We start from the raw sequence: 56,268 nt of genomic DNA on the forward strand, positions 1-56,268 counted from the left end.
GCATTGCACCTCTACTACCTTTTTGCCATCCCTCTCTTGCCACCACACTCCCTGCCCAAACAGGCGGTGCAATTCACTTTGTTCATTGCACCCTACGGTGCGCCCATGGCTGTGGTTTTCTCGCCCGTGGTGGTGAGCTGTCTGGCACCGGTGGTGCAACTCATTTCTCCAGCTTGCTCTGCTCACGCCTCCCCAGCGTCCTCCCTTACTTCCCGCCAGCGGGGCCATTTCTGTGCGTTGGCTCACATCCCGCCACCATTTTTCACCTCACAAATTTACAGAAAGAGCGCTCCCATCTGCTGAGTGAAAACTCACCATACGGCCAAGGCTCTGAATCATGCACAAACACAACAAATTGATTTTAATCATCAATAAAAATATGAGCGATTCAATCCGCCCCCATTTCAGCCGCTATTCAGCTTTGCGATCAGGGTCACACTCGTGGTTGTAGCACACAAAAATCCAGTTATTCGCACATTTATCCGATAGGGTGGCCTCTCTCCCGGCGCGATAATAGTCAGGTCAAATTTGCCTGTATGCCGTACCAACCGGGGCGGCATGCCAACAGGTTCCATCACTGGAGCGGGGAGAGCACCATGATCACCACACTGATCAATGAACATCTGATCAATCTCGATTTAAAAGCGACGCGCAAAGAAGAGGTCTTCACCGAGATGGCCCGCCTGCTGGCGTCGCAAGGCAAGGTCAGCGACGAGCAGGCCTTTATCAAGGATCTGTGGGCCCGCGAAGAGCTGGGCAACACCGGTTTTGAGGAGGGCGTGGCCCTGCCCCACGCCAAGAGCGCGGCGGTTCGCAACCCGGCGGTCGCCATCGGCATCAGCCGCAACGGCATCGACTACGGCGCCGAAGATGGCAAGCCGTCCCATCTCTTTTTCATGATTGCCTCCCCCGATGGTGGCGCCAACCACCATATCGAGGTGCTGGCCGAGCTCTCCGCCAAGCTGATCGAAGAGGGCTTTATCGACGCGCTGCTGGCAGCTAAAACCCCGGCCGCCGCGCTGGCGCTGCTGCTTGAGCGCAAAGAGGAGCAAAGCGTTGCCCCGACCACCAGCAAGGGCTTCATTATCGGTGTCACCGGCTGCCCGGCTGGTATCGCTCACACCTATCTGGCGGCCGAGTCGCTGGAGCGCGCCGCCCGTGAGCTGGGTTACGAGGTGAAGGTGGAGACCAACGGCTCCATCGGCGTCAAGAACAGCCCGACTGCGGACGAGATTGCCCGCGCCAGCGCCATCGTGGTTGCCTGTGACAAGCAGGTGGACATGGCCCGCTTCGCTGGCAAGCCGATTATCAAGACTGGCGTGAAGGCCCCCATCAAGGATGGCAAGGGTCTGATCGAGCAGGCACTGAAAGCCCCGGCCTATGTGGCTGGCAAAGAAGACAAGAAGGGTGAAGAGAAGAGCGCGGGCGGCAGTTCCGATCTCTACCGCTACCTGATGAACGGCGTCTCTCACATGATCCCGTTCGTGGTGACCGGCGGTCTGTTGATTGCGCTGGCACTGGCCATCGGCGGCAACCCGACCCCGAGCGGCATGCAGATCCCGGAAGGGAGCATGTGGAACCAGATCCTCAACGTGGGTGTGGCCGCCTTTACCCTGATGATCCCCATTCTGGCGGGCTATATCGCCTACGCCATCGGTGACCGTCCGGCACTGGCCCCGGGCTTTATCGGCGGCTGGATCGCCAACAACGGCAGCTTCTACGGCGCTGATGCCGGTACCGGCTTTATCGGTGCCATCATTGCGGGCCTGTTGGTCGGCTATCTGGTGCGCTGGATTGCCACCCGTCAGTACCACAAGATGGTGCAACCGCTGGTGCCGATCCTGATCGCCCCCATCGTCGGCTCCCTGTTTATCGCTGCGGTATTCATCTTCATCATCGGCGCTCCCATTGCCGACATGATGACTGGCCTCAACGCCATGCTGCTCTCCATGAGCGGTGGCAGTCTGGTGCTGCTGGGTATCGTGCTCGGTGGTATGGCCGGCTTTGATATGGGTGGCCCGGTCAACAAGGTGGCGTTCCTCTTCTCCGTCGGCATGATCGCCTCCGGTCAGACCCAGTTTATGGGTGCCATGGCTTGCGCCATCCCGGCCGCGCCCCTTGGCATGTCGCTGGCTACCGTGCTCGGTCGCAAGCTCGGCATCTTCGACGAGTCTGAAATCGAAGCGGGCAAAGCCGCCGGTGCCATGGGTCTGGTGGGTATCTCCGAAGGTGCGATTCCGTTCGCCGCCCGTGACCCGCTGGCCGTGATTCCGGCTAACGTGCTGGGCAGCATGACCGCCGCCGTGATGGCCTTCCTGTTCGGCATCACCAACAGCGTTGCCCACGGTGGCCCCATCGTGGCCCTGCTGGGTGCCGTCAACAAGCCGCTGCTGGCCCTGCTCTGCATGGTCTGCGGTGCCATCGTCACCGGCGTGGTCGCGGTTGCCCTGAAAAAGCTGCGGGTAAAAAAGAGTGACGAGGTGAGCCTGGCCAAGGCAGCCTGAGTTCCTCCTTCCCGAACCACTCACGCTCGCAAACCGTAACAATGAGGCCACCCCAGGGTGGCCTCTGCTTTTTCCTTGTCTTTTTCTTTGTCGGCCTCAGCGCCTTCTCTTGGCGCGCAAGCAGCGCCTCGTTTCCCGCGCCATTTCCTCTCCTCCCACCCGGATACAGGTGGAAATATCGCCAATCTTGGGTCAGCTCTGTGATTGCACTCACGCTTTGCCCGCGAAATCGCAAAAACTAGGAAATTTTCCTAATTGCCCTAGGGATGGCTCTCAAGCCATTTTTTCCGCCCCTGATTAGAGTCACCCCACCTGATGTCGTGACCCGCACCACGACGGGCGAAATGCCCCGTCCTTCGGCAGCGGGCCCGGGTTTACACGGGCAGAAGCAGGCCAGCTGGCCCCCCTTTTGCCCCCTTTCCGTGGCGTGACCTCCCATAACTGCACAACAACGCAAGGGGCGCGGCGGAATAGCGTCTATCTCGCAGAGGATGAACGAAAATGTTGAAATTTCTTGAACAGGTCCGGGTCCCCACCCTCGACCTGCCGGTAGAAGCCCGGCGCAAACTCTGGTTCAAGCCGTTTATGCAATCCTATCTGGTTGTATTTATTGGCTATCTGACCATGTATCTGATCCGCAAGAACTTCAACATTGCGCAGAATGACATGATCCAGTCCTACGGTCTCTCCATGACCGAGCTCGGCATGATCGGCCTTGGCTTCTCCATCACCTACGGGGTGGGCAAGACCATCGTCTCCTACTACGCCGACGGCAAGAACACCAAGCAGTTCCTGCCGCTGATGCTGATCCTCTCCGCTCTGTGCATGCTGGGCTTCAGTGCCAGCATGGGCGGCACCGGCTTCAGCCTCTACTTCATGATCTTCTTCTACGCCCTGAGCGGCTTCTTCCAGAGCTGTGGCGGCTCCTGCAGCTACTCCACCATCACCAAGTGGACTCCCCGCAACAAGCGCGGCACCTATCTGGGCATGTGGAACCTCTCCCACAACGTGGGCGGTGCCGGTGCGGCCGGTGTGGCGCTGTTCGGTGCCAACTACCTGTTTGATGGCCACGTGCTCGGCATGTTCATCTTTCCCTCCATCATTGCGCTGATCGTCGGCTTTATCGGCCTGCGCTTTGGTAGCGATTCGCCGGAAGCCTACGGCCTTGGCAAGGTGGAAGAGCTGTTTGACGAAGTGGCGAGTGAAGAGGATATCGCCACCGAGGAGCAGAAGCTGACCAAGGGTCAGATCTTCGTCAAGTACGTGCTGCTGAACAAGGTGATCTGGCTGCTCTGCTTTGCCAACATCTTCCTCTACGTGGTGCGTATCGGTATCGACCAATGGTCCACCGTCTATGCCCACCAGGAGCTGGGCTTCTCCAAAGACGTTGCCATTCAGGGCTTTACCTTCTTTGAAGTGGGCGCTCTGGTCGGCACCCTGATGTGGGGCTACCTCTCCGATCTGGCCAACGGCCGTCGTGGTCTGGTGGCTTGCGTGGCACTGGCGCTCATCATCGCCACCCTGGGTCTCTACCAACACGCCACCACCCAGTTCATGTTCCTGGGCTCCCTGTTCACCCTGGGCTTCCTGGTGTTTGGTCCGCAGCTGCTGATCGGCGTGGCCGCCGTGGGCTTCGTACCCAAGCAGGGCATCAGCGTGGCCGATGGCGTCAAGGGCACCTTCGCCTACCTCATCGGTGACAGCTTCGCCAAGCTGGGTCTGGGCATGATTGCCGATGGCACCCCCATCTTCGGCCTGACCGGCTGGAGCGGCACCTTCGCGGCGCTGGACATGGCAGCAGCCGCCTGTCTGGTACTGATGGCCTGCGTGGCGATTGCCGAAGAGCGCAAGATCCGCCGCATCAAGCGCGAGCTGAAAGCCGCCGAACTGGCAACCCAGACCGCCTGATAGCCATAACAACAGACGCAGATTGTTCAGGGCTACCCACACGGGTAGCCCTTTTTGTTTAGCCAAACTAAATACTCAAGTGGCCCTTTTCCGCCATTTTTGTGGCCCAAAGCCCTATCGAGATCCCACTTTTGGCCGGGGCTTTTGGCAAAAAATCCCCGCCGGCGTTATCTTGTTGGCCCCCCGTTTCGCACAGTTCAGAGCCAATGAAGATCATTGCCGTCACCGCCTGCCCGACCGGCATCGCCCACACCTATATGGCAGCCGAAGCGCTGCAAAAAGCCGCCGCCGCCCTCGGCCTCAAGATCAAGGTCGAAACCCAGGGCGCCATGGGGATGGAGAACTCCCTCACCGCCCGCGACATCGCCAGCGCCGATCTGGTGCTGATCGCCTCCGACATCGACATCGAGCAGAAGGAGCGTTTCCTCGGCTGCCATATCCATCGGGTGAGCCTCGAAACCGTGTTGCTCGATGCGCAGGCGGTGCTGAGATCACTGCCCCGGCCCAGCTGATGCTAAGCCGCGAGATCACCTTCTACTGCCATCAGGGGATGAGCATTGCCCGCACCAAACAGCTGAGCCGGCTGGCGGGGATGTTCAAATCCTGCATTCGCTGCGCCAACCTCACCCGGCGCCAGACGGTTATCGCCAGCAATCAGCTCTCCCTGCTCACCCTCGCCACCCAGCCCGGCGATCTCTGCCAGCTGCAGATCGAGGGCAACGATGCCGAGCTGGCCCATATGGCCTTCACCTGCTGGTGCGGTGAGCTGGGTCAGCCGCTGGTGCGCCCCGCCAGCGCCGCGCTGGCCGAGCTGCGTCTGGCAAGCGCCCTGCCCGACTACCACTTCGCCCTGCGCCAGCTGGCTCACAGTCCCGTCCCCCTGACCAAGAGCGAGGCGCTCGAACACCTGATCGACCTGCTGCCCGCCGAGCTGATCAGCAACAGAGCCGCGCTGGAGGAGGCGATCAGTCGGCGCGAGCAGGTCGCCGCCACCATCATCTGCCCAGGCCTCGCCATGCCCCATGTGCTCTGCGAGGGGATAAGCCAGCCCGCCCTGAGCCTGCTCAGCAGCCCGGCCCCCATCGAGTGGGGCTCGCAGCTCGGGCCGGTGCAGACCATCATCCTGCTGGCGGTGCCGACCGGCTGCGGGCGCGACACCCTGCTCCCCCTCACCCGGCTGGCCCGCGCCCTGATGGACGACGTGATAAGCGGCGCCCTGCTGCAGGCGAGCTCGGCCTCCGCCAGACAAGCGATCGTGATTGAAAACCTGCTAGGTTGACCCTCGGCCGGAAGCCGCCTATTTTCCCGAGATCTCTTTACCCCCCTCCCATTCATCCTGCCGTCAGCCCCCTGTGGTACACTCGCTGCCATTCCCACTTGCCAATCCGCTATCCGATGAAATCTGCCCGCTCCCGACTCTCGCTGCCAAACCGTCCCGCCCGCGATGGCGCCCCCCGCTCTGCTGCCCGGCCAGCCGAATCCCGCCACGTTGCGGCGCGCAAGCCGGAGCTGGCCCCCGAAGATCGCAAGCTGCTCCTGCTGAACAAGCCCTACATGGTGCTCTGCCAGTTCACCGACGAGGCGGGCCGCGAGACCCTCAAGGATTACATCAAAGAGCCCGGCATCTACGCTGCTGGCCGACTTGACCGTGACAGCGAGGGGCTGTTGCTGCTCACCAACGATGGCAAGCTGCAGGCGCGCCTCACCCAGCCGGGGGAGAAGACCCCCAAGACCTACTGGGTGCAGGTGGAAGGGATCCCGAGCGAAGAGAAGCTGGCTGCCCTGCGCGCCGGTGTCGAGCTCAACGACGGCATGACCCTGCCCGCCGGGGCACGCATCATGGATGAACCTGCGGTGTGGCCGCGCAATCCGCCCATTCGCGAGCGCAAGGAGATCCCCACCTGCTGGTTGGAGATCAAGATCATCGAGGGGCGCAACCGCCAGGTGCGGCGGATGACCGCCCATATCGGCCACCCCACCCTGCGCCTTATCCGCTACGCCATCGGTGACTGGACGTTAGATGGTCTGGCCCCGGGCGAGAGCCGCGCCCTGCCCGCCCCCGAGCTAGCGCCAGCCCCGCGCAGGACACAGACGCCAAACAAACCGCGCGGTCAGGGCTCGGGCAGCAACAATCCGCGCGCTGCCCAATCGACCCGAAGCCCTCATAGTCAGGGACAAGGGCGAGACAGCCGTGACGCGAGCCCGCGCCCGGCCAATCGCAGCGGCGGCCGTGGTACTGCGCGCCGACCGGCCCGCAGCAAATCCTCGGAATAACGCGCTGCCTGCTGGCAATCAAGCAGTAAAGCACGCCGCAGAATCGAGCCCCCTTGCTCCGGCTGGGGGCCAAACCGGTAACGAGACAAGGAGTCTTTATGAGCGATAACCTTCCTGCATCGCAGGAGAAAACGCCGCACGAACGCATGCAGGCCAGATTGACGGTCGCCGCGCTGGTGCAGTGGCAGGGCCGCTTTCTGGTGGTGGAAGAGGAGATCAAGGGCCAGCGCCGCTTCAACCAGCCCGCCGGCCATGTAGAGGCCGGTGAAGATCTGCTCACAGCCGCCTGCCGCGAGCTGAAAGAGGAGACGGGGCTGACCGCCACGCCGACCGCCTGGCTTGGCACCTATCTCTACAAACCTGCCGACAGCGAGGCCACCTATGTGCGCACCGCCATCATCTTCGACCTTGAAAAAGCGCCGGGTCAGCACCATCCAGAGGATCCTGACGGCGATATCCTCGCCTGCCACTGGCTCACGCTGGAGGAGATCGCCGAGTGCAAACCGGCCTTGAGAAGCCCCTTGGTGTGGCAGTGCATTGAGGATTATCTGGCGGGAACACGCCTGCCGCTCTCGGCGCTCAAGGCGTTTATCCAGAGCTAGGGACAGAGCAGGCATCCGCTGGCAATCGCCGCAAGAAAAACGATTTCCTGCCGCAAGGTTCCTGATGGGGACAGTGGCATGGAGATGTGACCGGGGGCGCAAAACTCTGGTAGAATACGCCCCGTTTAAACGAACTGGTAACTTCGACTAATGACAGACAACAGCCAAATCAAGGTGATCGTCGGCATGTCCGGCGGCGTGGATTCTTCCGTCTCGGCCTACCTGCTCCAGCAGCAGGGCTATCAGGTCGAAGGCTTGTTCATGAAGAACTGGGAAGAAGACGACACGGACGAGTACTGCTCTGCCGCCCAGGATTTGGCTGATGCCAAGGCCGTCTGCGACAAGCTGGGGATGAAACTCCACACCATCAACTTCGCGGCCGAGTACTGGGACAATGTGTTCGAGCACTTCCTCGAAGAGTACAAGGCTGGCCGCACGCCGAACCCGGATATCCTGTGCAACAAGGAGATCAAGTTCAAGGCGTTCCTCGAATTTGCCGCCGAAGAGCTGGGTGCCACCTACATTGCCACCGGCCACTATGTGCGCCGTGACGACAGCACCGGTCGCCCGCGCCTGCTGCGTGGTCTCGACAACAACAAGGATCAGAGCTACTTCCTCTACACCTTGAGCGAAGCTCAGGTGGGTCAGAGCCTGTTCCCGGTTGGCGATCTGGAAAAGCCGGAGGTGCGCCGCATCGCCGAGCAGCTGGATCTCATCACCGCCAAGAAGAAAGATTCCACCGGTATCTGCTTTATCGGCGAGCGCAAGTTCAAGGACTTCCTGGCCAAGTTCCTGCCCGCCCAGCCCGGTAACATCGAGACCGTGGATGGCAGGGTGATCGGCGAGCATCAGGGTCTGATGTATCACACCCTGGGCCAGCGCAAGGGGCTCGGCATCGGTGGGCGCAAAGATGCCACCGAAGAGGCCTGGTATGTGGTCGACAAAGAGGTCGAGCGCAACGTGCTGGTGGTGGCTCAGGGCGAGCATCCCCGTCTCTACTCCGACGGTCTCATCGCCAGCCAGCTGCACTGGGTGGATCGCACTCCGATCCACGAGCCGCGTCGCTGCACCGTCAAGACCCGCTACCGCCAGCAGGATATCCCCTGCCTGATCCAGCCCATCGACGACGAGACCATCCGGGTCATCTTCGACGAAAAGCAGGCTGCGGTGACCCCGGGTCAATCCGCCGTCTTCTACGACGGGGAAGTGTGTCTGGGCGGCGGCATCATCGAACAGCGTTTCAGCCATCCGGTCTAAGGGCTGGGCGCTCACAAGCGTCCGCGCTGTACTCCCTTCTCCCCTCGCGGAAGAAGGGTTGGGAATGAGGGGGTAACCACCCTCACCCTGACCCTCTCCCTGAGGGAGAGGGGACAAAGAAAAAAAGCACAAGGCAGCGATACATGATTGGCAACGTCCAGGCCGGATCATGGCATCGGCCGGTGAATGAACAGAACAGGGCTGTGAAGATATGAGCGACAAATTCCAAGACAGAACCATGGCCTTTGCCGGCATCTGCCAGGCGGCTGCGCTGGTCCAGAAGGTGGCCCGCGACGGCAGCTGTGACGAGGCCGCCCTGCGCGAGAGCCTCTCCAGCATTCTGGTAACCAACCCGAGCCAGCCGCTCGAGGTGTTCAACAACACCCATCTGGCCATTCGCGACGGCTACCGCGCGCTGGTCGAGCAGCTGGGTGCCGACGGCAGCCAGAAGAATGCCGAGCTGACCCGCTATGTGGTGAGCCTGATTGCGCTGGAGCGCAAGCTGGCCAAGCGCAAGGACATTCTCAACATGCTGGGTGAGCGGATCAGCCAGATCGGTCGCCAGCAACAGCATTTCGACCTGCTCGACGAGCAGATCCTGGCCAACATGGCGAGCATCTACAGCGATCTTATCAGCCCCATCGGGCCGCGCATTCAGGTGGCCGGCACCCCGCTGTTCCTGCAGCAGCCGCTGGTGCAGCACAAGGTGCGCGCCCTGCTGCTGGCAGGCATCCGCGCCGTGGTGCTGTGGCGCCAGCTCGGTGGCAGCCGCACCCAGATCATCTTCGCTCGCAAGAAGATGGTGGAACTGGCCAAGCGTTACTAATCATTGGCTTGCGCGCAGGCAGAGGGAGGACAAGGTGAACAGCCGCACATCAGCCTTGATACACCCCGACCGGCGCGCAAGTGAATACGGATCCCCCACACCAATCATCAGGAGTTCACCCCATGGAGCTGTCCGCGCTGACTGCTGTTTCCCCGATTGACGGTCGTTATGGCGACAAGGCCGATGCCCTGCGCCCTATCTTCTCCGAATTCGGCCTGCTGCGTTTTCGCGTTGAAGTCGAGGTTCGCTGGTTGCAGAAACTGGCCAGCCACGCCGGGATCCCGGAAGTCCCTGCCCTGAGCGCGGCCGCGAACGCCCTGCTCGATGGCATCGTCAGCAACTTCAACGAGAGCGACGCCGCCCGCATCAAACAGATCGAGCGCACCACCAACCATGATGTGAAAGCGGTGGAGTACTTCCTCAAAGAGAAAGTCGAAGTGAACCCGGAGCTGGCGGCTGTCAGCGAGTTCATCCACTTCGCCTGCACCTCGGAAGACATCAACAACAACTCCCACGGTCTGATGCTGAAAACCGCCCGCGAAGAGGTCATCAAGCCTTATTGCGAGAAGCTGATCGGCGAGATCAAGCGTCTGGCCCACGAGTACCGTGACATGCCGCTGCTCTCCCGCACCCACGGCCAGCCGGCGACCCCGAGCACCATGGGCAAGGAGATGGCCAACGTCGCCTACCGTCTGGAGCGCCAGTACAAGCAGATCATGGCGGTGGAGATCCTCGGCAAGATCAACGGTGCGGTCGGCAACTACAACGCCCACATCAGCGCCTATCCGGAAGTGGACTGGCACCAGTTCTCCGAGGAGTTCGTTACCTCCCTGGGTCTGACCTGGAACCCCTACACCACCCAGATCGAACCGCACGACTACATTGCCGAGCTGTTCGATGCCATGGCCCGCTTCAACACCATCCTGATCGACTTCGACCGCGATGTGTGGGGTTACATCTCGCTGGGTCACTTCAAGCAGCGCACCATCGCGGGTGAGATCGGCTCCTCCACCATGCCGCACAAGGTCAACCCCATCGACTTCGAAAACTCCGAAGGCAATCTGGGTCTGGCCAATGCGGTATTCGGCCATCTGGCGAGCAAGCTGCCCATCTCCCGCTGGCAGCGTGATCTGACCGACTCGACCGTGCTGCGCAATCTGGGCGTTGCCATCGGCTATTCCCTTATCGCCTATCAGTCCACCCTCAAGGGCATCTCCAAGCTGGAAGCCAACGACGCCGCCATGGCCGCCGATCTGGATGCCAACTGGGAAGTGCTGGCCGAGCCGATCCAGACCGTGATGCGCCGCTACGGTATCGAGAAGCCCTACGAGAAGCTCAAAGAGCTGACCCGTGGCCGCCGTGTCGATGCCGAAGGGATGCGCACCTTTATCGACACCCTGGAGCTGCCGGAAGCGGTCAAGGTTGAGCTGAAGAAGCTGACCCCGGCCAACTACATCGGTGACGCCCAGCGTCTGGTTGATCTGCTGAAATAAGCGGATAAATGACACTACCGGGGCCCTGTGCATGATCTGCAACAGGGCCCCGGTTATTTTATGTGGCACCCTATACACGGTTTGCAAGAGGGCTTGCCCGAGGCCGGCAGCCGCCTCGGGCAAGACCTCTCCTGACCTTTGTCGAACCCTTTGACGAGAAGATCTATGTACGAACTCAATCTGGATATCGCTCACTTCCTCGAGCACTACTGGCAGAAGCGCCCGCTCCTTATCAAAGGCGGCTTCAAGGACTTTCAGGATCCCATCAGCCCGGACGAGCTGGCGGGTCTGGCCATGGAGGAGGTGGTAGAGTCCCGTCTGGTCACCCGTTTCGACGGCAAGTGGGATGCGGCCCACGGCCCCTTCGAATCCTATGACCATCTGGGCGAAGAGAACTGGACCATTCTGGTACAGGCCTGCAACCACTGGGCCCCCGAGGTGAACGAGCTGGCGGTGCCGTTCCAGTTCATTCCGGGCTGGCGCTTTGACGATGTGATGGTGAGCTTCTCCACCCCTCACGCGGGTGTCGGCCCCCACATCGACAACTACGACGTGTTCATCACCCAGGGTCTGGGCAAACGCCACTGGCGGGTTGGCGATGCCAAGCCGCTCAACGAGTTTGCCGCCCACGCCGCACTGCTGCACTGCGAGCCGTTCGAGGCGATCATCGACGTCATCATGGAGCCGGGCGACATCCTCTACATTCCGCCCGGATTCCCCCACGAGGGCTACGCCATCGAGCCCTCCATGAACTTCTCGGTGGGTTTCCGCGCACCGGATGCCAAGACGCTTATCTCCTCCTTTGCCGATCACCTGATCGACAACGAGGTGCGTACCGAGCGTTACGGCGATGCCGATCTCAAGCCCCGTGCCCGTCACGGCGAGATCCAGCCCCACGAGCTGCACCGTCTGCGCGAGCTGATGCAGCAGGCTCTCGATGACGAGACCCTGTTCAAGGAGTGGTTCGGCACCATGATCTCCGAGGCAAAGCACGATCTGGATGTCAATCCGGTCGAGCCGGACTACAGCGCCGAAGAAGTGGCTGATCTGCTGACTCAAGGCGAACCTGCCATCAAGGTGCCGGGTCTGCGCAGCGTCTGGTTCAGCGGCGAGAGCCAGCAGTGCTATATCGATGGTGAAGCCTGGACTCTGCAGAGCGAAGATGCGGCAGCCATTTCGCTCTTGTGTGACAAGGACATCATCACTCAGGCCGATATGGTGGAGCTGGCTGATCAGGCCGGTTTCCTGCAACTGCTGACCCGTCTGGTCAACCGCGGGTACTGGTTCTTCAACTGATCCAGCTGTGATGGAACGAAAAAAGGCGCCTTATGGCGCCTTTTTTATTGCTATGGGCCCAACGGTTCAGCCGGGAATGGCGCCGCTGTTGAAGGTAAAGCTGTAGCTATCGCCGCGGCAGAGGCTCTGACTCACCTCGAGCAGCTCCCCCTGCGCCGTGTAGCTGCGCTGCATCACGGCCAGCACCGGCATGCCGACTGGCAATCCCAGCATGGCGCTCTCGGTCTGGCTCGGCACCTGCTGGCGGATCTGGTACTGCTGGGCGACGGGTTCAATCCCCTCCTCGCGCCAGTGGGCGTAGAGCGAGCCCTCCAGCAGGTCGGGACGGGGCAGAAACTGGCGAGGAATATAGGTGGTCTCGATGGAAGTGGGGTCATCATTGACGCAGCGCACCCGGCGGATCTTGGCGATCTCGGTGCCCTCCGCCACCCCCATCAGGGCGGCCTGCTCGGCGCTGGCGGCCACCAGCTCGCGCGCCAGCCAGCGATCGCTCAGCGCCCCGAGCTGGCTCAACTGGGCGGTAAAGCTGCCACCGGCCAGGTTGTAGGTAAACGGAGCGTGCACTACGGTGCCCTTGCCCTGCTGCTTGATCACCAGCCCCTGCTCCGCCAGCAGAGAGATTCCCTTGACCACAGTGGCCCGGGAGAGAGCGAGGCTGTCGGAGAGCTGACGCTCGGAGGGGAGCACGCAGCCGTGGGGCAGCAGTTTGCGTTCGATAGCCTGCTGCAGCCCCTGCGCCAGAATGAGATAGAGCGGCTCATCCCCTGCACAGGCCAGCCGTTGTTTCAACTCGTCAAACAGGTGTTCAGCACTATCTCTCTGCATGGCGCTCTCGTCTAAAGATGCAAAAATATCAACAAATGAATCCAGTCCACTTTACTTTAAAATGCGTTATGGTTCACACTGGACTGACACTGGATGTGTATAATACCCACTGGACTGCAACTGGACTACACAAAAAGGTGATCGATATCGTCATGACCCCATCAAGCTCTACCTCACTTCAACAGCAGCGTATTCTGGGTTGTCTCTATGGACAAGCGGTGGGCGATGCCTTTGGCATGCCATCGGAGCTCTGGTCCCGCGAGAAGGTGCGTGCCTTCTTCGGCTGGATCCATGACTTCCTCGACGGCCCCGAGGAGAACATCGCCGCCAACGAATTCGTGCGCGGCCAGTTTACCGATGATACCAGCCAGATGGTTGCCCTGATGGATGCCATCATCGAGGAGCAGGGGGAGATCAAACCACTGACCATCGCCCGCCACATCATGAAGTGGGCCGAGGGGATCGACGCCTTTAGCAAAAATATTCTGGGCCCTACCTCCAAGGGAGCCCTTATCGCCCTGCAGCAGGGGATCCCCCTTGAGGAGATCCAGGCCAACGGCGTGACCAACGGCGCCCCGATGCGCATCGCCCCCATCGGCTGCCTGATGCCGACCAGCGACAAGGAGGCCTTTATCGAGGCCGTGCGCCTGGCCTGCGTGCCAACCCACAAGTCGGACATCGCTATCGCTGGCTCCGTAGTGATCGCCTGGGCCATCAGCCGCGCCATCGAAGGGGCCAAGTGGGCAACCATTCGTACCGAACTGCCCCCCCTCGCGCAAGAGGTGCAGAGCCGTTTCGCCTCCACCTTCAGCGCCTCCCTTGGCCGCCGCATCGAACTCGCCTTCACCGCTGTCGACAAGGCGCCGACCATCGAATCGGGTCTGGACGATATCTATGACCTGATCGGTTCCGGCATGGATGTGATTGAATCTATCCCAGCCGCGCTCGGCATAGTGGAGCTCTCCGAAGGGGATCCCATGCTCTGCGCCCAGCTGTGCGCCAACCTCGGTGGCGATACCGACACCATAGGTGCCATGGCCACCGCCATCTGCGGTGCCCTCAGCGGCATCTCGGCCCTGCCGCTGGCAGCGCGCCAACTGATTGATCAAGCAAACCGGATTGACTTCGGCCCCTATGCCGAAGCCCTTGCTCACTATCGGCAACAGGACGTATGACTATGAGCCAGCAAGCAACCGAGATGCAGCCGGAACAGGCTTCCAGCGGCATCGATCTTATCCCTCCCCACGAACGAACCAAGCAACCGGCGGAGCTCTTCTTCGTCTGGTGTGCCGCCAACATTGGCATTCTGGGGGTCGTCTACGGCGCCGTGGTGGTCTCCTTTGGTCTCTCCTTCTGGCAATCGCTGCTGGCGGCGGTTGCCGGGGTCGCCTCCTTCGCGCTGGTGGGGATCACCAGCATGGCGGGCAAACGTGGCCGCACCACCACCCTCACCCTCTCCCGCATCTGCTTTGGCAAGCGGGGCAATATCGCCCCCACCGCCTTCTGCTGGATCAACCTGATGGGCTGGGAAGCGGTCAATCTGGTCACCGGCACCCTGACGCTGGCGGCACTGTTTGCCGCCATGGGGATGACGGAGTCCCACTGGCTCACCGCCCTCTCCCTGCTGCTCTTTGGCGGCCTGACCGTGGTGGTCTCGCTGCTGGGGCAAAATACCGTGCTGATGATGCAGAAGTGGATCACCCGCACCTTCGGGGTGATGACCCTGATCGTGGTGCTCTATCTGATGGCCAACGCCAACTGGCAGGTGATCATGGCGCTCCCCTCCGGTGACTGGCTGACCGGCTTCCTGCCCGCCGTGTCGGTCATCGCCGCCGGCACCGGCATCAGCTGGGCCATAGCAGGTGCCGACTACAGCCGCGACCAGAGCGAAAAATCGCGCCCCGGATCCGTCTTCTCATCCGTGGTGGTGGGTGCCTCCCTGCCCCTCATTCTGCTGATGTTCGCCGGCATTCTGCTCACCGCCCAGATCCCCGACCTCGCCTCTACCGAGAACCCCATCGCGGCCATCGGCAAGCTGCTGCCAGCCTGGATGGCGATCCCCTATCTGGCCGCCGCAGTTGCCGGCATCGTCACCATCGCGGTACTGAGCCTCTACTCCGCCAGCCTCAACCTGCTGAGCATGGGGGTCAAGCTGCGCCAGTCCCACGCCGTCATGCTGGATGCCGTGCTGGTCGTCGGCGTCGCACTCTACGTGCTGTTTGTCTCCGGCGACTTCCTTGGCCCCTTTATCGCCTTCCTGATCTTCTGCGGCCTCTTCCTGGCCTCCTGGGCCGCCATCTTCATCCTCGACTATCTGGCGCTGCGCCGTCATCAGGGGTACGACTATCTGGCTCTCTACGGTGATACCGGGGTGCGCAAGGGGCCGCTGCTCTGCTGGCTCGCCGGCTCCATCAGCGGCCTGATGGTCACCAAGACCGGCTTTATCGACGGCCCGCTGGCCATCGGCGTCTTTGCCGACTCCAGCCTCGGCCTGTTTGTCTCGTTTGCCGTCAGTCTGGTGCTCTATGCCCTGCTGCTGCCCCGCATGAGGAGTATCTGAGATGACTCCGCCCGTCCCGACCATGCCGGTCATGGTGATTGGCGCCGCCTTTGGCGACGTGATTCTGGAGATGAACCGCCTTCCCGTCTCGGGTGGCGATGAAGTCGCCCGTGAGAGTGGCCGCCAGATTGGTGGCTGTGCCTTCAACGTGGCCCGCGCCCTCGCCCGGCTCGGCGCTCCGGTGATCAACGGCATTACCGTCGGTCAGGGCAGCTGGGGAACGGCGGTGGAAGCCGCGATGGCGGCGGAGTCGCTGCCAGTCCAGTTGCGCGATCCGGCTCACGATAATGGCTGGTGTCTGGCACTGGTCGAGCCCGATGGCGAGCGCACTTTCATCACCGTGGAAGGGTGCGAGCAGTACTGGGATACCGCGGCGCTGAGTCGTCTGCTACCCGCGGGGACAGGATGGGTCTATGCCTCCGGCTACGAGCTGACCGGCATCCAGGGGGCGCCGCTGCTGGAGTGGTTGCTCCAGCTACCCGAGCGCATCACGCCGTTCATCGATCCGGGTCCCCGTATCGGCGATCTGAGCACTGCCGAAATTACCGCTCTGCTGGCCCGTGGTGCCCTCTTCTCCCTCAACAGAGAAGAAGCAGCCGTGCTGCTGGGGGCCCCCGCCAGCGCAGAAACCGTGGCCAGCTTCTGCCGGCAACACCGTGCTGCTCTTATCGTGCGGGAAGATAAAGAGGGCGCTCTGGTCGGCTCCCCGGATGGTCAATGCCTGCGGGTACATCCCGTTGTGGTGACCCTCTGCGATACCGTCGGGGCGGGCGATGCCCATGGCGGCGGCACCCTGATGGGGCTCGCCAGCGGCCTGCCGTTGGCAGAGGCGGTTCGCCTCGGCAATCTGGTGGCCGCCATCGTGGTCAGTCGTCCCGGCGCCGATGGCGCACCAACCCTTTCTGAACTGGTCAATTACGACTTGCCTGTGATCACCGCTGCGTGATCGCTTTGGCCCGCTCCGACACCGCCGGAGCGGGCATTTTTTCAATGGCAGCAACCACTTCCCCCACACCGTTCACCTCCCCCCTCTGTAACAGACGATTTGCGAAGCTGAACCGGATCTTGATGGCACTGCATTCGGTGTTTTATTGACCAATGGAGAGCTAGTATTATGAGCAGGTTCCCGATCAGTCAGAGAAGCGATCATGCAAATCAACTCAGCCTCCATGCCCATCATGCGCCCCGATTACGGCAAATACCCCTCTTATCCCGAGGCCACACCGGAGCAGATCAATCAGGCTCAAAACAAGGTGCTGGACAAGAAAGACGAGGTTGAAACTCAGCGTGAGGATCAGGCAACCGCCCGCCGCACCATGGCCGTCTCCTACTCGGCTGCGCAGCAGAACAAAGCCGTGGTCGAACGCTATATGGAAGCCAGCGATACAGAGAGCAACGAAAATAGCGGCCCGAGCACCAGTGACGTCTATCAGGCGGCCAACCGCTACCAGCGCCAGCAGAACCTGAGCGACTACCTGCAATTCCAGCAGAGCCCGCTCGGCCAGCAGATGGGCAGCATGGTCGGTGAAGAGAAGCCCAAGGGCTCCCTGCTCGATATCACCGCCTGACAGACCAACATCCGCTAATGAAAAAGCCCTCTTCATGAGGGCTTTTTGCTATCAGTGAGATCCTTCCGCCACTTCGTCGGGCAGCTCGTCAAAGAGAGGATGGTAGAGCACCTCGCCCGCCACGTTGGCAAGACCACCCGGCTGCAGCTCCATCGCCATGAAACACTCTGCCGGCACCTCGTAGATACAGTGCAGGCCAAATTCGCTGGCGGGACGGAAACCGAAGCGGCTGTAGTAGGCCGGATCACCGAGCACTACCACCCCTTTCCAGTCCATCTCGAGCGCCGTATCCAGCCCTTCACGGATGAGATCGGAGCCAATCCCCTGCCCCTGCCAGTCGGGATGCACCGCAACCGGTGCCAGCCCAAGCCAGGGCCCCTCGACACCGTTAATGGTGATCGGGCTTAGCATCAGGTGGCCCATGAACTCGTACTCTTCCTCTTCGACCATGGTCACCACGGCGGCACCACACTCGCGCAGACGGTTGACCAGCTCGGCCTCATCGGTGCGGCCAAAAGCGGCAGTGACCAGCTCATAGACCGGCAGCATGTCACCGGGGCGCTCGGTTCTCAACATCAGGTATTACTCCTCGTACAGCAGAGCGGCCATTATTCCACAAACTGCCCCCGCTCCTGAGCACCTTTGTCCAGAAATGGGAGGGTGCACTCAGGAAAACGATCGGCAAACTGCTTTCGCACGGCTCGCCAGTTGTCCGGTGCGGGCTGGGCCAGCACCCTCTGATAGGCACTCAGCAAGGAGGGGGATTCCCGCGCCAGCCGCGCAAACGTCTGCTCCGGCCCCAGATGCCAGCGGCCATCCAGCTCATCCATCAGCTCCGGCAACTCCACCAGCAGCCTCATCAGTCGATAGCGCAGGGGGAGCTCGCTCTCAGCCGTCAATCTATCCCCATCGGCAAGTAGCCTAGTGATCCAGCCCAGCCGCTCGCACCGCTCTGTCAGCGTCAGCAGAGTAGGCCCCTGACGCAGCAGTGCCGCGAATTGCAGCAGCCACTCCAGCCCCATATCCCCCTCATCCTTTAGCAGCACGCCACCAGCATGGTGGAACAGCTCGGGCTCTGCTGCCTCCAACCGGGAGAGGGGATAGCAGTGCAGCTGATATCCCTCGGCCGCCAGCTGCGGATCAGAAAAGAGCCGTGCCTCGTCAGCATTCATGTCGGCCAGAAAGAGGGAGATAACTGGCAGCTTCGCTTCGCACACAGCTGGATCGCAGAGGATCACCACAACGATCCGCTCATCCTGCTGCCATCTGGCCAGCGCCTGCTGCAACGCTCCGGTCAGGGCAGGACGGCAATCCAGCCGCCAGTAGCGCACCTCGCACGGCTGATGACCATCAATCAGACGCAGCCCCTGCTCAACCATGCCAAGCTTGGCCATCACCCGGCCAGAGGCCAGATTCTGCGGCATATGGCGAGCCGTGATAGCGGGCAGATGCAGCTGGTCAAAGGCGAATGCCTTGACCAGTCTGGCCGCTCGGGTTGCAATGCCGCGCCCCTGCCAGGGGACACCGACCCACCAGGCCAGCTCGCCATTCCAGTGCAGCGAGATGACGCCGACAAGGGTCGCTTCTGCCTCCCCTTGCGGCAAGGTGATGGCCCAGCTCCAGCCAAGGCCAAGCGCCGCTCTGCGCCAGCAAAGGGCCAGCCAGTCGCGGGCCCCCTCCGGTGGATAGGGGTGGGGAATATTGAGGGTGTAGCGGGCGATCGCCTCATCGCTGCAATAGCGCACGATCTCTTGTTCATCTCCGGCGTGCAGCGCTCGCAGCTGCAACGGAGCATCACCCTCGGGTTCCCGCAAGGAGGGCATCTGCAGGCGACGCGCAAGCAGGCGATTGAGCAGAGCGCCCAGATCCGTGTGCGCATCCAGCGTCAGATCGGCGCCAACCGTCCCCAGCGTGAGCAGCCCCTGCTCCCGGGCCAGCGTCAGCAAGGAAGCTGAACCACTGATCAGGATCTGGCGGGTAGGATCGGCATGATGTTGCGGCAACAAGTCGCCATCGAGCCAGGCGGCCAGCAGAGCGCCGGGACAGATCACGCCATCAGGGGTCAGACCTGCCCAGGGGGCACAGTGGTGATCGAGGGTGGCAGCAACCTCCTTGCCCAAGAGCAGCTGCCAGCGATGGCCCTGCTGCTGCCAGCAGCCCACCACCTTGTTCCAGTGGGGCTGCCACAAGCTCCCCTCGATCAACAGCTCCATCAGCCCGCCTGACAGGCCGCTGGCAGACTCATGTGATGAGGATGCGCCTCGATGCGGGCAATCCAGTCACGAATGGCGGGCCACCCCTGCAGGGAGAAGATCCCCTCCTCCGCCACATGGGTGTAGGCGTAGAGGGCGATATCGGCGATGGTCGGCGCCTCGCCGCACAGATAGGAGCTCTTTTTCAGTTGTTGCTCCATCACCGCCAGCGCCTTCTCGCCACCGGCCTTCAGCCCGTCGAGCCGCGCCTCCTGTGACTCGGGCCGCCCCAGATAACGGACGATAAAACGGGCCACCGCAATATAGGGCTCATGGCTGTACTGCTCGAAAAACATCCATTTGAGCACGTCAGCTTGCAGGCGAGGATCGGTCGGCCACAAAGGCGAGCCTTGCGCCAGATAGAAGAGGATGGCATTGGATTCGGCCAGCAGATCGCCGGGAGCAAGCTCCAGCACCGGGATCTTGCCATTGGGGTTCATCGCCAGAAAATCGGGGGTTTGAGTCTCCCCCGCCGCGATATCGACCGCCACCCACTCGAGGGGCAGTTCAAGCCAGCGGGCCAGCAACCACGCCTTGTAGCAGTTGCCGGAGCGCAGATCACCGTGCAGACGCATGCACACTCCTTGTGAAAAACGGGTTTGAGAAACAGATCAGGGAGCCAGACGCTCGATATGCCAGCCATCCCCTTCACGGGTGTAGTAGAAACGGTCGTGCAGACGGTGTTCACCCCCCTGCCAGAATTCGACCGTCTCGATCACCACCCGAAAGCCACCCCAGAAGCTCGGCAGCGGCACTTCGCCGTTGGCAAACTTCTGCTTGAGCTCGAGAAACTTGGCCTCCAGCACGCCGCGCGCCGAGATGCGGGTCGACTGTTTGGAGACCCAGGCGGCGATCTGGCTATCCTTGGGACGACTGTGGAAGTACTTCATCACCTCGAAGGTGCTCATCTTCTCCACCCGACCGGTCACATGCACCTGACGGTCGAGGGTGTGCCAGGGGAAGAGCAGGCTGATGCGGGGATTCCCTTCCAGCTGATGCGCCTTGCGACTGCCCATGTTGGTGTAGAAGACCATCCCTAGAGCATCGTAGTGCTTGAGCAGAACGGTACGCTGCCACGGCTGGCCATCGGCATCAACGGTGGCCACCACCATGGCGGTGGGATCGGTCAGTTTGGCTTCGCAGGCCTGTGCCAGCCACTTCTCGAACAGCTCGAGGGGGTCGGCGGGCAGATCGGCCCGATGCAGCCCGCCACGGGTATACTCCCGGCGCAGATCAGCAACATCCATCATCTTGATTTTCCTTCAAATAAATAATGGTTCCACGACCATCAAGAGAATGATTGCAGGCATTGTGCGCCCGATAAAGCGGCCTTGTAAACCAGGTATCAGGGACAACGTTCACCCTTCCTTGACCACTGGGCGCCTCTGTCGCCCATATTTCCGGCTCATTTCCCATGACGATACAGTTGGCAAGTCGCACTGCCGTAAATTTCCCTGAAATCAGGTATAGCGGCCGGTCAGCGGCCGCTCATTTATATGGAGCCACCGAGCCAGGTACTGCATGACTCGCCGAATATCCACCTTGCACCGCATCCCCCTTCCACCTATCATTGCGCCGTTTGTCTGTTTCAGAATCATCCCGCTACCGGGGTGATTCATCTTTATCTGGCCAAGGTTAATCTCATGCTCAAATCCCCACTGTTGCCCCGTTTCGGGGATCTGGTCGTTGCCATTGTTGATGACGTGCTGGGCCAGGGTCTCACCCTGGATCGCGCCTATGCCCGTCACTTCTCCGGCATCGAACTCAAACCGCAAGAACAGGCAAGGATTGCCCTGGTCACCGGCGACCTGCTGCGTCGCCTGAGCCTCTACTGTGCCCTGACCGGTATTCAGGTGCGTCAGGCCGAGAAGAACGTCTGGCCGCTGCTGCACAGCTGGCACGCTTTCCACAAGATCCCCCAGCCCAACCACCCGACCCTGGATCGCTTCAACGAAGAGGCGTTCCGCCGCCGCCTGACCGAGGCGAAGAAGAATCCGGTATTGATGGATGGTTGCCCGAGCTGGCTGGAGAAACTGGGTAGCGAGCAGTTGGGTGAGGCTTGGCCGGCGGAGCGTGCCGCCCTGGCCTGGATGCCCAAACGCTACCTGCGGGTCAACACCCTCAAGTGTACCCGCGAGGAGTTGCAGGCCATGCTGGCCAAAGAGCAGGTCACCACCATTCCGGTTGAAGGTGTGGAGACAGCCCTGCAGGTCACCTCCGACGCAGCCCTGTTCCGCACCAAGGCCTTTGCCGATGGCTGCTTCGAGCAACAGGATGCCGGCTCCCAGCATATCGCAGCCGCACTCGACGTCGCGCCAGGCATGCGGGTGATCGACGCCTGCGCCGGTGCCGGTGGCAAGACCCTGCATCTGGCCGCCATGATGAAAGGCAAAGGCCGCCTGCTGGCAATGGATGTGGAAGAGTGGAAACTGGAAAACCTCAAGCAGCGCGCCCGCCGCGCCGGCGCCCATAACGTGGAGACCCGGGTGATCACCAGCAGCAAGACCGTCAAGCGCCTCAAAGAGAGCGCAGATCGCCTGCTGCTGGACGTCCCCTGCTCCGGTCTTGGCGTGCTCAAGCGCAACCCGGATGCCAAGTGGCGCGATACCGCCGAGCGTCTGCCGGTGCTGGTCGCTCTGCAGGAAGAGATCCTGCAGCGCTACAGCCAGATGGTGAAAGTGGGCGGCATGCTGGTTTACGCTACCTGCTCCATCCTGCCCGAGGAGAACCGCCAGCAGGTGGACAAGTTCCTCGCCGCCAACGAAAACTTCCGCCTGCTTGGTGATCACACAGTGAGTCCGGCGGCCACCGGTTTCGACGGTTTCTATCTGGCGCGCATCGAGCGGATCGCCTGATCCAGCGTGACCTGCTCCTTGCGCCCTTATCGCGTACGGCAGGTGCGATGAAAAAAGAGCGGCAGCCCGAGGGCTGCCGCTCTTTTTTATTGATAAGGATCGCCGCGTCAGGACTCCAGCGCAGCAATCGCCTCTATCTCGATCTTCACATCCTTGGGCAGGCGGGCCACCTCCACGCAGGAGCGCGCCGGATACATGGCATCGTGCTCGGTGAAAAAGTCGTTGTAGACCCGGTTGACCGCAGCAAAGTCGTTCAGATCGGAGACAAACACCGTGGTCTTGAAGATATTGCGCACCTCACCGCCTGCCGCCTCGACAATCGCCTTGACGTTTTGCAGGGAGCGCAGGGTTTGCGCTTCGATACCCTCCGCAATGTCACCGCTCACCGGGTCCAGCGGGATCTGACCGGAGGTGTAGAGGATGTTGCCAATCCGGGTGGCCTGCACATAGGGGCCGATGGCGCCCGGCGCCGCTTTGGTAGTGATAACCTGTCGCATCTGTTACTTCCTCGTGCTGACAAACAAAAAGTAGGCCCGGAGCAAGCCTGCTCACCCCGGGCATGAGAGTTACATCATGTTGGTGAAGGTTCTGGAGATGACGTCCTGCTGCTGCTCGCGGGTCAGGGCGTTGAAGCGCACTGCATAGCCGGAGACCCGGATGGTCAGGCTGGGGTACTTGTCCGGATTCTCGATGGCATCCAGCAGCATCTCGCGGTTCATCACGTTGACGTTGAGGTGCTGACCCCCTTCTACATCCCGCTCGTGATGGAAGTAGCCATCCATCAACCCCACCAGATTGTTCTCGCGATTGGCCGGCTCCTTGCCCAGCGCCCCCGGCACGATGGAGAAGGTGTAGGAGATCCCGTCCTTGGCATATTTGAACGGCAGCTTGGCTACCGAGGCGAGCGAAGCGACCGCCCCCTTGCGATCCCGACCGTGCATCGGGTTGGCCCCCGGCGCAAACGGCGCACCGGCACGGCGGCCATCCGGGGTGTTGCCGGTCTTCTGGCCATACACCACATTGGAGGTGATGGTCAGGATCGACTGGGTCGGTACCGCATTGCGGTAGGTCGGCAGCGCCTGGATCTTCTTCATAAAGCGCTCGACCAAATTACAGGCGATGGAGTCGGCCCGCTCGTCATTGTTGCCGTACTGGGGATACTCCCCCTCAATCACGAAATCGACTGCCAACCCGTCAGCATCGCGCACCGGCTTGACCCTGGCGTACTTGATGGCCGCCAGCGAATCGACCGCCACCGACAGACCGGCGATACCGCAGGCCATGGTGCGATAGACATCCCGGTCGTGCAGCGCCATCAGGGAAGCCTCGTAGCTGTACTTGTCGTGCATGTAGTGAATAAGGTTGAGTGCGCTGATGTACTGCACCGCCAGCCAGTCCATAAAGCTGTCGAGGCTGGTCATGACGGTCTCGTAATCCAGCACTTCGTCCATGATGGGCGCAACTTTCGGGCCGACCTGGATCTTCAGCTTCTCGTCCACCCCGCCGTTGATGCAATAGAGCAGGGTCTTGGCCAGATTGGCACGGGCCCCGAAGAACTGCATCTGCTTGCCGATCACCATAGGGCTCACACAGCAGGCGATGGCGTAATCATCGCTCTCGAAGTCTGTGCGCATCAGATCATCGTTCTCATACTGCAGGGATGAGGTATCGATGGAGACGCGGGCCGCATAGGTCTTGAAGGCACGTGGCAACCCTTCCGCCCAGAGGATGGTGAGGTTGGGCTCGGGCGCCGGCCCCATGGTCTTGAGGGTATGGAGGTAACGGAAGGAGTTCTTGGTCACCAGAGTGCGACCATCCAGCCCCATGCCGCCTATTACCTCGGTCGCCCAGATGGGATCGCCGGAGAAGAGGGAGTCAAACTCGGGGGTGCGCAGGAAGCGCACCATGCGGATCTTCATGATGAAGTGATCGACCAGCTCCTGGGCATCCTGCTCGCTGATGAGCCCCGCCTTCAGATCCCGTTCGATATAGATGTCGAGGAAGGTGGCGGTGCGACCGAGGGACATGGCACCACCGTTTTGCGACTTCACCGCCGCCAGATAGGCAAAGTAGAGCCACTGGACCGCCTGCTGCGCCGTGCGGGCTGGACCGGAAATATCGCAGCCGTAGCTCGCCGCCATCTGTTTGATCTGCACCAGAGCCCGTTTGTGCTCGGCCAGCTCCTCGCGCTGGCGGATCACCTGCTCCAGCTGTTCTCCCCGCTCGAGAGCCGGTTGCAGATCGGCAAACTGCAGCTCCCGCTCACGGATTAGATAATCTATGCCATAGAGCGCTACCCGACGATAATCCCCGATAATGCGACCACGGCCGTAACCATCCGGCAAACCGGTCAAAATCCCTGATTTTCGGCAGCGCAACATCTCGGGAGAGTAGACGTCGAACACCCCCTGATTATGGGTTTTGCGCAATTCGCTGAAGGTATATTCAAATTCGGGATCCATCTCCCGGCCATACGCTTCAAACGAGCTGCGGATCATATTTACGCCACCAAACGGGTGCAGCGCTCTTTTAAGGGGCTTGTCGGTCTGCAGGCCAACGATTTTTTCCAGCCCCTGCTCGATATAACCCGGCCCGTGGGCGGTGATGGTCGTGGCAATATTGGTATCAAAATCGACCGGCGCGTGGGTGGCATTCTCGATGCGGATCCCCTCCATCACCTTGTTCCACAAGGTGGTGGTCGCTTCGGTGGCATCTGCCAGAAACTGTTCGTCACCTTCATAGGGGGTGTAGTTCTGCTGGATAAAATCACGAACGTTGATCTCGTGCTTCCAGTTTTCACCGGCAAACCCTTGCCATGCCTGACGGAATTTATCCTGATCCAATTGCATATCAACTTTCATCAAATAAACCTCATTCACTACTCATGACACTACAGTGGAAGATGTCAGACGCACTCGGCCTGACGAACCTGCTGCCCCAGACGAATGGCATCCAGAGCGATCATTTTCTCTTCATTGGTGGGAATAACTGCCGCCAGCACCATGGACTCTGCCGCCGAAATCACCCGGCAGCCCTCGCTATTGGAACGCTGGTTAAACGGCTCGCTGATCGCTACGCCAAATACCTGAAGTCGTTCGCATACCAGTTTTCTGATAAAGGCCGAGTTCTCGCCGATCCCGCCAGTGAAAATAACTGCATCCAGCCGGCGCAATGAGGTGGCATGGCCGCCGATATGGCGGGCAATACGATGGACAAAGGCGTGAATGGCCAATTTCGCCCCGGGATGTCCTTCGTGATAGGCAGCTTCCAATACCCGCATATCCGAGGAGAGCCCCGAAATACCCAGCAGGCCGGACTGCTTGTTCAATATCCGCTCGATATCCTCGATGGATTGGCCCGTCTTGCTGGCGATATAGGCCAGCGCGCCAAAATCGATATCGCCGCTGCGGCTGCCCATGATCAGCCCCTCCAGCGGCGTCATCCCCATCGAGGTATCGACGCTCTTGCCATCCTGTACCGCACAAATAGAGGCGCCATTGCCCAGATGGGCGATGACCAGACCGGCATGCTGCTCATCCAGCCCCATAAATACGCAGGCCTGCTCGGCAACATAGCGATGGGAGGTGCCATGGAAGCCATAGCGGCGCACGCCGTAATCCTGCAGATATTGGTATGGCAGCCCATAGATATAGGCTTCCGGCTTCAGGGTCTGGTGAAAGCCGGTATCAAATACCGCAATCTGGGGCTGGTTGGGGAATAGCTGGCGGGCGGCCATCACGCCGCTCAGATTGGCGTGGTTGTGCAGCGGGGCCAGTGGCGAGACCTGCCTGATTTTGGCCAGCACCCGCTCGTCAATGATGGCAGCTTCACTGAACTCATTGCCGCCATGGGCAATGCGATGGCCCACCAGGGTGATGGCATCGAGCAAACCGCGCAGTTTCAGCTCTTCTGCAATCGCCGCCAGTGCACAGCTATGGTTGTTTTCCGGCAAGGGGGTGGCCGGGTTTTTATCAATTTTCAGCTGGGGATGTTCGGTCTCGATACCATCGGCCATGCCGGAGCTCACCACCTCGCAGGTTTTACTATCCAGTACCGAGAATTTGACCGACGAAGAGCCGCAATTGATAACCAGAACCAACGAATCAAACTTCATTACATCGCCTCGATATTTATGATGTCGAGTCACTGCAGTCAGAACATATTTACCACTGTGTGTGGTGGCCAAATAACGGATAGCCTTGCTCTGGGCCCAAATAATTGGGCCAACCAAGAACCGGTTATTGCGCGCTTCTGACTGCGCCATGCAGACCCCGCCAAGGGGTCAGGGTCTGAATGGCTGATGACTTGCAGAAAAGGTTTTCAGAACAGCTTGGAAACAATATTCAGGATGGTCAGCACACCAATGATGGTGACAAACACGTTACTGGCCTGGCCTTTATATTTGGCCAGCGCAGGTGTTTTGTTGACGGCATACATCGGCAGCAGACAGAGCAGGGAAGCGATGATTGGCGCCCCCATTGCCTCAATCAGGTCGAGGATGTTGGGGTTCACATAAGCGACCAGCCAGGTCGATCCCATGATGAACAACATACTGACCATGTTGAGTTTTTTACTGGAAACCTTGCTCTTGTCGCCCTGGTAGCCAAAGCGGAGGATAAGGCCGTTCAACCCTTCCAGCGTCCCCAGATAGTGGCCGAAGAAGGATTTGAAGATGGCAACCAGCGCAATGATGGAAGCCGCATACTCCAGGGTGGTGGCAAATGCAGACTTGCTGCCAGCCAGCGAGGAGAAGTGGTTGGCCAGATAGGAGAGCACCGGAATATTCTGGGCCTTGGCTTCCGCCATATTTTGCGGCGACAGGGTAAACAGGCAGCTGAAGGCAAAGAACATCACCACGGCCACCATCAGCATGCTGGCACCGGAGATAATCTTCGAGCAGCGCTTCTCGGTAAAATCACGACCGAACTCCTGCTCATACTCTTCCCGTTTGGAGACGATGAAAGAGGAGACAATCGGCGAGAAGTTGAAGGAGAAGACCATGATGGAGATCCCCAGCCAGACGGTAACCAGAATACCGTCGTGACCAAACATGGATATTTCACTCAGGTTGACCTGCTCAAAGACGGCACTGTTCCAGTACGGGACGAGGGAGAGAGAGATAACCACCAGGCTGGCGATGAAAGGAAATACCAGATAGCTCATCACGCGAACCATCAGATCCTTACCGAAATAGATCACGAAGGCCATCAACAGCAGCAGCCCAAGGGCGACAACACCCCGATTGAGCGGCGCCATTTGCAGTTGATGCTCCCAGAATGCCATGAAGGTATTGGTGATCGTCACACCATATATCCAAAGCAGTGGGCAGATGGCAAAGAAATAAAGGAAGGTAATTACCACCCCGCCCATTTTGCCGAAATGCTCTTCAACGGTCTCGGTAATATTTGCCGATGGATTACTGCCGGAAAGACATAATCTGGCCAACGCCCTGTGGCAATAAAATGCAATGGGGTAAGCCAGCACCAGCATGATTAATATTGGTATCAGGCCACCATATCCGGCCCGAATGGGGAAAAATAGAACACCTGCACCGATCGCTGTACCAAATAGACCGAGTCCCCAGGTTGTATCCGACTTACGCCATGCTTTGACACTCTCTTTACTGCTGCTAACGACACTATCCAAGATCATGACTGTATTCCTTACAGGCTAAATTGACGGATATTGTTCTGTTCGATAATTTCGGCGATCCGGGTCAGGTCAATATTGCCACCCGAAATAATGCTGACGGTCTTTTTGCCTTCGACATAATGTTTGAGTTTGCCACTCAGCAGCGCTGCCGAGGCCAGAGCTCCCGCCCCTTCGGTAATCACCTTGTTGCGTTGAATCAGGTCAACCATGCTATGACGAATATCATCTTCAGTGACCAGAACGATGTCATCGACCAGCTCTTTGACAATTTCATAGGTCAGGGTGCCGGGTCTTGCCACGTCACAGCCATCAGCCAGCGTGCTGCTGGTTCTGTGATTGGTAATGGTGCCTGCGTAGTATGAAGCCGCCATGCCGTGGACATTCTCTGACTGCACGCCAATAATACGGATAGTCGGGTTGATGGATTTGATGGCCATGGCAACACCGGCAATCAGACCACCGCCACCAATCGGCACTATGATGTTGTCCACATCATAGAGATCCTCGATGATTTCCAGGCCAATGGTGCCCTGACCGGCAATCACTTTTGCATCGTCGAAGGGGGGGATAAATACGCGGCCTTCCATTTCCACGATTTCGCTGACTTTGGCAATGGTGTCATTGAAACTATTGCCATGCAGAATAACTTCCGCCGAATAATCGCTGGTTGCAGCAATTTTTGACTTGGGTGCACAGCAAGGCATGACCACCTTGGCATCAATTCCCAGCATGGCACTGGACAAAGATACCCCCTGCGCGTGATTACCGGCAGAGCAGGCGACAACACCTTTTTGACGATCCTCCAGACTTAATGAACTGAGTTTGTTGAAGGCACCGCGAATTTTAAAAGAGCCTGTACGTTGCATGTTTTCAAGCTTGAGGAAAACCTCGCCATGGCAACGTTCGCTGATGTAGTTAGAGGGTAATTGCGCGGTCTTGTATATATGGTTGGTCAGTCTTTTTTTGGCTTCGGTAATATCATGAAGACCAATGGGCAGATTGCTATACATCTTCATCGCAAATCTCTTTTTATTTATTAATTTGTAGGGTTTTATTTCACTGGGCGAAGCGATACTAGGTTCTATCACTTGCAATTAATGTGAGCATAAACACAAAAAAATCTACAAAGAGACTGTGTTACGGTGAAATTATCAAAAAATGTGATGGCAGCAACACTTGAATCCAAATGGATTAAAAAAAGTAATCAAAGATTGGCGAACAATATAATTAACAACTCCAATACAAAGCCGCAAAGATTAGATTTCTCAGGGCAATTGCGTTGCTTTTTGCAACCGGCAATCAGTTGCTTGCCTGCCAGAACCGGGACAATAAAAAAGGGAGCCTATATGGCTCCCTCTCGACAACACCGGACCGATTACTCGGCTGCAGCATCATCTTTCTTGTACTTGGCAGCAGTCTCTTTGATCAGAGCCTGCAGCTCGCCGGCCTGGAACATCTCGATCATGATGTCGCAGCCACCAATCAGCTCGCCCTCAACCCACAGTTGCGGGAAGGTCGGCCAGTTGGCAAATTTCGGCAATTCAGCGCGGATATCCGGGTTTTGCAGGATATCAACATATGCAAACGGCTCACCGCAGGACATCAGCGCCTGGGAGGCCTGGGCAGAGAAGCCACAGCTGGGTAGCTTGGGAGAGCCCTTCATGTAGATGATGATGGGATTGTCAGCCAGCTGCTGCTTGATCTTTTCGATAGTTTCCATAGATGCCTCACTAGAGCAATGATGGCGGCCATTCTACTGCAATCTGGCCCGATCACAACCGGACAAAGGGCAAGAACGGCACGAATCGCTGCCAGAATAGACAGATGATTGATCCTGATCATGGCGCCAATCAAGGGTTGTTAGCCCATCTTTGATACTGCTACAATCCCTTGGCTTTGGACTTTCCTGTCCCACAATTTTAAAAACAACTCTTTTCACATTGGAAAAGAGTACGCAATGTCTTGCAACCGTCGCGCTCGCACGGTCCAGCCAATGGAGAGTAGAAAATGGCATTCGAACTTCCCGCTCTGCCCTATGCAATCAATGCTCTGGAACCGCACATCTCCCAAGAGACCCTGGAATACCACCACGGCAAGCACCACAACACCTACGTGGTCAATCTGAACAATCTGGTGCCGGGTACCGAGTTTGAAGGCAAATCTCTGGAAGAGATCATCAAGACCTCCACTGGTGGCGTCTTCAACAACGCAGCCCAGATCTGGAACCACACTTTCTACTGGCACTGCCTCTCCCCGAACGGCGGTGGCGAGCCGACTGGCGCACTGGCTGATGCCATCAACAAAGCATTCGGCTCCTTCGCCGAGTTCAAAGATGCCTTTACCAAGTCTGCCATCGGCAACTTCGGTTCAAGCTGGACCTGGCTGGTGAAGAAGGCTGACGGCTCTCTGGCTATCGTCAACACCTCCAATGCTGGCTGCCCGCTGACTGAAGCCGGTACCACCCCGCTGCTGACTGTTGACCTGTGGGAGCACGCCTACTACATCGACTTCCGCAACCTGCGTCCGAAGTACATGGAAACCTTCTGGGCTCTGGTTAACTGGGAATTCGTGGCCAAGAACCTGGCTGCCTGATAACGGCTCCTCTTCTTGCCAAAACGCCTCGCACCTGCGAGGCGTTTTTTATATCTGTGCGGTCGTTCCGCAGAGATGAAAAAGGCGCCATAAGGCGCCTTTTCTCTGTCATGAGACAACCAATCTACTGGTCATCTATCTCGTCCATATACTGGTCGAGATTGGCATCATCAGACTGCTCCTGCTTCGTCTCCTTGAGCTCGGCTTTCTTGCCCGTCACCTTGCTCTGGTTGTACTGCAGGTAGAAATCTTTGGTCAATGCATAAGGATCGAGCGAGTTGTCGATGATCCGTTCCTGATCGATCAGCTTGGAGCGGGAGCCCAGGCCATCGAGCGCCCAGTGCACCACTCGCAGTGGCAAGGTCAGCAAGGCATAGGGGAAGTAGATGGTATCGACCGTATCACCTACCAGCTTGCGGGTCGTGGTCGGGCCATAGACCGGCACCATCAGGTAGGCACCCTCGCCAATATCCGCCTTGCCCAGTACGGTATCCATCTCCAGCTTGTCGCGCTCAAGACCGGCATGTTTGGCAACGTCGAAGATGCCCAGCAGACCGACCGTGGTGTTGAGGGTAAAGCGGCCCAGATTGACCCCCGCCCCCTTCAAATCACCGGTGATAAGGTGGTTGACCATGCTGCTCGGTTCGTTGAAGTTCTCCACCAGATTTTCGATGCCATCCTTCATCCCCTGCGGTACGTAACGGGCATAGCCGTGTACCACGGGCCGGGCGACATAGGGCTCCAGCACATCGTAGTTAACTGCCCACATGGCCCGGTTTGGCCCCTGGAAGGGGTCACGAGGATCTGCTGCCGTACTGGTAGCTCCCGGATGATTCATTCCAGGATTGAGATCAAGGCTCTCTGGCCCCTGTTTGGGTGGGCCACCGGCGCAGCCAGCCAGCAACAGGGCTGACAGCAAGGCCCCTGCACGAAGATACATATGGAAGTCCCGACGTTTTATTTTGATTTATCAGAAGTATAGATAACCCGGCCGCCCTCCGGTGGCCGGGTTATCAAAGGACATATTAGAGGGCGTGATCGATACGGATGTCAATCGGAGCGCTTGGAATATCTGCACTCTTGATCGGTGCAGATACCCCCTCAAAGGCACCCTCCCTGTTCATGACGTTGCCGCCACGGGAGAGCCGAGCCTTGAATTGCAGCTCCGGGTAGGAGGCCAGCTTGCTCCCTGCCATCATGGCATCGCCATCACCCAGCGAGAGCGTCACAGGCAGAGTGGGCCCTGCAATACGCTTGACGGCAATCGGCATGGGCGGCCCGTTGGGCACCACTGCAAACACGAAGAGATAGGCATCTTCCGGCATCTGAATGCCCGCCGCCAGCGAGATATGGAGCGGGAACTCCCCCTGCTTCACCTCAAGCTGAGTTTGCTGGTTATCCCGAGCATCCACTGCGCCAGAAGGCGTCACCGCCATACCACGTTGCTGGAGCTGCGTCCTGGCATAATCCATGGAGCGCTCAACCATCACATAGCGGGGAGAGCCCTTCTCCATCAGCGGCAGCATCGCCTGCCAGCGAGCAAGGGCGGTCTGGAAGTCCTCTTTTTGCAGCGCCATGAACGCGTAGACAGAGCGCGCCTCGATGTTGCCCGGCTCCTGAGCGATGGCAGCCTGCAACAAGGCATCGGCTTGTGCCTCATCCCCCGTCATCATCAGCGCCTGGGCGTACGGAACAGCTACCAGCGATTTTTGCGGGGCCAGCTTGTAAGCTCGCTCCAGCGCGTCGCTGGCCATCTCGGGATCGTTGCCATCCAGCGCCAAGCGCCCCAACAGCAGCCAGCCACGGTAGTCGTTCGGTTCATCCTTGAGGCGGGTACGCAACCCCAATGTGAAGTCGAGCAGATCCTGTTCGGTCACCTTGGCATCGCGCTCCACCAGAATACGGTTGCTCAGCTCGCCAAGACGGCTGTTGGCATCCTGCCAGCGGCTCACCTCTTGCCAGCTGCCCAGCTTGAAGTAGAGGCCCAGACTCACCACCACCAGCACCACCACACCAGGGATCCAGATCAGACTCTTGCCGCTGCGGGCGGTCTGCTCCACATCGGGAATGTCATCGAGCAGGCTGCGCTGCAACTCGATAAGTGAATCGGGCTCCTCGGCCAGCACCCCCTGTTCGCGCTCCTCGCCGATCTCCAGCAGACGCTGGCGATAGAGCTGCTTGTTGAGGGCCGAACGGCTGATGCTCTGCTTGCCTTCACCACGCCACAACGGTACGACCAGCGCCAGACTCACCAATACCAGCAGGGCCGCAATCACAATCCAAAAAGCGGTCATTGTTTCTCTTCCTCTTTGAGCAGTTCGGCCAGTCGGCGCTGCTCCTCTTCGCTCAGGGAGCTATCCACGGGCCGGGCTGCAGCCACAGGTCGCCGGCTGCGCATCACCACCACACCTAGGCCGATGACGATGACCAGCAGAGGGCCAAGCCAGAGGATCAGGGTGGATGCCATCAACGGCGGGTTATAGAGAATAAAGTTGCCGTAGCGGGCCACCATGTAATCCACTATCTCATCCTTGTCTTTGCCCTGACGCACCATCTGGTAGGTCTTGTCGCGCAGATCCTTGGCCAACCCCGCATTGGAGTCGGCGATATCCTGGTTCTGACACTTGGGGCAACGCAGCTCCCTGGTCAGCTCTCGAAAGACCTGCTCCTGATTGTCATTGTCGAAGGTATAAACATCGATGGCGGCCATGGCCGGCGCTTGAACCACCCATCCCAGCAACAGCAGCAGGGAAGCAATTAACACTCTCATCAGCAACCCCCTCACTTCATGGCATCAAAGATGGGTTTGAGGGTCGATGCCCAGTTTTCGGGATTGATATCCCCGACGTGGCGATAACGGATGATCCCCTTGCTGTCGATAAAGAAGGTCTCCGGCGCGCCGTATACCCCCAGATCCAGCCCCAGCATGCCGTCCGGATCATAGAGGTTGAGCTGGTAGGGATTGCCCAGCTCCACCAGCCACTTGATCGCCTTGTTGCGCTCATCCTTGTAGTTCATCCCAACGATGTAGATCCCCTGCCCCGCCAGCTCCTTGAGATAGGTGTGCTCGCCATAGCAGGTCGGGCACCAGGTCGCCCAGACGTTGAGCAGCATGGGACGACCGGTCAGGATGCTGCGATCATGCTGTTTGCCCAGATCGTAAATGTCCTGCAGGGTGAAGACAGGCACCTCTTTACCCACCATCACGGATTCGAGTTTGGTGGGGTCAGAGTAAAGTCCCTTGAACAGAAAGACGGCGCCCAGCAGAAAGACGACAAAGGGAATTAAAAACAGCCAGGTCTTGCGATTCATGCCTTGCTCTCCTCCTCACGACGGCCAAAACGGTAGCGCTTGTCCAGCATCGCCAGCACGCCGCCAATAGCCATGAACACGCCGCCAAACCAGATCCAGCGTACGAAAGGCTTGTAGTAAATCCTCACCGCCCAGGCACCGTTGTCGAGCTGTTCGCCAAGGGCTGCGTAAAGGTCACGGGTAATACCGGCATCGATGGCCGCCTCGGTCATCGGCATCCGGGTCACCTTGTACATCCGCTTCTCCGGCTTGAGCAGGGCAACCTGCTTGCCATCCTTATGCACTTCCAGCACGCCTTTGAAACCGTCGTAGTTGGGGCCGTTCTTCTCCTTGATGCCGGTGAAGACAAACTCGTAATCGGCAAAATGGATCCGATCCCCCGCCTGCATCCGCAAATCTTTCTCGATGCTGTAGTTCTGGGTACAGGCGATGCCGATGATGCTGACCGCAAGTCCGACATGGCCGAGGATCATGGCCCAGTGGCTGTTGCCAAGCTTGCGAACCCCGATGGCAAAGCTGTGCTTGTGGGTAGCGCGCGCCCAGGTCTCCTGCGCACTGGTGACGATGATCCAGGCGCCAAGACCGATCCCCAATGCCGCCCACGGCTTGAATGTCTCGGCAAGGATCAGCGGCAGCAGGAAGGCCGCCGCCAGACTCAGGAGCAGCGCAATCACGACCTTGCTCTTGAGCTCGCCCAGATCCTGGCGGCGCCAGCGAAACAGCGGGCCAATCCCCAGCAGCAGGGCGAACGGAATGATGAGCCAGCTGTAGATGTGGTTGAAGAAGGGAGTACCGATGGAGATGCTGCCCAGACCCAGCTCCTTGTGAACCAGCGGCAGCAGGGTGCCAAGCAGCACGGTCAACAGACCCGCCACCAGCATGATGTTGTTAGCCAGCAGCAGGGTTTCACGGCTCCACAGCTCATGCTTACCGTGGCTCTTCACCTGCGAGCCCTTGAAGGCAAACAGCAGCAAGGATGAGCCGATTACCGCCAGCAGGAAGCCCAGAATGAACAAACCGCGGGTCGGGTCGGAGGCAAACGCGTGCACCGAGACCAGCACGCCGGAACGCACCAGGAAGGTGCCGAGCAGGCTCAGGGAGAAAGCGGAGAGCGCCAGCAGCACGGTCCAGGCCTTGAAGGTGGCGCGCTTTTCACTCACCGCCAGCGAGTGCAGCAGGGCGGTACCCGCCAGCCAGGGCATAAAGGAGGCGTTTTCTACCGGATCCCAGAACCACCAGCCACCCCAACCGAGCTCGTAATAGGCCCACCAGGAGCCCAGCACGATCCCCAGCGTCAGAAATACCCAGGCTGCCATGGTCCATGGACGGGACCAGCGTGCCCAGGTCGCATCGAGGCGACCGGTCATCAGGGACGCGATGGCAAAGGCAAAGGCGACCGAGAAGCCCACATACCCCATGTAGAGCATCGGCGGGTGGAAGATGAGACCCGGATCCTGCAACAACGGGTTGAGGTCGCGACCATCAACCGGGAAGTAGGGCAAGGTGCGGATAAAGGGGTCGGAGGTAAACAGCACGAAGGCGGTAAAACCGACCGAGATGAGGCCCAGTACGCCGAGTACCCGCGCTACCGCATCAAGCGGCAGACGGCGGCTGAACATGGCGACGGCCGCAGTCCAGCCCCCCAGGGTCAGCACCCACAGCAGCAGAGAGCCCTCATGGGCACCCCATACTGCAGAGATACGATAAGCGAGTGGCAGCAGGCTGTTGGAGTTGGTGGCCACATACTGCACGGTGAAGTCGTTGTCGATAAATGCCCAGGTCAGGCAGAGGAACGACAGCAACAATAGCAGGAACTGGGCATAAGCGAGCGGACGGGCCGCCGACATCATGCCAAGGCGCCCCCAGCTGGCGCCAAGCAGCGGGTAACTGCCCAGCAATATGGCAGTGGCAAAGGCCAGGATCAGTGCAAACTGTCCTAATTCCGGGATCATTGCTTGCTCCCCTTCAACTGCGCCTCGGTATATTGCGGCTTGAAGTGCATGCCGTTGGTGGCATCAGCCACTTCAGGCGGCATGTATTTTTCATCGTGTTTGGCCAGCACTTCGAAGGCCTCGACTGTAGTGGCATCTTTCAGGGTGCCTTGTGCCACTATGCCCTGCCCTTCGCGGAACAGATCCGGCAGGATGCCGTCATACTCCACCGTCACCAGATGACCGCCATTATCCACCAGCTTGAAGGCTACCTTGAGGCTCTGGGGATCGCGTTGAACCGAGCCGGGCACAACCAGCCCACCAATGCGCAGACGCTGCCCCTCTTCCGGCTTGATCTTGTCCGGCCCTTTCCCTTCCACCAGTTCACTCGGCGTGTAGAAGAGATCGATATTCTGACTCAGGGCATAGAGCACCAGCCCACACACGGTCGCGAGCCCCAGCGTGATGGCCAGGATAATGGTGAGGCGTTTTTTACGTCTCGGATTCATAGGGTGTTCTCCATCTGCTGGGCCGCCTTGCGACGAGCCTCGCGTGCCTGCTTGCTGCGCAATTCGCCCAGCAGGCTGCGGGTTTTCATACGGGTGGAAATGACGATACCGATAAGGCAGACCAGAGTCAGGCCAAAGGAGAGCCAGACATAGAAGGCGTAACCGCCCATCGCCAGGAAGTCACTGAAAGAGGCAAAGTGCATGCTTACTTCTCCTGCTCGGCTATCTCTTTGACCCAGGGGCGGTGCCACTCCCGCATCAAGAGCTCGTTTCTAAAGCGCATAAGGGTCAACGCACCGAGGAAAGTGGCAAACGCCAGGATCATGACGAGCAGCGGCCACAGCATATCGGAAGAGATGGAGGGCTTGGCAAACTTGGTGATGGTGGCCCCCTGATGCAGGGTGTTCCACCACTCCACCGAGTAGTGAATGATGGGCAGGTTGATCACCCCAACCAGCGCCAGAATGCCGGCCGCACGACCAGCCAGCACCTTGTCGCTAAAGGCGTTGTAGAGGGCAATGACGCCGAGGTAGAGGAACAGCAAAATCAGCTCGGAGGTGAGACGGGCATCCCAGACCCACCAGGTTCCCCACATGGGTTTGCCCCAGGCCGCACCGGTAAAGAGAGCGATAAAGGTAAAGATGGCCCCAACCGGAGCAATGGCTGCTACCGTCATGTCCGCCATCCGCAGCTGCCATACCAATCCAATGAACGCAGCAATCGCCATGGTGGAGTAAGCCCCCATGGAGAGGATGGCAGCAGGGACGTGGATATAGATGATCCGGAAGGAGTCACCCTGCTGATAATCTGCAGGGGCAAAGGCCAGACCCCATACAGAACCGATGATGAACGAAAGCAGACTAATCACCGCAAACCAGGGAAGCAGGGTACCAGCCACCTGATAGGCCCGCTCCGGTTTGGCATAAGGGTGCAACCATTTCCACATAGCTCACAAAACCTTTTTGTTATTAATCATTTGGCGAGGCCTACCATACCGACCACAGGGCTGCATCAAATACCCCGAAAGCAATAAGCGGCGCTCTCCTTGATCCATCGCAACTTAATTTTTCCTACATTGCCCCATACGAGGCTTATCACTCTTGCGCCAACACCATCAGTTGAGGCTGACTCGCAAAGCGGCCGACACCGCCAGCGGGGTCAACGTCAATGCCCCCACCAACATGGCTGCCAGAATGGCAAGCTGACCACCGTAAGGCAGCCCCATCCCGGCCGCATCAATTGCCGAGGTCGCAAAAATCAGCACCGGGATATATAGCGGCAGGATCAGCAGACTGAGTAATACCCCCCCTTTGCGCAGGCCAACAGTCAGGGCTACGCCGATGGCACCGAGCAGGCTCAATACCGGCGTTCCCAGCGCCAGTGTCGCCACCACAGCCAGATAACTCTGCATATCGAGGGAGAGCAAAATTGCAATAAGCGGTGAGATGAGCAGCAGCGGCAAACCCGTCAGCAGCCAGTGAGCAACCACTTTGGCTAGCGCCAACAGGCCCAGAGGGTGAGGCATCAACATCATCTGCTCCAGAGAGCCATCGCTGAAGTCATCGCGAAACAGTCGCTCCAGCGACAACATGGCCGCCAGCAAAGCGGCAACCCAGATGATACCGGGGGCGATACGAGCCAGCAGTTTCGGCTCGGGACCTATGCCCAGCGGAAACAGGGTAATAACAATCAGGAAAAACCAGAGCGGGTTGAGGATGTCGGAACGCTGGCGCAGAGCGATCAGCAGTTCACGTCGAATAAGGTGAAGGATAGCGCGCAGCATGATGTCACTCCTGCATCATGGGGGTCAGTGACAAGGTCTTGAGGCGCCCCTGCATCAGTGTGAGATCCTGATGGGTTGTGAGGATCACCATGCCACCCCGATCGGCATGGGCCAGGAAGAGCTGCTCCAGCACCTTGACCCCCTGTTTATCAATAGCCGTAAAGGGCTCATCCAGGATCCAGAGCGAAGGCTTGTTGCAGAGCCATAAGCGGGCCAGTGCTACGCGTCGTTGCTGACCTGCTGAGAGCTGACCGGTGGGGTTATCCTCAAAACCGGCTAGACCAACTCGAGCCAAAATCTGCCACAAATCGCTCTCAGTCTGCGCTGAATGGTGAAGTTGCTGATAAAAAGTCAGGTTTTCAAAGGGTGTCAGGGCTGCCTTTATCCCAGGCTGATGGCCCAGATAAAGCAGACTGGCGTGATACTCGTCACGGCAAGCGCGAATATTCTCCCCATTCCAGAGCACTTCACCAGAAAAGGGTTGTGAGAGGCCAGTCAGCAAACGCAACAGACTGGTTTTGCCAACCCCGTTGGGGCCTTCTATTTGCACCAGATCGCCGGGTGAAACCGTAAATGAGAGATGTTCAAACAGAGTGCGATCTTCACGCACGCAGCTCAGATTGTTGACTTGAAGCAGCATGAGGATGTTATCAAATAGAATTAAGCGGCCTGCATCTTAACACAGTATTGGGATACGTCGTTTCATAGATGCAACAATTGGCGCAAGTCGCGATGGGGATCGCGAAAAGAGGTAAAGGGGATGTCGATATGGCTCTGATCTGTTTCCGTCACTACATATAAAATAAAGGAAGGCATGAGCCTTCCTTCACTATCAAGAACGACCTTTTCGCAAGGATATCAAGAGTTCGGCTTCTGCCTTTGGCAACTCGCACTCGCTCATGACTTCATCCAGATCAGCACCCAGTTCAACCATCTTGGCAGCACGGCTGTAGAGCCTGCGCTCTGGATCCTGCATGGTCAGCTCTTGCTGGCGATCGTTGATCTGTTGCATCGCCCCCTCCACAGCCTGCAGGCGCTGCCCCATGCCAATGGCACCGGTATGCAGCTCCATCATCTGTTTGCGCAAGCTTTCAAGTTGCCCCTGCAAAACGGTCACGTGCGCCTCGGACTCCTGCTTGCTGCGCTTGCTTCTTGACCAGACATAAAAAGCAGACGCCATTGCAATCAGGGACACCACCAAGGCAACTATCTCAATGATCAAAACATCACCTTATTGTTAGAGAGAACCAATTTCGTCCCACTCTTCATCAGAGAGCAACTTGTTCAGGTCAACTAGGATCAACAGTTGACCATCGCGGTTGCTAACACCCTGGATGAACTTGGCGCTCTCTTCGGTACCTACTGCGGGAGCCGCATCAATCTCGGAGGAGCGCAGATAAACAACCTCGGCAACGCTATCAACCATGATGCCAATCACCTGCTTCTCTGCTTCGATGATGACGATGCGGGAGTTTTCACTCACATCGCCGGAAGGCAGGCCAAAACGGGAACGGGTATCGATGACAGTCACCACATTACCACGCAAGTTGATGATCCCGAGTACATATTCGGGAGCACCCGGCACAGGCGCGATTTCGGTGTAGCGCAATACCTCCTGCACCTGCATCACGTTGATGCCATAGGTCTCATTTTCCAGTTGGAAGGTTACCCATTGCAGCACTTCATCTTCAGCCAGATTCTGTGCAATATTGCGCTTTTCTGTCATGTTTTTATTCCTTTTATGAAAACGTCTACTGCTAAAACTAGCAATAAAACAGCTCGATTGCAGAAGTTATCAGCGACCTTCTATGTTGACCCCACGCTCCAATAAAAGGAGCAATTCGCGAACATGCAACAGGGCACACATTTTTTCTTTAACCATGCCCGCGAGCCAAGGACGCTTGCCCTCTTGGTGGCGCCACTTGACCTGATCGCGGTGCAACAATTCAGTTCCTTTGAGGTGATGACACGCCAGTCCCCAAGGTGACTCTCCAAGCATAATCAGATATTTGTAAGGATCCATCTCCAAATGCTGCCCAGGCATCACCCACTGGGCTGTATCCACTACATTCATCTTTTGCTCGCGAGAAGTCATGATCCCCTTATACCAGCCTGGCTGACCAAAAAGAGAGGTCACTTCTCCCAGCTGATGAATCCCGCCAAGATCGGTCAAGGGCACCGCAAACGTCACGCCAGACACTTCAAAGAAGAGAGCCTGGAACTCCTTGCCCGTCTCGATATTTTCCCAACTGATGGGAGACTCTGCTCCTTCCGGTGCAACTTCTACCGCCGTCTCGGTTACTACCGTCGTAATCGGTTCTGCAATCTCAGGGCTCAATACCTCTGCGGGCCACTCAGGCTCTACTGGCGACAGTGACTCTTCAGCCACAATCTGCAGCGGCTCTGACACTGTTAGCTCATTGGTAAACGCGTCATTCTCAAATTGCACCTGCCCCACTTGAGCCAGCAATTCACTCAGTTGGGTTAGACGCGGGTCACTCTCCATATAGGGAGGAGCAACTACCTCCGGCACACTTTGAGGTTGTCGCTGCAACTGCACTACTGGCGCAGCAGGAACTTCTTCGATTTCATCAAGCCCTGACGTGTCATCAAGGAGCAGCGAATGGAAATAATCATCCATTGCCCGAACTTGAATGGTATCTCTCATGCCGTCACCTCATGAGTCCGCTGCCGCTCAAGCGCGTCAAGATATTTGAGCAGAGTTTCGTAGGCATAAGTTCCACGACTCCCGGGTGAATAAATGGAGGGGGGAATATGCAGCAAACTGGCATCCCGGAATTTGGTATCGATAGGGATCACCGCGTTCCACACCGCGTCACCGTACTGTTCCTTGATTGATTTCAACGTCATCAGCGATGCTCGGGTACGCTTGTCAAACATGGTCGGAATAACGGTAAAACGAAATTTATCCCGTTTTGAGCGCTGCATAATTTCAAACGTCTTCATCATCCGCTCCAGCCCTTTCAGTGCCAGGAATTCGGTCTGAACAGGCACCAAAATGCGATCACATGCAGCAAGAGCATTGACCATCATCACCCCCAATACAGGTGGACAATCAATGAGCACGTAGTCGTACTGATCCTGAATACGCAGCAACGCACGTTTGAGCACCAGCCCCATCCCTTCACGGTTCCCCATGACACGATCGAGCGTCGCCAGCGTGATAGATGCCGGCAGCAGATTGATATTGTCGAACTTGGTTTTAAGCGTCAGTTTATTGACAAGCTCGGTGGTCGGCTTGACTGCTTGAAAAAGCTCATAGAGCGTGCCATCAAGACGATCCGAATCGTAATCGAGATAAGCGGTCAACGAGGCATGCGGATCCGTATCAATCAGCAGCACCCGCTGGCCACGCTGAGCCAGGATCCCGGCAAGAGAGACCACTGTGGTGGTTTTACCGACACCGCCTTTCTGGTTGGCAACCGTCCAAACAATCACTGTATCAATCCTGCCTTGTTGTTATACGCATGCCACCACCGGGTAGCGAGATCACCTTGACCTCACCAGCATCCGCCGCTTTTTGCACTTCCGGCACAGCCTCTGTGGCTGCCGGAGTTTCGACTACAGGTCTTGCAGGTACCCAGGCAAACTTGGAGATAGCGACCACCACTTTACGGTTCTGTAGCCGCCCCTCTTCACTACCATTGTCTGCAAAAGGAGAAAACTCACCATATGCCTCGAATGCCAAGCGCTGAGGCGCGATACCATTGGCAATCAAACCGTTTAGCACCGCCTCTGCCCGAGCAGCAGACAGAGCCCAGTTTGAGCGATAAATTTCATTATTAATCTGTTGGTTATCTGTATAACCCCTGACCCTTACGTAGTTATCGACCGGTTTGAGAATACTTGAAAGAGTATTGATAACCGGCGCTGCATTCGGCCCCATAAATGCACTTCCACTGCTAAATAACAGGCCGGAACTCAACTCGATAGTCAGCCAGTTCTCATCTTGAGTTAGTTTGACTATCCCAGACTCAACCAATGATCCCATGCTTGCCTGCAGCTGTGTACCAAGCGTCGCAAGTGTTGTGCCATTTTGCAAAATAGGGACACCGGAAATAGGTGCAAGAGAGGGAGCTGGTCCGCTTGTGCCATGAAGTATTGAAGGTGCGGAAGAGGCCGAACTTTCCAATAGCGAATTACCTTGGCCATCCAGCAAACCGTCGCTGCGAGGCTGAATAACACTGAAAGCCTGACTCATACCGTCAATGACTGCACGATACTTGTCCTTGTTAACCAAAGCGACTGAATAGAGCACCACAAACAGGGCAAAGATGAGAGTCATGTAATCGGCGTAGGAGACCAGCCAGCGATCCAGATGCTCACGCCCTTGCAAGTGCAACCGATAACGCTTACGCATGGCTACTCTCCCTTCAGATATGCCTTGAGCCGCCGTTCTACCTGCAGACCATTTTCACCATGGGCAATAGCAATGAGCCCCTCCAACGTCATCTCTTGGAAAAGCGCAGAATGGTAATGGAAAGCCCTTAACCGATTGGCAACAGGCAGATAAACCAGGTTGGCAAACCCCACACCATAAATGGTCGCAACAAAAGCCACAGCAATTCCCGCGCCCAGTGCTGCAGGGTCTTCGAGATGGAACATCGCCTGGATAAGCCCCATCACGGCGCCAATGATCCCGATGGTTGGGCTATAACCCCCCATGGATTCAAATACCCTGGCTGCATGCTCATTACGTTCTTGCTCGATATCGATATCCGCCTCCAGCAACATGCGAATATCCTCTGTCGACACACCATCGACAATCATGTTCAACCCTTGGCGGGTAAATTCATCTTCCTCTTGCTCCGCCTGATCTTCCAAAGCCAGCAGCCCTTGTTGCCGGGCAAATACAGCCCAAGATTGCAAACGCTCAGCCTGAAGTACCAGCTCCTGACGTGGGGGAACAAAAATCCAAAGAACCTGCCTGAGCGCAAGCAAGATATATCTGACGGGAGTTTGCAGAGTAACGGCACCGAAGGTGCCGCCCAATACGATCAGAAAAGCGGGGCCATCAACCAGAGTCAGCAGGGAACCACCATGCCACAATTGGGCAATGGCAATGGCTCCCAAAGCCAGGAGCAGGCCAAACAAGCCCATGATCAGCGCCCCAACTCAACCAGGATACGCTGTGCCACTTTGTCCAAAGGAAGTGATTCACTGGCGATACCAGCCTTGGCAACAGCCTGAGGCATCCCATATACCACACAAGATGCTTCATCCTGAGCCCAGATAGTAGAGCCTTGCTCTTTCAGCAACTTGGCTCCATCTCGGCCATCCGCGCCCATGCCCGTCAAGACAATCGCAAGCACCTTGTCAGCATAGGTTTTAGCTGCAGAAGCAAAGGTAATGTCAACACAGGGTTTGTAGTTAACTTTGTCATTGCCATCAATTATCCGGATACGAGCACCAACGCCACGCCCTTCAAGCAACATCTGTTTGCCACCCGGTGCCAGATAGGCATGGCCAGGTTTGAGCACGTCACCATCCTCAGCTTCCTTGACACCGATCTGGCACAAGCCATTGAGGCGAGCAGCAAATGCCGCAGTAAAGGTTGCCGGCATATGCTGGATCAGCAAAATCGGGTGAGGGAAATCTCCTGGTAGCTTCGTCAACACATTTTGCAATGCAACCGGTCCCCCAGTGGATGTACCAATAGCAACCAATTGATAAGTTTTACCACTACGCTTGAATGCCGGAGCTGGTGTCATGCGCGGTGTTTCTAACACACGCTCAGCAGTTCGCGATGCAGCTGAAGAACTCAGTGGCGATCTGGTCATCGGCTCAGGAGCTTTGGGGCGAGCAGAGCTCATCAAAAAGCGCTTGCGGGAGATCTCCTTTACCCGCTGCTGCAGTAATCTGACCGCTTCATCTTTGTCTCTGGCGATGTCTTCAAACTTTTTAGGTAAGAAATCGAGGGCTCCTGCATCCAGTGCATCCAGAGTCGCCTTTGCTCCCTCATGGGTCAGAGAGGAGAACATTAAAATAGGAGTTGGACATTTGGCCATGATCTCGCGCACAGCGCTGATGCCGTCGAGCACGGGCATTTCAATGTCCATAGTGATCACATCAGGGCGCAGTGAAATCGCCTTGTCCACGGCCTCACGTCCGTTTTGAGCGGTATCAATCACTGTCAGCATGGGATCCTGACTAATGATTTCACTTACCCGACGGCGGAAGAAACTCGAATCATCGACAACTAATACCTTGACTGCCATTGTTATTTTTCTAACTCCTTGGGCCTGAGCTATTAATGTCTACGCGCATATGCTTTGAGCAGACTCGGCACATCCAAAATCAGGGCTATTCCACCATCACTGGTAATTGTTGCCCCCGCCATACCTGGCGTTCCTTGCAGCAAGCTATCAAGTGGCTTGATAACCACCTCTTCCTGGCCAATCAGGCTATCAACAACAAAACCAATTTGCTGTGTCCCAATCTGCACAATAACCACATGACCTGTATCTTGACGGGAGCGTTTGTTGGAACCACGCACCAGCCATTTATGCAGATAAAAGAGCGGAATTGCCTTCTCACGAACAATGATGGTGAGCTGACCATCTACCATATTGGCCTTTTTCAGATCCAGATGGAAAATCTCATTCACGCAGCCAAGCGGCAGAGCAAAAGTTTGCTCCCCCACCTCTACCATCAGGGTCGGCAAAATAGCCAGCGTCAAGGGCACCTTAATTTCAAGACGCGTTCCTTTACCCCATGTCGAATCAATGTGTACTGAGCCATTGAGCCCGACAATGCTGGTCTTCACCACATCCATACCGACACCACGGCCAGATATATCCGAAATCTCTGACTTGGTAGAGAAACCCGGAGCAAAAATCAGGTTGTAGGCATCATTGTCACTCATGCGAGCAGCAGTATCTGCATCCAGTACACCACGGCTGATTGCTATAGACTTGAGTTTTTCTGGATCCATACCTGCACCATCATCTTCGATACAGAGCAGGATATGGTCACCTTGCTGAGAAGCACTCAGGGTGATAGTTCCCTGACGTGGTTTACCCGCTTTTTCACGGATCTCGGGCAACTCAACCCCATGGTCACAGGAGTTACGAACCAAGTGAACAAGGGGGTCAGCCAATGCTTCAACCAAGTTTTTATCAAGATCGGTCTCTTCACCGACCATGACCAATTCGATTTCTTTTTTGAGAGTACGAGCCAAATCACGAACAACGCGCGGGAATCGACCAAAAACCTTCTTGATTGGTTGCATGCGGGTCTTCATGACCGCGCCTTGCAGATCAGCAGTCACAACATCTAGGTTGGCAACAGCCTTCGACATCTCTTCATCGTTGCTGGCAATACCAAGACTAACCAAGCGGTTACGCACCAATACCAACTCGCCCACCATATTCATTATCACGTCGAGCGTCTTGGTATCCACCCTCACCGTTGTATCGCTTTGTACGGCACTGTTTTCCACAGGGGCTGGAGCAGAAGCCTTGGCTGCTGGTGCAGGAGCCTTGGCTGGTGATTCTGCAGGTTTTGCTGAGGCACTGGTCACGGGCTTGGCTGCAGGAGTAGGCACTGCAGGTTTGGACTGAGCTGGCACCGCGGCAGGTGCGGCAGGTGCGGCAGGTGCGGCAGGTGCGGCAGGTGCGGCAGGTGCGGCAGGTGCGGCAGGTGCGGCAGGTGCGGCAGGTGCCATTGTACTCTGCGGCCCTTGCCCACGCCCATGAAGTTCGTCAAGTAAGCGTTCGAACTCATCGTCATCGATAAGCTCATCTACTTCCTTCTGCACCGACTTAAGCGGATTAACTTCTGGCGCACCTATATGTTGTCCCTGGCCATGCAGCTGATCTAGCAAGGCTTCGAACTCATCATCAGTAATGTCACCGGAATCTGTGGTCACAGATGTTGAAGCAGCCTTGGTTGGTGCTCCGCCAACACCATGCAGCTCATCCAGTAAACGTTCGAACTCGTCAGCAGAGATCTCGTCAATAGAGCCACCGCCATTAACGGCTGCTGACTCAACACTCTCTACTGAAACCACAGCTTCTGGAACTTCAGGCTCAGCAACGAAAACGTCTACTTGAGGGGCAACTGGTTCGGGGTCGGCAGCAATAACATCAGAGGCAGCACTGCTGGTTGCAGTCCTCAGTTGCTCTTCACCCTCAGGCTTGCACAGCTCATGAAGGTCATGGAGGAGATCTTCTGACGCAGGACTTGGCGCTTCACGATTTTGCACTTGGGCAAACATGACGTTGATGGCGTCCAGTGCCTGCAAGATTACATCCATCAATTCTGCAGTCACTGTACGCTTGCCGTTGCGCAAGATATCAAACACGTTCTCGGCACCGTGGCATACGTCAACCAGTTCGCCCAACGACAAGAACCCAGCACCGCCTTTCACGGTATGAAAGCCGCGAAAGATCGCATTCAGCAGGTTTTTGTCATCGGGCCGCTTTTCCAAGTCGACCAGTTGCTCAGACAACTGTTCCAATATTTCGGATGCTTCGACCAGAAAGTCTTGCAGTATGTCTTCATCAACTTCGAAGGCCATGCGTCACTCCATTAGAATCCCAAGCTAGACAGCAGATCGTCCACATCATCCTGACCATTGACCACGTCGGCACGGGCCTCGGGGTTCATGATGGGGCCTTCAGCTTCAATCCCGTTGACAGGAAGGCTGCGAGTTGAATGCTCTGCAGACGCCTCACCAAACATAGTCAGCATTTCTATTAATTTTGTTTCTACTTCCTGCACAAGTTTGATGACCTTGCGGATCATCTGCCCTGTCAGATCCTGAAAATCTTGCGCCATCAGGATCTCTGTCAGCAGTTGCCGTAATTTATCGGCATCAGACTCTGAAGCCTTAATAAAATCATCGAGTTGGTGACATAGCGATTTGAATTGCCCAACATTCATGTCGCGGGACATCAAGGCATTCCAGTTCGGCATAACCAGCTGGATATTGTCATTAAGACGATCTGCAATCGGCAGACTGGCTTCTACCGCATCCATGGTGCGGTTCGCGGCCTTGTCAGTCATATCGATAACGTAGCTAAGGCGTTCCCGAGCATCGGGGATATCATGAGTAGCCAGATCGGGAATCCGCGGATCAAGGCGAAACTCTTGTAGTGAATTATGCAGTTGTCTTGTCAGTTGACCGACCTTGTCAAACAGATCGGAGGCATTGGGGGCACACACTTCGGCAAGCAGATCATCGGCCAGCTCAAATTCACCTTGCTCAAGATGAGCAACAAGCATCCTTGCCTGGTCGAGCGAAATCATTGCTCTCGTTTTGGCCATCATCCCTGCAGCTCCTTAGCCGATTCGTTCAAAAATCTTGTCCAGTTTTTCTTTGAGCGTCGCTGCAGTAAAAGGCTTGACGATGTAACCATTAACGCCAGCCTGGGCGGCCTCAATGATCTGTTCGCGTTTAGCTTCAGCTGTCACCATCAATACCGGAAGATGTTTGAGTTTGTCATCAACCCGAATGGCCTTGAGCAGGTCAATACCTTGCATGCCGGGCATGTTCCAGTCAGTTACTACAAACTGGAAATCACCATTTTTCAGCATCGGCAATGCTGTATTGCCATCATCCGCCTCGTGGGTGTTGTTGAATCCCAAGTCGCGCAGCAAGTTCTTGATAATCCGGCGCATCGTTGAAAAGTCATCAACAATGAGGATTTTCATGTTCTTGTCCAAAATTCCCTCCTAAATAGCCGCCTCGGCGGCTCACTTACATGATGCTAAAAACGGGTTGTGTCGTGCGGATTATGCCTTAGAGTTTAGTCTCAGTGTAGCCAGTACAAACACTTATAGATGCCAATCTCGCAAACGAGCACGTAATCTGTGCATTGCCTGACTGTGGATCTGGCTCACCCGTGACTCACTGACATTCAAAACCTCGCCGATTTCGCGCAAATTCAGCTCTTCATCGTAGTAAAGAGAGAGAACCAGGGCTTCCCTCTCTGGTAAGCGACCAATTTGCTCGGCTAATGCAATCTGAAATCGTTCTGCAGCCAAATCATCGAAACCTGACCCGGAGGGAGCGTCATCAGGATGGCCAATTACATCCTCACTGACTCCGAGATCCTCAATACCAATGATTTTTCCGCAAGAAACATCCTGTAGCATGGCATGATAATCAGCAATTGAGACCCCCATCTGGGCTGCAACTTCCGTATCACGCGCATCTCGACCATTGGTTTGTTCAACATTTTCGATGGCTTCAGAGATCGCCCGGCTGTTGCGATGCACGGAACGAGGCACCCAGTCACCACGCCTAATTTCATCGAGCATGGCACCACGAATGCGGATCCCTGCATAAGTCTCGAAACTGGCCCCCTTGCTGCCATCAAAGTTGCGAGAGGCTTCCAGCAGCCCAATCATACCTGCCTGGATCAGGTCATCCAGCAAGACACTGCTGGGCAGACGAGCCAGCAGATGCTGGGCAATTCGCTTGACCAGCGGAGCGTGTCGCTCCACCAGCACATAGGAATCCTGATGACGCAAGTACGCTTGGGCTTTATTCACGGGAACCTTCCTGTGTTGTGGCCGGCTTTTGCAGCAAATTCTCCAGGAAAAACTCCAGGTGGCCACCCGGCTGATTGGGAACTGGCCAGCTTGCCGCCTTGTTGGCCAGCGCACGAAACGCCAGCGCAGCAGGAGATTTGGGGAATGCTTCGACAATCAGCTTCTGCTTGCGCACTGATGCCCGCAAATTGGTGTCGTAAGGCACACAGGCTACCAGCTCAAGAGAGGTGTCCAGGAAGCGATCCGTTACCCGAGTCAGCTTGGCAAAGAGCTCCTGGCCTTCACGCAGGCTGCGCACCATGTTGGCCACCACCTTAAAGCGGAACACCCCATGCTCCTTGGAGAGGATCTTGATAAGCGCATAGGCATCGGTAATGGAAGTCGGCTCATCGCATACCACGACCATGATGTCTTGCGCTGCGCGGGTGAAGCTCAGCACCATGTCAGAGATACCGGCTGCGGTATCTACCAGCAAAATATCGACCTGAGTCTTCATTTCGCTAAAAGCCCGGATAAGCTCGGCATGCTGTACGGGCGAGAGCTCGACCATCGACTGGGTACCAGACGTCGCCGGCACAATCATCATACCGTACGGCCCCTCGACAATGATGTCGTCGATAGTGCATTCACCGGCCAGTACGTGGGATAGGTTGCGATGTACCCGCAGCCCCAGCATGACGTCTACGTTTGCCAGACCGAGGTCAGCATCCAGTACCATCACCCGTTTGCCCTGCGCAGCCATGGCGCCAGCCACGTTCAGGGTAACGTTGGTCTTGCCAACGCCCCCCTTGCCTCCGGAAACGGCGATTACTTTAACTCGATTGTTTTGACGCATTTTGCGCAGACCACTCGCCTGATCCATATACATGTTACTCATAAAACTCCGAATCTTCGGCCTCGCCAAAGCCTGCACCCCAGAAATAGGGCTCTTCTGTTTCTCGCTCCAGCGACCCCATGGCGGCTCCAACGAGCTGCGCCGCATTGGCAACCTGAATATCTTCCGGAACCCTTTGTCCGTCAGTGATATAACTGATGGGCAATGAATTCTGGATACACACGTTAATCACTTCGCCCAGATTCAGACTTTCATCCAATTTGGTAAGTATGCAGCCGCTAAGCGGAATACGCCGGAAATGGTCAACCGCCTCCTGCATCACCCGACGCTGGGAGGTTGCGGACATAACCAGATAACTGCGGATCCGCACCTTGGCATTCTTGACCAAGGTATCGAGCTGCTCGGTCAAGCGAATATCCCGCTGACCGACCCCTGCCGTATCGATCAATACCAACCGACGATGGCGGAACTGATAAAGTGCACTGGCCAGCTCCTCGGCATCGCGCACCTGACGAACCGGACATCCCATGATGCGACCATAGGTCTGCAACTGCTCATGGGCTCCGATCCGGTAATTGTCAGTGGTGATCAGCGCCACCTGCTCGGCACCATATTTCATGGCAAAGCGTGCTGCCAGTTTGGCAATAGTGGTGGTTTTACCCACCCCGGTCGGACCAAGCAGCGCAACCGCGCCGCCCTGCCGCAAAATTTCGTCTTCGCTGATTTTGAGCTGGGCAGTGAGTACTTCTGCCAGCTGAGCCATTCCCTGATGGATCGACATATCTTCCGGGATCATGCCAGCCAGCTGATCGGCAAAGGCATCGTCAAACCCCATCTTCTTGAGCTCTTTGATGAGCAGCGCACGCATCGGCTCCCGGCGCTCCACCTCCTGCCACATCAGACCGGAGATCTGGTGCTCCAGCAGCTTGCGGATGCTGGCCATCTCCTTGCGCATCCCCTCCATCTCCTGATCACGTTGATTGGATTGAGGGGCGCGAGGAGAAGTTGATGCGGCACGAGCCCGAGGTTTGGCAGGTTCGGGAGCGGCCCCCCACTGTCCCTGTTCGGCAAGGGTTTTCGGCGCAGAAGTCGTGGCAGCTATTGCGGCTGGCTGAGCGCCGCCCATCCCGGCAACATTGCCCGGCTGGAGCTTTTGCTGACGAGCAAGCAAGGCTGCCAGCGTATCGGCATAGTGTTCGTTCTGGTTGGGTGCTGGTTCAGGGCGCCCCATCTGCCGCGCGGCAGACGAAATATTGACGCTCTCATCGTTCAGCTGACGGCGAACCGGCGTATCTCTAGGCCCCGGAACCTGGGATTGATAGTCAACGGCGGCGACTATCTCGACCCCTCCGGTCACCTTCTTGTTGGACATGATGACGGCATCCGGCCCGAGAGTCTCCTTGACCTCGGCCAGAGCCGTTCGCATGTCCTTGGCAAAAAACCGCTTAATCTTCACCCGTCATCTCCGCTAACTAGTTCTGTCCGACTGCACTGACGATACGAATCTGCTTGTCATCAGGCACTTCCTGATACGACAGAACGCGCAATCCAGGAATTGCATTCTTTACAAATTTGGCCAGGGTATTGCGCAAGATACCCGATGTCAGCAACACGGCTGGTTGACCTTCCAACTCTTGCCGCTGTGTGGCCTCCACCAGTGAGCGCTGCATCCGCTCCGCCAAACCCGGCTCAATACCAGCCCCATCACCGCCACCTGCCTGCAAGGATTGATGCAATATACGTTCCAGTTCTGGGGCCAAGGTAATCACCGGCAGCTCGGGATCCGGGCCGGCAATCTCCTGCACGATCAGGCGGCGCAGGGCAATCCGACAGGCGGCTGTCAACACTTCCGGATCCGGGCTACGGGGTGCGTACTCCACCAGGGTCTGCAGGATAGTGCGCATATCGCGAATTGGCACGCCTTCATTGAGCAAATTCTGCAATACCTTCACCAGGTTACCCATGCTGATGACTTCAGGTACCAATCCTTCAACCAGCTTGCTCTGGTGCTTGCCAATCATGTCGAGCAGCTGTTGCACCTCATCGTGACCGAGCAGCAACGAGGCATGGTTGGTAAGGATCTGGCTAAGATGGGTGGCAACCACGGTGGCCGTATCCACCACGGTATAGCCCAGAGTCTGTGCCTGGGAGACCTGATCCTTGGCAACCCAGACAGCTTCCAGTCCAAAGGCTGGATCCCGCGCAGCAATGCCTTGCACCTGGCCAAAGACCTGACCCGGGTTAATGGCCATCTCCTTATCATGGTAAACGTTGGCTTCGCCGGTACTGACCCCCATCAAGGTGATCCGATATTGATTGGGCGCCAGATCAAGATTGTCGCGAATGTGTACCGCTGGAACCAGGAAACCCAGCTCCTGAGACAGTTTCTTGCGCACCCCTTTAATCCGGTTGAGCAACTCGCCACCCTGATTGCGATCCACCAGTGGAATGAGCTGATAGCCAACTTCCAGACCAATAACATCGACCGGCATCACATCGTCCCAGCTCAGCTCTTTTTGCTCATGGGTAGGCTGCTCGGCATTTGCCGGCATCAACTCGCCCTTGGCTGCACGCGCAGCCGCCAGCTTCTCACGACGCAGCAGCCACCATGCCCCCGCGGCAGCAACGCCTCCCAGACTCAGAAAAGCAAAATGCGGCATCCCGGGTACCAGCCCCATCGTCAGCAAAATGCCGGATGAGATGATCAGCGCCTTGGGATTGTCGAACAGCTGCCCCAGAACCGCAGTCCCCATATCCTGATCGGTATTTTGCCGGGTGACTATGATAGCCGCAGCAATAGAGAGCAACAGAGAGGGGATCTGTGCAACCAGACCGTCACCGATAGCCAGCAGAGTGTATATCTGGGCCGATTCGCTCAAGGTGAGCTGGTGTTGGGCCATACCGATGATGAAGCCCCCCAGAATGTTGATACCGAGGATCATGATGCCCGCAACCGCATCCCCCTTTACGAATTTGGAGGCACCATCCATGGAGCCGTAGAAATCAGCCTCCTGAGTTACCTCTTGGCGACGCTTTTTGGCTTCTTCCTGATTGATAAGGCCAGCGTTCAAATCGGCATCGATGGCCATCTGTTTGCCTGGCATTGCGTCCAGGGTGAAGCGGGCACTCACCTCGGAGATGCGGCCTGCACCCTTGGTGACCACCACAAAGTTGATGATCATCAGGATCATGAAGACGATGATGCCGACTGCATAGTTGCCACCGATCACCACGTTACCGAAGGCCTCGATCACGTGCCCCGCAGCTGCACTGCCGTTGTGGCCTTCCAGCAAGACCACCCGGGTAGAGGCAACGTTAAGCGCCAGACGAAGCAAGGTTGCGATAAGCAGTACGGTAGGAAAAGCGGCAAACTCCAGAGGACGGCGAGTGTAGACGGCAACCAGCAACACCACGATGGAGAGCGCGATATTGAAGGAGAAAAGGATATCCAGCATCAGAGGCGGGATGGGCAAAACCACCATTCCCATAGAGGCCAGCACCAGCAACGGGGTACCGACCCCTTTGCCAAGCAGCCATCTGTACTCTTTTAAGCGGCCCAATGTTGCCTTGAATTCCATCGCTTTTCTCGATCTTTACTCGCTGGTTCCAGATTAAAGCAAACATCAAGCCAAGAATTCAATTCATTGATTTTAAATCATTTTATTTTGACAGTGTCAGATCTTTGTCATTTGCGATATTCAGGCGGGATAGGAAGATCTTTAGCCAGCGGTTGCGGACGACGGCCATGTCCACGGCGGAACTTCTTGAGCTGGAAGACATAGGCCAGCACCTGAGCCACGGCCGCAAACAATCCCTCAGGGATCTCGTGCCCAAGTTCGGTGGAATGGTAGATGGCACGAGTCAACTCGGGAGAGGGCATGATGGGAATATTGTACTCACGGGCGATCTCCCTGATCTTCATCGCCACCTCGTCAGTCCCCTTGGCGATGACCTTGGGTGCGGCGCCTGGCTTGCCTGCCTCATATTTGAGGGCAACCGAGTAGTGGGTCGGGTTGGTGATCACCACATCCGCCTTCGGAACCTCTCCCATCATCCGACGCGCAGCCATCTCCATCTGCAGACGACGGATCCGTCCTTTCACCTCGGGTTTACCCTCACTGTCCTTGAATTCGTCCTTCACTTCCTGTTTGGTCATTTTGAGCTGACGCATGTGGTTCCATTTCTGAAATGGCACATCGATAGCCACGATCGGCAGGAGGGAACAGCAGAGAATTATCAGCATCCAGAGAAAGAGTTCGAGCGCATCTATGATGCCACCGGGGTACCCCTCCATCGAGAGATTGAGCAGATGGTTGAACTGGCTGGAAAGCATCCACCAGGCAAACAGCGTGATAAAGACCACTTTGGCGATCGATTTGATCAATTCGATCAGGGACTGCACACCGAACATCCGCTTCAGACCGTTGAGCGGGCTCAACTTGCTGAACTTGGGCGTCATCGCCTCGGTCGAGAAGTTCATCCCTCCCATCAGGATATTGCCAATAAAAGCGACTATCGCAACCAACGCAAAGAGCTGACCTAGCGGAAGGAGCAATTCCCCCAGCAATGCAGGCACCATGGCAAGCATGGCGTTGGGGTCGAAGGCCTGCTCCCGATCAAGAGTAAAGCCTGTCGTCAACACCTTCACCATGGCATTGGCGAGTGATCCCTTGAGCATCAGCAATCCGAACACACCTGCCAACAGGACACTGGCGGTACCCAGCTCCTTTGAACGTGCAATCTGCCCTTTATCACGGGCCTGTTGCAGTCGTTTGCCCGTGGGTTGTTCGGTACGTTCCTGATCGGTATCAGCCATGAGCGCCCCCCAGACACTGGGTATCAATCAGCTCGCAGCTAACCTCCTGTACCCGCTCCCACATGGTATCGAAATGGCCAAGAAAGCCGCCAATAGTGAGCCAGAGGATAAGCAGACCCGACATCATGCTGACGGCAAAACCGATGCTGAAAATATTGAGCTGGGGAGCAGCCCGGGTCATCACGCCAAAAGCGAAGTTGATAAGCAGCAGCGCGACAATGGCAGAAAGCGCCATCACCAGAGCGGCCTGGTACATCACGCCAAGGAAACCGGCGAGAGTACGGATTGCGGGCAGAGAGAGCCCACTATCGGAGACTGGCAGCGTTTCAAAACTGAGGATGACCAGCCGCAACATGACCAAATGGCCATCTAGCGCCAGAAATACCAGCGTCGCCAGCATCAGATAAAACTGCCCGACCACAGGAGCAGACTGCCCATTCATGGGATCGACCAGAGTGGCAAAGCCCAGGCTGGTCTGCATGGCGATAACCTGACCCGCCATCACGAAACACTCCATCAGAAACTGGGTCATCAGTCCCAGCGCAATGCCGATCAACAGTTGCTGGGCCAACACCAGAAAACTGCCGACAGAGAAGAGCTCGATGGGTGGCATCTTGGGTAGAAGAGGCGAAACAAGAAAGGTAATGGCAAGGGCCAAGCCAATCCGTATCCGGGCTGGGGCGAGACGGCTGCCAAATACCGCCATCACCATCAACAGACTGCTCACCCGAGCAAGCGGCCAGAGGATGGAAGACAACCACTCCATGATAAGAGCGGTTGTATAGGTCATCCCACCACCTCGGGGATTTGGCTCACCATCAGCACAAAGAAATCCATCAGACTCTGCAAGCCCCAATGAGCACCAGCACCAAGAGCAAACAGGGTAACAATCAGACGAGGCAGAAAGCTCAAGGTCTGTTCGTTGATGGAGGTAGCCGCCTGAAAAATAGCCACCACCAGCCCGATAGCAAGGCTGGGCAGGATCACGGCCGTCACCATAATAGTGACCAGCCAGAGCGCCTCGCGAAATACGTCGACAAAGGTTTCAGGGCTCATACTGCCTGCTCCTTCGGCCCGGCTTAACCGGTACCCAGTCCGAAACTGTTGGCCAGAGAACCCAGGATCAGGTTCCAACCATCCACCATGACAAACAGCATCAGCTTGAATGGCAATGAAACAATCATTGGCGAGAGCATCATCATACCCATCGCCATCAAGATACTGGCTACGACCAGGTCGATAACCAGAAACGGCAGAAAGAGCATGAAGCCGATCTGGAAAGCAGTTTTCAGCTCACTGGTCACAAAAGCCGGGATCAACACCCGCAGCGGCACATCGGCAGGTTTCTCCACCTGCACGTTGGCAATCTCCATAAAGGTATTGAGATCCTTGATGCGAGTTTGCGCCAGCATGAACTGATGGATAGGCAATTCGGCCCGCTCCAACGCCTCTTTCGCCTGAATGGTCTCTGCCAGATAGGGCTGCAACGCTTCATTGTTGATGCGATCGAGCACTGGCGACATGATGAAAAACGACATGAAGAGGGCAATACCGATCAGCACCTGGTTGGAGGGACTCTGCTGCAACCCGATCGCCTGACGCAAAATCCCCAGCACTATGATGATGCGGGTAAACGACGTCATCATGATCACCATGGAGGGCAAGAACGAGAGCGCCGTCATCAACGCCAGTACTTGCAGGGTCAGGCTGTACTCCTGACTACCATCAGCCATGGTTTTGACGGTCACGGCCGACATGGCATCCTGTGCCACGGCCAGCGAGGAGAAGAGTAGCGGGGTCAGCAGGCTGATCAACAGCCAGATCCAGTTAGCTTTTTTCATGCTTGCCCATCAATTTGCCAAGCTGCTGGGAGAACGCCTGAGACTGATTTTCATCGAGCGGCTCTTCCAGGCGATAGAGGAAGTTGACCTGCTGCGGTGTCACTCCGACCAGCAACTGCTGCTCACCCACCTTGACCACCAGCAACTTCTCTTTATACCCCACCGGCAACGAGGCGATGACCCGCATCTGGCCGCCCCCCATGGCGGTGGCAATCTTGCTCTTCTTGAGCAAAAAACCCAGCACCAGAATAAGGCC

At 57.3% G+C, this 56,268-nt stretch carries 56 protein-coding genes (1 of these 56 only partly in view); 16 read left to right on the forward strand and 40 right to left on the reverse strand.

All coding sequences use genetic code 11. From position 1 onward, the window contains the following. Window positions 1-596: 596 nt before the first annotated feature. The 10 genes from LG31_RS0110415 (at window position 597) to LG31_RS0110460 (ending at window position 12,160) form a co-directional block, all read left to right on the forward strand. Entirely contained in the window at window positions 597-2,504 is a 1,908-nt protein-coding gene (locus LG31_RS0110415; protein ID WP_033114407.1) for a fructose-specific PTS transporter subunit EIIC, read from the forward strand. Between the two features lie 501 nt (window positions 2,505-3,005). Beyond that, window positions 3,006-4,412 carry a hexose-6-phosphate:phosphate antiporter gene (gene uhpT, locus LG31_RS0110420; RefSeq protein ID WP_033114408.1) on the forward strand — a complete coding sequence of 469 codons (1,407 nt, stop codon included), beginning with the start codon at window positions 3,006-3,008 and terminating at the stop codon, window positions 4,410-4,412. 206 nt (window positions 4,413-4,618) lie between these two features. Then, window positions 4,619-4,924 (forward strand): PTS fructose transporter subunit IIB, encoded by a 306-nt coding sequence (locus tag LG31_RS0110425; protein WP_033114409.1) that lies wholly within the window; start codon window positions 4,619-4,621, stop codon window positions 4,922-4,924. Next, complete coding sequence (locus tag LG31_RS0110430; protein ID WP_033114410.1) at window positions 4,924-5,691, forward strand: PTS sugar transporter subunit IIA; 768 nt, start codon at window positions 4,924-4,926, stop codon at window positions 5,689-5,691. Before LG31_RS0110425 ends, LG31_RS0110430 begins: the two co-directional genes overlap by 1 nt. A 116-nt stretch (window positions 5,692-5,807) precedes the next feature. Then, a complete protein-coding gene (rluE, locus tag LG31_RS0110435) occupies window positions 5,808-6,686 on the forward strand; it encodes a 23S rRNA pseudouridine(2457) synthase RluE (protein ID WP_033114411.1) in 879 nt (292 codons plus the stop codon). A 98-nt stretch (window positions 6,687-6,784) separates the two neighbouring features. Further along, entirely contained in the window at window positions 6,785-7,288 is a 504-nt protein-coding gene (locus LG31_RS0110440; RefSeq protein WP_005344044.1) for an NUDIX hydrolase, read from the forward strand. Between the two features lie 150 nt (window positions 7,289-7,438). Then, window positions 7,439-8,545 (forward strand): tRNA 2-thiouridine(34) synthase MnmA, encoded by a 1,107-nt coding sequence (mnmA, locus tag LG31_RS0110445; protein ID WP_033114412.1) that lies wholly within the window; start codon window positions 7,439-7,441, stop codon window positions 8,543-8,545. A 211-nt stretch (window positions 8,546-8,756) separates the two neighbouring features. After that, a complete protein-coding gene (gene hflD, locus LG31_RS0110450) occupies window positions 8,757-9,371 on the forward strand; it encodes a high frequency lysogenization protein HflD (protein ID WP_033114413.1) in 615 nt (204 codons plus the stop codon). Between the two features lie 122 nt (window positions 9,372-9,493). Beyond that, entirely contained in the window at window positions 9,494-10,864 is a 1,371-nt protein-coding gene (purB, locus tag LG31_RS0110455) for an adenylosuccinate lyase (RefSeq protein ID WP_033114414.1), read from the forward strand. Between the two features lie 165 nt (window positions 10,865-11,029). Continuing rightward, the gene (locus tag LG31_RS0110460) at window positions 11,030-12,160 is read left to right on the forward strand and encodes a ribosomal protein uL16 3-hydroxylase (RefSeq protein ID WP_033114415.1); all 1,131 of its coding nucleotides are present in this window, start codon (window positions 11,030-11,032) and stop codon (window positions 12,158-12,160) included. 66 nt (window positions 12,161-12,226) lie between these two features. Here the strand turns inward: LG31_RS0110460 and LG31_RS0110465 are convergent, their stop codons facing one another. Next, window positions 12,227-12,985: a GntR family transcriptional regulator gene (locus LG31_RS0110465; RefSeq protein WP_033114416.1), complete on the reverse strand. Its 759-nt coding sequence runs from the start codon at window positions 12,983-12,985 to the stop codon at window positions 12,227-12,229. 152 nt (window positions 12,986-13,137) lie between these two features. On the opposite strand from LG31_RS0110465, the gene LG31_RS0110470 reads away from it, so the two are divergent. The 4 genes from LG31_RS0110470 to LG31_RS0110485 all read left to right on the forward strand — a co-directional run bounded on the left by LG31_RS0110470 (window position 13,138) and on the right by LG31_RS0110485 (window position 17,113). Then, window positions 13,138-14,160, forward strand: coding sequence for an ADP-ribosylglycohydrolase family protein (locus LG31_RS0110470; protein ID WP_033114417.1), 1,023 nt, complete (start codon window positions 13,138-13,140; stop codon window positions 14,158-14,160). 2 nt (window positions 14,161-14,162) lie between these two features. After that, the gene (locus LG31_RS0110475; RefSeq protein WP_033114418.1) at window positions 14,163-15,545 is read left to right on the forward strand and encodes a purine-cytosine permease family protein; all 1,383 of its coding nucleotides are present in this window, start codon (window positions 14,163-14,165) and stop codon (window positions 15,543-15,545) included. Between the two features lies 1 nt (window position 15,546). After that, entirely contained in the window at window positions 15,547-16,491 is a 945-nt protein-coding gene (locus tag LG31_RS0110480) for a PfkB family carbohydrate kinase (protein ID WP_033114419.1), read from the forward strand. 202 nt (window positions 16,492-16,693) lie between these two features. Next, the gene (locus LG31_RS0110485; RefSeq protein ID WP_033114420.1) at window positions 16,694-17,113 is read left to right on the forward strand and encodes a hypothetical protein; all 420 of its coding nucleotides are present in this window, start codon (window positions 16,694-16,696) and stop codon (window positions 17,111-17,113) included. Window positions 17,114-17,164: 51 nt separating this feature from the next. On the opposite strand, the gene LG31_RS0110490 is transcribed toward LG31_RS0110485, so the two are convergent. From LG31_RS0110490 to pdxH, 4 genes are read right to left on the reverse strand one after another with little or no spacing between them, the layout of a single operon-like run. Next, the gene (locus tag LG31_RS0110490; protein WP_033114421.1) at window positions 17,165-17,689 is read right to left on the reverse strand and encodes a GNAT family N-acetyltransferase; all 525 of its coding nucleotides are present in this window, start codon (window positions 17,687-17,689) and stop codon (window positions 17,165-17,167) included. A gap of 32 nt (window positions 17,690-17,721) precedes the next feature. After that, window positions 17,722-19,326, reverse strand: a complete 1,605-nt coding sequence (locus LG31_RS0110495; protein ID WP_033114422.1) for a GNAT family N-acetyltransferase — start codon at window positions 19,324-19,326, stop codon at window positions 17,722-17,724. Then, window positions 19,326-19,940 carry a glutathione S-transferase family protein gene (locus LG31_RS0110500; RefSeq protein ID WP_033114423.1) on the reverse strand — a complete coding sequence of 205 codons (615 nt, stop codon included), beginning with the start codon at window positions 19,938-19,940 and terminating at the stop codon, window positions 19,326-19,328. The genes LG31_RS0110495 and LG31_RS0110500 overlap by 1 nt, the downstream gene beginning before the upstream one ends. Before the next feature lie 36 nt (window positions 19,941-19,976). After that, complete coding sequence (gene pdxH / locus LG31_RS0110505) at window positions 19,977-20,615, reverse strand: pyridoxamine 5'-phosphate oxidase (protein ID WP_033114424.1); 639 nt, start codon at window positions 20,613-20,615, stop codon at window positions 19,977-19,979. A gap of 393 nt (window positions 20,616-21,008) precedes the next feature. On the opposite strand from pdxH, the gene LG31_RS0110510 reads away from it, so the two are divergent. After that, a complete protein-coding gene (locus tag LG31_RS0110510; RefSeq protein WP_033114425.1) occupies window positions 21,009-22,220 on the forward strand; it encodes an RsmB/NOP family class I SAM-dependent RNA methyltransferase in 1,212 nt (403 codons plus the stop codon). 107 nt (window positions 22,221-22,327) lie between these two features. Here the strand turns inward: LG31_RS0110510 and LG31_RS0110515 are convergent, their stop codons facing one another. The 6 genes from LG31_RS0110515 to LG31_RS0110540 form a co-directional block, all read right to left on the reverse strand. Further along, a complete protein-coding gene (locus LG31_RS0110515; protein WP_033114426.1) occupies window positions 22,328-22,717 on the reverse strand; it encodes a RidA family protein in 390 nt (129 codons plus the stop codon). Window positions 22,718-22,786: 69 nt separating this feature from the next. Continuing rightward, the gene (gene pflB / locus LG31_RS0110520; RefSeq protein ID WP_033114427.1) at window positions 22,787-25,081 is read right to left on the reverse strand and encodes a formate C-acetyltransferase; all 2,295 of its coding nucleotides are present in this window, start codon (window positions 25,079-25,081) and stop codon (window positions 22,787-22,789) included. Between the two features lie 44 nt (window positions 25,082-25,125). Further along, window positions 25,126-26,334 (reverse strand): propionate kinase, encoded by a 1,209-nt coding sequence (gene tdcD / locus LG31_RS0110525; protein WP_033114428.1) that lies wholly within the window; start codon window positions 26,332-26,334, stop codon window positions 25,126-25,128. Between the two features lie 206 nt (window positions 26,335-26,540). Continuing rightward, window positions 26,541-27,872, reverse strand: a complete 1,332-nt coding sequence (gene tdcC, locus LG31_RS0110530; RefSeq protein WP_033114429.1) for a threonine/serine transporter TdcC — start codon at window positions 27,870-27,872, stop codon at window positions 26,541-26,543. Between the two features lie 11 nt (window positions 27,873-27,883). Continuing rightward, window positions 27,884-28,888 carry a bifunctional threonine ammonia-lyase/L-serine ammonia-lyase TdcB gene (tdcB, locus tag LG31_RS0110535; RefSeq protein ID WP_033114430.1) on the reverse strand — a complete coding sequence of 335 codons (1,005 nt, stop codon included), beginning with the start codon at window positions 28,886-28,888 and terminating at the stop codon, window positions 27,884-27,886. 359 nt (window positions 28,889-29,247) lie between these two features. Further along, window positions 29,248-29,592, reverse strand: a complete 345-nt coding sequence (locus LG31_RS0110540; protein ID WP_005353650.1) for a Grx4 family monothiol glutaredoxin — start codon at window positions 29,590-29,592, stop codon at window positions 29,248-29,250. Between the two features lie 287 nt (window positions 29,593-29,879). Between LG31_RS0110540 and sodB the strand changes: the two genes are divergently transcribed. Beyond that, the gene (gene sodB, locus LG31_RS0110545) at window positions 29,880-30,464 is read left to right on the forward strand and encodes a superoxide dismutase [Fe] (protein ID WP_005331469.1); all 585 of its coding nucleotides are present in this window, start codon (window positions 29,880-29,882) and stop codon (window positions 30,462-30,464) included. A gap of 124 nt (window positions 30,465-30,588) precedes the next feature. Here the strand turns inward: sodB and LG31_RS0110550 are convergent, their stop codons facing one another. The 29 genes from LG31_RS0110550 to fliO form a co-directional block, all read right to left on the reverse strand. Then, complete coding sequence (locus tag LG31_RS0110550; RefSeq protein ID WP_033114431.1) at window positions 30,589-31,404, reverse strand: MlaA family lipoprotein; 816 nt, start codon at window positions 31,402-31,404, stop codon at window positions 30,589-30,591. An 85-nt stretch (window positions 31,405-31,489) separates the two neighbouring features. Continuing rightward, window positions 31,490-32,758, reverse strand: a complete 1,269-nt coding sequence (gene ccmI / locus LG31_RS0110555) for a c-type cytochrome biogenesis protein CcmI (protein ID WP_033114432.1) — start codon at window positions 32,756-32,758, stop codon at window positions 31,490-31,492. After that, on the reverse strand, window positions 32,755-33,234 hold the full coding sequence (locus LG31_RS0110560; RefSeq protein WP_033114475.1) for a cytochrome c-type biogenesis protein: 480 nt from the start codon (window positions 33,232-33,234) through the stop codon (window positions 32,755-32,757). Before LG31_RS0110560 ends, ccmI begins: the two co-directional genes overlap by 4 nt. An 11-nt stretch (window positions 33,235-33,245) precedes the next feature. Beyond that, entirely contained in the window at window positions 33,246-33,776 is a 531-nt protein-coding gene (locus tag LG31_RS0110565) for a DsbE family thiol:disulfide interchange protein (RefSeq protein ID WP_033114433.1), read from the reverse strand. Further along, window positions 33,773-35,728: a heme lyase CcmF/NrfE family subunit gene (locus LG31_RS0110570; RefSeq protein WP_033114434.1), complete on the reverse strand. Its 1,956-nt coding sequence runs from the start codon at window positions 35,726-35,728 to the stop codon at window positions 33,773-33,775. Before LG31_RS0110570 ends, LG31_RS0110565 begins: the two co-directional genes overlap by 4 nt. Further along, complete coding sequence (gene ccmE / locus LG31_RS0110575) at window positions 35,725-36,216, reverse strand: cytochrome c maturation protein CcmE (protein WP_033114435.1); 492 nt, start codon at window positions 36,214-36,216, stop codon at window positions 35,725-35,727. Before ccmE ends, LG31_RS0110570 begins: the two co-directional genes overlap by 4 nt. Next, window positions 36,213-36,419: a heme exporter protein CcmD gene (gene ccmD, locus LG31_RS0110580; RefSeq protein ID WP_033114436.1), complete on the reverse strand. Its 207-nt coding sequence runs from the start codon at window positions 36,417-36,419 to the stop codon at window positions 36,213-36,215. The genes ccmE and ccmD overlap by 4 nt, the downstream gene beginning before the upstream one ends. Before the next feature lie 2 nt (window positions 36,420-36,421). After that, complete coding sequence (locus LG31_RS0110585; RefSeq protein WP_033114437.1) at window positions 36,422-37,162, reverse strand: heme ABC transporter permease; 741 nt, start codon at window positions 37,160-37,162, stop codon at window positions 36,422-36,424. A 168-nt stretch (window positions 37,163-37,330) separates the two neighbouring features. Beyond that, complete coding sequence (gene ccmB / locus LG31_RS0110590) at window positions 37,331-37,999, reverse strand: heme exporter protein CcmB (RefSeq protein WP_033114438.1); 669 nt, start codon at window positions 37,997-37,999, stop codon at window positions 37,331-37,333. 4 nt (window positions 38,000-38,003) lie between these two features. Further along, window positions 38,004-38,639: a cytochrome c biogenesis heme-transporting ATPase CcmA gene (ccmA, locus tag LG31_RS0110595; RefSeq protein WP_033114439.1), complete on the reverse strand. Its 636-nt coding sequence runs from the start codon at window positions 38,637-38,639 to the stop codon at window positions 38,004-38,006. Window positions 38,640-38,831: 192 nt separating this feature from the next. Then, window positions 38,832-39,179, reverse strand: coding sequence for a DUF2802 domain-containing protein (locus LG31_RS0110600; protein WP_193354226.1), 348 nt, complete (start codon window positions 39,177-39,179; stop codon window positions 38,832-38,834). A gap of 57 nt (window positions 39,180-39,236) precedes the next feature. Beyond that, window positions 39,237-39,725, reverse strand: coding sequence for a chemotaxis protein CheW (locus LG31_RS0110605; RefSeq protein ID WP_033114441.1), 489 nt, complete (start codon window positions 39,723-39,725; stop codon window positions 39,237-39,239). A gap of 69 nt (window positions 39,726-39,794) precedes the next feature. Beyond that, window positions 39,795-40,667: a chemotaxis protein CheW gene (locus LG31_RS0110610; RefSeq protein WP_033114442.1), complete on the reverse strand. Its 873-nt coding sequence runs from the start codon at window positions 40,665-40,667 to the stop codon at window positions 39,795-39,797. Further along, window positions 40,664-41,458, reverse strand: a complete 795-nt coding sequence (locus tag LG31_RS0110615) for a ParA family protein (RefSeq protein WP_033114443.1) — start codon at window positions 41,456-41,458, stop codon at window positions 40,664-40,666. Before LG31_RS0110615 ends, LG31_RS0110610 begins: the two co-directional genes overlap by 4 nt. A gap of 4 nt (window positions 41,459-41,462) precedes the next feature. After that, the gene (locus LG31_RS0110620) at window positions 41,463-42,380 is read right to left on the reverse strand and encodes a flagellar motor protein MotB (RefSeq protein WP_033114444.1); all 918 of its coding nucleotides are present in this window, start codon (window positions 42,378-42,380) and stop codon (window positions 41,463-41,465) included. Window positions 42,381-42,382: 2 nt separating this feature from the next. Continuing rightward, window positions 42,383-43,120: a flagellar motor protein gene (locus LG31_RS0110625; RefSeq protein ID WP_033114445.1), complete on the reverse strand. Its 738-nt coding sequence runs from the start codon at window positions 43,118-43,120 to the stop codon at window positions 42,383-42,385. A 2-nt stretch (window positions 43,121-43,122) separates the two neighbouring features. Beyond that, window positions 43,123-44,238: a protein-glutamate methylesterase/protein-glutamine glutaminase gene (locus tag LG31_RS0110630; protein ID WP_033114446.1), complete on the reverse strand. Its 1,116-nt coding sequence runs from the start codon at window positions 44,236-44,238 to the stop codon at window positions 43,123-43,125. 32 nt (window positions 44,239-44,270) lie between these two features. Then, entirely contained in the window at window positions 44,271-46,541 is a 2,271-nt protein-coding gene (locus LG31_RS0110635) for a chemotaxis protein CheA (RefSeq protein WP_033114447.1), read from the reverse strand. An 11-nt stretch (window positions 46,542-46,552) separates the two neighbouring features. Continuing rightward, on the reverse strand, window positions 46,553-47,293 hold the full coding sequence (locus LG31_RS0110640; RefSeq protein WP_033114448.1) for a protein phosphatase CheZ: 741 nt from the start codon (window positions 47,291-47,293) through the stop codon (window positions 46,553-46,555). Between the two features lie 12 nt (window positions 47,294-47,305). Continuing rightward, complete coding sequence (gene cheY / locus LG31_RS0110645) at window positions 47,306-47,677, reverse strand: chemotaxis response regulator CheY (protein ID WP_005298814.1); 372 nt, start codon at window positions 47,675-47,677, stop codon at window positions 47,306-47,308. A gap of 123 nt (window positions 47,678-47,800) precedes the next feature. After that, window positions 47,801-48,520 (reverse strand): RNA polymerase sigma factor FliA, encoded by a 720-nt coding sequence (locus tag LG31_RS0110650; protein WP_033114449.1) that lies wholly within the window; start codon window positions 48,518-48,520, stop codon window positions 47,801-47,803. Further along, window positions 48,513-49,388: a MinD/ParA family protein gene (locus LG31_RS0110655; protein ID WP_033114450.1), complete on the reverse strand. Its 876-nt coding sequence runs from the start codon at window positions 49,386-49,388 to the stop codon at window positions 48,513-48,515. Before LG31_RS0110655 ends, LG31_RS0110650 begins: the two co-directional genes overlap by 8 nt. A 1-nt stretch (window position 49,389) precedes the next feature. After that, the gene (flhF, locus tag LG31_RS0110660) at window positions 49,390-50,811 is read right to left on the reverse strand and encodes a flagellar biosynthesis GTPase FlhF (RefSeq protein WP_033114451.1); all 1,422 of its coding nucleotides are present in this window, start codon (window positions 50,809-50,811) and stop codon (window positions 49,390-49,392) included. 16 nt (window positions 50,812-50,827) lie between these two features. Continuing rightward, window positions 50,828-52,933: a flagellar biosynthesis protein FlhA gene (gene flhA, locus LG31_RS0110665; protein ID WP_033114452.1), complete on the reverse strand. Its 2,106-nt coding sequence runs from the start codon at window positions 52,931-52,933 to the stop codon at window positions 50,828-50,830. Between the two features lie 107 nt (window positions 52,934-53,040). Continuing rightward, window positions 53,041-54,171 (reverse strand): flagellar biosynthesis protein FlhB, encoded by a 1,131-nt coding sequence (flhB, locus tag LG31_RS0110670; protein ID WP_033114453.1) that lies wholly within the window; start codon window positions 54,169-54,171, stop codon window positions 53,041-53,043. After that, on the reverse strand, window positions 54,164-54,961 hold the full coding sequence (gene fliR, locus LG31_RS0110675; RefSeq protein ID WP_033114454.1) for a flagellar biosynthetic protein FliR: 798 nt from the start codon (window positions 54,959-54,961) through the stop codon (window positions 54,164-54,166). Before fliR ends, flhB begins: the two co-directional genes overlap by 8 nt. Further along, complete coding sequence (gene fliQ / locus LG31_RS0110680) at window positions 54,958-55,227, reverse strand: flagellar biosynthesis protein FliQ (RefSeq protein WP_033114455.1); 270 nt, start codon at window positions 55,225-55,227, stop codon at window positions 54,958-54,960. Before fliQ ends, fliR begins: the two co-directional genes overlap by 4 nt. A 23-nt stretch (window positions 55,228-55,250) precedes the next feature. Further along, window positions 55,251-56,012: a flagellar type III secretion system pore protein FliP gene (gene fliP, locus LG31_RS0110685; protein ID WP_033114456.1), complete on the reverse strand. Its 762-nt coding sequence runs from the start codon at window positions 56,010-56,012 to the stop codon at window positions 55,251-55,253. Beyond that, on the reverse strand, window positions 55,999-56,268 hold the 3' portion of the coding sequence (gene fliO, locus LG31_RS0110690) for a flagellar biosynthetic protein FliO (RefSeq protein ID WP_033114457.1). Its footprint extends 117 nt past the window's final position; 270 of the gene's 387 nt are visible here — the last part of the coding sequence; the start codon falls outside the window, past its right edge; its stop codon occupies window positions 55,999-56,001. The genes fliP and fliO overlap by 14 nt, the downstream gene beginning before the upstream one ends.

The organism is Aeromonas lacus, assembly GCF_000764665.1.
GTDB lineage: Bacteria > Pseudomonadota > Gammaproteobacteria > Enterobacterales > Aeromonadaceae > Aeromonas > Aeromonas lacus.

What these genes read in the sequence shown, in the direction of transcription:
- LG31_RS0110415 (WP_033114407.1), top strand. Translation starts at nt 597, where the DNA reads ATGATCACCACACTGATCAATGAACATCTGATCAATCTCGATTTAAAA.
- uhpT (WP_033114408.1), top strand. Translation starts at nt 3,006, where the DNA reads ATGTTGAAATTTCTTGAACAGGTCCGGGTCCCCACCCTCGACCTGCCG.
- LG31_RS0110425 (WP_033114409.1), top strand. Translation starts at nt 4,619, where the DNA reads ATGAAGATCATTGCCGTCACCGCCTGCCCGACCGGCATCGCCCACACC.
- LG31_RS0110430 (WP_033114410.1), top strand. Translation starts at nt 4,924, where the DNA reads ATGCTAAGCCGCGAGATCACCTTCTACTGCCATCAGGGGATGAGCATT.
- rluE (WP_033114411.1), top strand. Translation starts at nt 5,808, where the DNA reads ATGAAATCTGCCCGCTCCCGACTCTCGCTGCCAAACCGTCCCGCCCGC.
- LG31_RS0110440 (WP_005344044.1), top strand. Translation starts at nt 6,785, where the DNA reads ATGAGCGATAACCTTCCTGCATCGCAGGAGAAAACGCCGCACGAACGC.
- mnmA (WP_033114412.1), top strand. Translation starts at nt 7,439, where the DNA reads ATGACAGACAACAGCCAAATCAAGGTGATCGTCGGCATGTCCGGCGGC.
- hflD (WP_033114413.1), top strand. Translation starts at nt 8,757, where the DNA reads ATGAGCGACAAATTCCAAGACAGAACCATGGCCTTTGCCGGCATCTGC.
- purB (WP_033114414.1), top strand. Translation starts at nt 9,494, where the DNA reads ATGGAGCTGTCCGCGCTGACTGCTGTTTCCCCGATTGACGGTCGTTAT.
- LG31_RS0110460 (WP_033114415.1), top strand. Translation starts at nt 11,030, where the DNA reads ATGTACGAACTCAATCTGGATATCGCTCACTTCCTCGAGCACTACTGG.
- LG31_RS0110465 (WP_033114416.1), bottom strand. Translation starts at nt 12,985, where the DNA reads ATGCAGAGAGATAGTGCTGAACACCTGTTTGACGAGTTGAAACAACGG.
- LG31_RS0110470 (WP_033114417.1), top strand. Translation starts at nt 13,138, where the DNA reads ATGACCCCATCAAGCTCTACCTCACTTCAACAGCAGCGTATTCTGGGT.
- LG31_RS0110475 (WP_033114418.1), top strand. Translation starts at nt 14,163, where the DNA reads ATGAGCCAGCAAGCAACCGAGATGCAGCCGGAACAGGCTTCCAGCGGC.
- LG31_RS0110480 (WP_033114419.1), top strand. Translation starts at nt 15,547, where the DNA reads ATGACTCCGCCCGTCCCGACCATGCCGGTCATGGTGATTGGCGCCGCC.
- LG31_RS0110485 (WP_033114420.1), top strand. Translation starts at nt 16,694, where the DNA reads ATGCAAATCAACTCAGCCTCCATGCCCATCATGCGCCCCGATTACGGC.
- LG31_RS0110490 (WP_033114421.1), bottom strand. Translation starts at nt 17,689, where the DNA reads ATGTTGAGAACCGAGCGCCCCGGTGACATGCTGCCGGTCTATGAGCTG.
- LG31_RS0110495 (WP_033114422.1), bottom strand. Translation starts at nt 19,326, where the DNA reads ATGGAGCTGTTGATCGAGGGGAGCTTGTGGCAGCCCCACTGGAACAAG.
- LG31_RS0110500 (WP_033114423.1), bottom strand. Translation starts at nt 19,940, where the DNA reads ATGCGTCTGCACGGTGATCTGCGCTCCGGCAACTGCTACAAGGCGTGG.
- pdxH (WP_033114424.1), bottom strand. Translation starts at nt 20,615, where the DNA reads ATGATGGATGTTGCTGATCTGCGCCGGGAGTATACCCGTGGCGGGCTG.
- LG31_RS0110510 (WP_033114425.1), top strand. Translation starts at nt 21,009, where the DNA reads ATGCTCAAATCCCCACTGTTGCCCCGTTTCGGGGATCTGGTCGTTGCC.
- LG31_RS0110515 (WP_033114426.1), bottom strand. Translation starts at nt 22,717, where the DNA reads ATGCGACAGGTTATCACTACCAAAGCGGCGCCGGGCGCCATCGGCCCC.
- pflB (WP_033114427.1), bottom strand. Translation starts at nt 25,081, where the DNA reads ATGAAAGTTGATATGCAATTGGATCAGGATAAATTCCGTCAGGCATGG.
- tdcD (WP_033114428.1), bottom strand. Translation starts at nt 26,334, where the DNA reads ATGAAGTTTGATTCGTTGGTTCTGGTTATCAATTGCGGCTCTTCGTCG.
- tdcC (WP_033114429.1), bottom strand. Translation starts at nt 27,872, where the DNA reads ATGATCTTGGATAGTGTCGTTAGCAGCAGTAAAGAGAGTGTCAAAGCA.
- tdcB (WP_033114430.1), bottom strand. Translation starts at nt 28,888, where the DNA reads ATGAAGATGTATAGCAATCTGCCCATTGGTCTTCATGATATTACCGAA.
- LG31_RS0110540 (WP_005353650.1), bottom strand. Translation starts at nt 29,592, where the DNA reads ATGGAAACTATCGAAAAGATCAAGCAGCAGCTGGCTGACAATCCCATC.
- sodB (WP_005331469.1), top strand. Translation starts at nt 29,880, where the DNA reads ATGGCATTCGAACTTCCCGCTCTGCCCTATGCAATCAATGCTCTGGAA.
- LG31_RS0110550 (WP_033114431.1), bottom strand. Translation starts at nt 31,404, where the DNA reads ATGTATCTTCGTGCAGGGGCCTTGCTGTCAGCCCTGTTGCTGGCTGGC.
- ccmI (WP_033114432.1), bottom strand. Translation starts at nt 32,758, where the DNA reads ATGACCGCTTTTTGGATTGTGATTGCGGCCCTGCTGGTATTGGTGAGT.
- LG31_RS0110560 (WP_033114475.1), bottom strand. Translation starts at nt 33,234, where the DNA reads ATGAGAGTGTTAATTGCTTCCCTGCTGCTGTTGCTGGGATGGGTGGTT.
- LG31_RS0110565 (WP_033114433.1), bottom strand. Translation starts at nt 33,776, where the DNA reads ATGAATCGCAAGACCTGGCTGTTTTTAATTCCCTTTGTCGTCTTTCTG.
- LG31_RS0110570 (WP_033114434.1), bottom strand. Translation starts at nt 35,728, where the DNA reads ATGATCCCGGAATTAGGACAGTTTGCACTGATCCTGGCCTTTGCCACT.
- ccmE (WP_033114435.1), bottom strand. Translation starts at nt 36,216, where the DNA reads ATGAATCCGAGACGTAAAAAACGCCTCACCATTATCCTGGCCATCACG.
- ccmD (WP_033114436.1), bottom strand. Translation starts at nt 36,419, where the DNA reads ATGCACTTTGCCTCTTTCAGTGACTTCCTGGCGATGGGCGGTTACGCC.
- LG31_RS0110585 (WP_033114437.1), bottom strand. Translation starts at nt 37,162, where the DNA reads ATGTGGAAATGGTTGCACCCTTATGCCAAACCGGAGCGGGCCTATCAG.
- ccmB (WP_033114438.1), bottom strand. Translation starts at nt 37,999, where the DNA reads ATGCTGCGCGCTATCCTTCACCTTATTCGACGTGAACTGCTGATCGCT.
- ccmA (WP_033114439.1), bottom strand. Translation starts at nt 38,639, where the DNA reads ATGCTGCTTCAAGTCAACAATCTGAGCTGCGTGCGTGAAGATCGCACT.
- LG31_RS0110600 (WP_193354226.1), bottom strand. Translation starts at nt 39,179, where the DNA reads ATGGCGTCTGCTTTTTATGTCTGGTCAAGAAGCAAGCGCAGCAAGCAG.
- LG31_RS0110605 (WP_033114441.1), bottom strand. Translation starts at nt 39,725, where the DNA reads ATGACAGAAAAGCGCAATATTGCACAGAATCTGGCTGAAGATGAAGTG.
- LG31_RS0110610 (WP_033114442.1), bottom strand. Translation starts at nt 40,667, where the DNA reads ATGAGAGATACCATTCAAGTTCGGGCAATGGATGATTATTTCCATTCG.
- LG31_RS0110620 (WP_033114444.1), bottom strand. Translation starts at nt 42,380, where the DNA reads ATGCGTAAGCGTTATCGGTTGCACTTGCAAGGGCGTGAGCATCTGGAT.
- LG31_RS0110625 (WP_033114445.1), bottom strand. Translation starts at nt 43,120, where the DNA reads ATGGGCTTGTTTGGCCTGCTCCTGGCTTTGGGAGCCATTGCCATTGCC.
- LG31_RS0110630 (WP_033114446.1), bottom strand. Translation starts at nt 44,238, where the DNA reads ATGGCAGTCAAGGTATTAGTTGTCGATGATTCGAGTTTCTTCCGCCGT.
- LG31_RS0110635 (WP_033114447.1), bottom strand. Translation starts at nt 46,541, where the DNA reads ATGGCCTTCGAAGTTGATGAAGACATACTGCAAGACTTTCTGGTCGAA.
- LG31_RS0110640 (WP_033114448.1), bottom strand. Translation starts at nt 47,293, where the DNA reads ATGATGGCCAAAACGAGAGCAATGATTTCGCTCGACCAGGCAAGGATG.
- cheY (WP_005298814.1), bottom strand. Translation starts at nt 47,677, where the DNA reads ATGAAAATCCTCATTGTTGATGACTTTTCAACGATGCGCCGGATTATC.
- LG31_RS0110655 (WP_033114450.1), bottom strand. Translation starts at nt 49,388, where the DNA reads ATGTATATGGATCAGGCGAGTGGTCTGCGCAAAATGCGTCAAAACAAT.
- flhA (WP_033114452.1), bottom strand. Translation starts at nt 52,933, where the DNA reads ATGGAATTCAAGGCAACATTGGGCCGCTTAAAAGAGTACAGATGGCTG.
- flhB (WP_033114453.1), bottom strand. Translation starts at nt 54,171, where the DNA reads ATGGCTGATACCGATCAGGAACGTACCGAACAACCCACGGGCAAACGA.
- fliR (WP_033114454.1), bottom strand. Translation starts at nt 54,961, where the DNA reads ATGACCTATACAACCGCTCTTATCATGGAGTGGTTGTCTTCCATCCTC.
- fliQ (WP_033114455.1), bottom strand. Translation starts at nt 55,227, where the DNA reads ATGAGCCCTGAAACCTTTGTCGACGTATTTCGCGAGGCGCTCTGGCTG.
- fliP (WP_033114456.1), bottom strand. Translation starts at nt 56,012, where the DNA reads ATGAAAAAAGCTAACTGGATCTGGCTGTTGATCAGCCTGCTGACCCCG.